The following is a 43,115-nucleotide window of genomic DNA, read 5'->3' on the forward strand; positions in this document are numbered from 1 at the left end:
AAGATAAAGCCAGCCGTCGGGCCCCTGCCTGACATCGCGGATGCGCTCGCCGCGCTCGGCCAGCAGCCGCTCGCGGGCGACCACGGTGTTACCTTCGAGCACCAGCCGCCACAGCGCGGTGCCGGCCAGCGCGCCGACGAAGAGATTGCCCTTCCAGGCGGGCAACGCATCGCCGGTGTAGAAGGCCATGCCGCTCGGCGCGATCGACGACTTCTGCGTGCCTGGCGTCCAGGCCGTGCCGTCGATCTTTTCCCAGTAGGTCAGCGGCTGCTCGAGGCCCGTCTTGGCGCTGCCTTCGCCCACCTGCGCGAGCGTGCCGTACTCCTGCCCGTAGCTGATGACGGGCCAGCCGTAGTTGCGCCCCGGCAGGGTCAGGTTGATCTCGTCTCCGCCCTGCGGACCGTGTTCGCTGGTCCAGAGATCGCCGGTCGCCGGGTGCAGCGCCGCGCCCTGCGGATTGCGATGGCCGTAGCTCCAGATGTGCGGCTGCGCGCCCGCCACCGCGGCGAAGGGATTGCCCGGCGCCGGCGCGCCGTCGGTGGTGATGCGCACCACCTTGCCGTTGCCGCGCGACAGGTCCTGCGCAAAGCCGCGCTGGGTATCGAGCAGGCGCTCGCCGAGCGTCACGAACAGATGGCCGTTGCGATCGAAGGCCAGCCGGGACCCGTAGTGCGCCGTGCTGTCGACCTTGGGCGACTGCCGGTAGATGACGCTCAGGTTGACGAGGACGCGGTTGGCCGCGTCCAGTTCGGCGCGTGCGACCGCGGTTCCGTTGAGGCTAGTGTTGGTGCTGTCCCGCTCGGCGAACGAGATGTAGATCCGGCGATTGCCCGCAAAGCCGGGATCGACCGCGATGTCGAGCAAGCCGCCCTGCCCCACCGCCGCCACCGCAGGCAGGCCGGCGACCTGGTCGGCGCCGCCGTTGACCGGCGAGCCGTCGGCATTGCGCAGCCGCAGCAGTCCGCCGCGCTGGGTGATCAGCATCCGGCCATCGGGCAGGAAGGCCAGGCCCCAGGGGGCGTCGAGGCCGGTCGCCAGTTCGGTGACCTTGGTCGCCATCGGCGCCGGAGGCACCGTGCCCGTGCTCTGCGCGGCGACACTGATGTCGGGCTGCGAGGGCGGGTTCGCCGGCGTCGGCGACCCCGTGGCACCGACGCCGAAGGCGGACACCGACACGCCGGCGCCGCCGCCACCGCCGCCGCAAGAGGCCAGGGCCGCCAGGCCCAGCGCCAGAAGATACCGAGTCGCCGCTGCCATCGCATGCTCCTTCGGAAGGGGCGCTGCGACGCGCCCCGGGGGTGGTTGTTGCGCTACTTCAGCGCCTTGAAGCGCATCCGGTGCGGCTTGGCACCTTCTTCGCCCAGTCGCTTCTTCTTGTCGGCTTCGTACTCCTGGTAGTTGCCGTTGAAGAAGGTCCACTGGCTGTCGCCCTCGGCCGCCAGGATGTGGGTCGCGATGCGGTCGAGGAACCAGCGGTCATGGCTGATCACCAGTACCGAGCCGGCGAACTCGAGCAGCGCGTCTTCGAGCGCGCGCAGCGTTTCCACGTCGAGGTCGTTCGACGGTTCGTCGAGCATCAGCACGTTGCCGCCCGCGATCAGCGTCTTGGCCAGGTGCAGCCGCCCGCGTTCACCGCCCGACAGCGTGCCGACCTTCTTCTGCTGGTCGGCGCCGTTGAAGTTGAAGCGCCCGGCATAGGCCCGGCTGGCCATCTGGAACTTGCCGACGTTGATGATGTCGAGGCCGTTCGAGATGTCTTCCCAGACCGTCTTCTCGTTGCCGAGCGCATCGCGGCTCTGGTCGACGAAGGCCATCTTCACCGTCTGGCCGATCACCACTTCGCCGCTGTCCGGCGTTTCCTTGCCGGCGATCAGCTTGAACAGCGTCGACTTGCCGGCGCCGTTCGGGCCGATGATGCCGACGATCGCGCCGGCCGGGATCTCGAAGCTCAGGTTGTCGATCAGCACGCGGTCGCCGAAGGACTTGGTGACGTTCTTGAACTCGATCACCTGGTTGCCCAGGCGCTCGGCGACGGGAATGAAGATTTCCTGCGTCTCGTTGCGCTTCTGGTATTCGAAATCGCTCAGCTCCTCGAAGCGGGCCAGGCGCGACTTGCTCTTCGCCTGGCGCGCCTTCGGGTTCTGGCGCGACCATTCGAGTTCCTTCTTCAGGGCCTTGGCATGGGCTTCTTCGCTCTTCTGCTCCTGCGCCAGGCGTTCGCCCTTCTGCTCGAGCCAGGTGCTGTAGTTGCCCTTCCATGGAATGCCGCGGCCGCGGTCCAGTTCGAGAATCCACTCGGCCGCGTTGTCGAGGAAGTAGCGATCGTGGGTGATGGCGACCACGGTGCCGGGGAAGCGCTGCAGGAAGACTTCGAGCCACTCGACCGATTCGGCGTCCAGGTGGTTGGTCGGTTCGTCGAGCAGCAGCATGTCGGGCTTGGACAGCAGCAGGCGGCACAGCGCCACGCGGCGCTTCTCGCCGCCCGACAGCACGCCGATGTTGGCGTCCCACGGCGGCAGGCGCAGCGCGTCGGCGGCGATCTCGAGCTGGTGCTCGGAATCGGTGCCGGCGGTGGCGATGATGGCTTCGAGCTCGGCCTGCTCGGCCGCCAGGGCGTCGAAGTCGGCGTCTTCGGCGCCATAGGCCACGTAGACCTCTTCGAGCCGTGCCTTGGCCGCGTAGACCGCGCCCATGGCTTCCTCGACCGACTCGCGCACCGTGTGGGCAGCGTTCAGCTTGGGTTCCTGCTCGAGGTAGCCGATCGTGAGACCGGGCATCGGCAGCGCCTCGCCCTCGATCTCCTTGTCGATCCCGGCCATGATCTTCAGCAGCGAGGACTTGCCCGAGCCGTTCAGGCCGAGCACGCCGATCTTGGCGCCGGGGAAAAACGACAGGGAAATGTCCTTCAAGATCTGCCGTTTGGGCGGCACGGTCTTGCTGACCTTGTTCATGGTGTAGACGTACTGGGCCATGTTTATCTTTGCTTCGGTGAAATGAGTTTGAGCTTCGGGAAATAGGTCTTGTAGCGAGCGCTGTCGCGCGACACGAGGGTGCAGTCCATCAGCTGCGCATGCGCGCCGATGTAGAAATCCGGCAGCAGCGACGCCCGCGTGCCACCGGCCTTCCGGTACCTGTGGAATGCCATCGCCGCGTTTCGCGCCGCTGCGTAAGGCAGTTCCAGCCGTTCATAGAGCCGCGCGGGCAGCGCCGCATCGACATCGCGATCAGAATTGAAATAGACCGACACCTCGGCATAGATCAGCGGATTGATCGCCAGTTTGCCACGACCGAGGCAGTCGCTGATCGCGGCGGCCGACCAGTCCATCCAACGGGGGTCCTCGTGGATGACGTCAATCAGCACATTGCTGTCGATCAGGAAGGTTTCAAGGCCTTCAGCGTTCGCCACGCGTCATCTCCAGCCATTCGTCGGCCGTGAGGCCGATCTTCGAGTTGGCGCTGCCACGCAGCAGCGCGATCGCCTCCTCGGCCGGGGTGGTCGTGCGCTTGACCGGCTTGACGATGATCTGCTTGTTGCGGAACTCGAATTCCACCTCGTCATAGGGCTTCAGCCCCGCGAGTTCACGGATGTTCTGGGGAATGGTCACCTGACCCTTGGAAGTCAGTCGCACGCGGCACTCCTGGTAATACTTCAACGGTAAGAGTCTAACCGATGGGGCCGGGGCGCGGCCTTTCGAAGGGCGATCCAGCGCTTCGTGCGATAATCGCATCTGTTGCCGGGTCCAGTTGCCCGCAACGCCGGCTCTCCGCCGGGGACGAAGAAGGCCTTTTTCCAGGGTTTTCCGGCTCCCACTCCTGACCCATCCGCCCTTACTGGCTCGACGTCCGATGTGACGCCCGAGCGGGTGGATACCACTGCGCCGTGTAGGGCGCTTATTGAACTCAATGAACTTTGATGAACTGAAGCTGGCCCCGGCCATCTTGAAGGCCGTGCATGAGCAGGGCTACGAAACGCCGACGCCGATCCAGGCCCAGGCCATTCCGGCCGTGCTCGACGGCCACGACCTGCTGGGCGGCGCCCAGACCGGCACCGGCAAGACCGCTGCCTTCACCCTCCCCCTGCTGCACAAGCTCACGATGAGCCGCAGCGCCACCAACAAGTTCGGCGGCACCGGCATCCGTGCCCTGGTGCTGACCCCCACGCGCGAACTCGCGGCCCAGGTCGAGGAATCGGTCCGCACCTACGGCAAGTACCTCCAGCTGACCTCGACCGTGATCTTCGGCGGCGTCGGCATGAACCCGCAGATCAGCAAGCTCAAGAGCGGCGTCGACATCCTCGTGGCCACCCCGGGCCGCCTGCTCGACCTGCAGCAGCAAGGCATGCTCGACCTGTCGACCGTGCAGATGCTGGTGCTCGACGAAGCCGACCGCATGCTCGACATGGGCTTCATCCACGACGTCAAGAAGATCCTCGCGCTGGTGCCCCGCGAAAAGCAGAGCCTGCTGTTCTCGGCCACCTTCAGCGACGAGATCCGCGACCTCGCGGCCACGCTGCTCAAGAACCCGCAGAGCATCCAGGTCACGCCGCGCAACACCACGGTGCAACGCATCACGCAGGTGATCCACCCGGTCGGCCGCGGCAAGAAGAAGGCGCTGCTCGCCCACATCATCAACGAGCACAAGTGGAGCCAGGTGCTGGTCTTCACCCGCACCAAGTTCGGCGCCAACAGCGTGGCCGAGTTCCTGACCAAGAACGGCATCGAAGCGATGGCGCTGCACGGCAACAAGAGCCAGAGCGCCCGCACGCAGGCGCTGGCCGGCTTCAAGAGCGGCGACATCCGCGCCCTGGTGGCGACCGACATCGCGGCCCGCGGCATCGACATCGACGAGCTGCCGCACGTGGTCAATTACGAGATCCCGAACGTCAGCGAAGACTACGTGCACCGCATCGGCCGCACCGGCCGCGCCGGTTCGAGCGGCGAGGCCGTGAGCTTCGTCTGCCTCGACGAAGAAGGCTTCATGCAGGAGATCGAACGCTTCACCAAGCAGCAGATCCCGGTCCAGGTCATCGACGGCTTCGGTCCCGAGGACGGCGAACGCGCCGAGCCGATCGCCATGGGTCGCCAGACGATCTGGGGCGGCGCCGGCCGTCCGCCGAGCCGCGAAGTGATGCAGGCGGCGGCCAAGGCCGCACGCACCGAGATGATGCAGCGCATCCGCGAGAACAAGGCGGGACAAGGCGAGCGCAGTGGTGGCGGTGGCGGCGGTGGCGGCAATGGCGGTGGCCAGCGCCGCGGCGGTGGCCAGGGCCAGGGCGCGCCGGCCGGCCGCAGCGCCAACGGCGGCGGCGGCCAAGGCCCCCGTGGCCAGGGCGGCCGCGGCCAGGGCCCGGCACGCGGACCGCAAGGACCGGCGCGCGCGCCGCACCATGCGCCGACGCACCATCAGAACCATCTGCCGCATGAAGAGCGCCAGCCGCGCCATCACGGCAACAGCCACAGCCCGACCCAAGCCGATGCGGTGGCGCACCTGCGCGCCGAAGCGGTGGCCGGCGGCGACGGCCAGCCCGATCCGTTGCGCACCAGCGTCGACAGCCTGGGCGGCCGCGGCCGTCGTGGCGGCGGTGGCGGCTACGGCGGCAACCGTTCCGGCGGCGGTGGCCGTTCGGGTGGCGGCGGTCGCTCGGGTGGCGGCTACGGTGGCGGTGGTGGCTACGGCGGTGGCGGCGGTGGCCGCTCCTTCGGCCGCTGATCCTCGGCGGCGATCCGCAGGATGAACAAAGGGCGCTCCGGCGCCCTTTTTCTTTGGCCTTAAGCTCCGGGCATGCATGCCTTGAAGCTTCGCCACGCCCTCCTCGTCCTGCTGGCCGCCGCTGTCGTGATCGGCAGCTGGTGGGTTCCGGCCGACCGCGCCGCGCGCGAGCAGGTCACCGGCGGCCTGACGCGCGCGCTGACCGTCTTCGCCGCGGCACGGGCCCTCGGCGCGGTGATCTCGGTCGCCCAAGGCACCCAGCTCGATGTCAAGCCGGTCGGCGTCGGCGTCAGCTTCGCGCCCGGCCAGGCGCTGCAGCCGCTGAACGAATTCATCGACCAGTTCGCCACCGTGATGCTGGTGGCCAGCGTGTCCTTCGGCATTCAGCTGCTGCTGCTCGAGATCGGCACCCACTGGGTGGTGTCCGCCCTGCTGAGCGCGGCGGTCGCGGGCGCCGTCCTGCTGAGCTGGCGCGGCGCGAACACCGCACGATGGCTGCGGCCGGCGCTGATCATGCTGCTGATGCTGCGCTTCGCGGTGCCGATGGCCGCGCTGGCCAACGGCGCACTGCACAAGGTCTTCATGGAGGACGGCTACCGGGCCGAACTGGCGAGCATCGAACGCTCGCCGGCTACCGTGCTGGGACGCGCCGGGGCGCCGGCCGCCAACGGCGAAGGGCTCGCCGCCCGCCTGCGCCAGTGGGTGCCGGATCTGGACGCGATGCGCGCCGCCTACGACTCGATCCAGAAGGCCGCGGCCGACTGGAGCCTGACGATCGTCAAGCTGATCTCGCTGTTCATCCTGCAGACCGTGCTGCTGCCGGTGATCTTCCTGTGGCTGGCCTGGCGCTTCGCGCGCGCGCTGGCCTCGCGCCTGATGGCGCCGATCGCCACCGCCTGAACGCGCTCAGGCCAGGCGGGCGCCGCTCTGGCGGTCGAACAGGTGCACGCTCTCGCTGCCGATCACCAGCCCCACCATCTGGTCCGGCTGGGCATCGACCCGGCCATGCACCGCGAGGATCAGCTGCGCCCCGCCGACCTCGACCAGCAGTTCGGTCTCGGCGCCGGTCGGCTCGACCACGATCACCTTGGCCGGCACGCCGCTCGATGCGTCGGTCAGCGTGATGTCGCCCGGCCGCACGCCATAGTGCACCGCCTGCCCGTCGCCGGCCGAGGTTCCGGCCGGCGCCGGCCACGAGGCGCCCTGCGCCTCGACCCGGCATTGCCCATTGGCGCGCCGCACCGTGCCTTCGAGCACGTTCATCGACGGCGAGCCGATGAACTGGGCAACGAACAGGTTGTCGGGCCGGTCGTAGAGCTCGAGCGGCGTGCCGATCTGCTCGACCGCGCCGTCGTGCATCACGACGATGCGGTCGGCCATCGTCATCGCCTCGATCTGGTCGTGGGTGACATAGACGGTGGTGGTCTTGAGGCGCTGGTGCAGCGCCTTGATCTCGGCGCGCATCGCGACCCGCAGCTTGGCGTCGAGATTGGACAAGGGCTCGTCGAACAGGAAGACCTTGGGGTCGCGCACGATCGCCCGCCCCATGGCGACGCGCTGCCGCTGCCCGCCCGACAGCTCGCGCGGATAGCGTCCGAGCAGCTGGTCGAGGTTGAGGATCTTCGCGGCATCGGCCACGCGCTTGTCGGTGAGCGCCTTCTCGGCCTTGCGCAGCCGCAGGCTGAAGCCCATGTTCTCGCCGACCGTCATGTGCGGGTACAGCGCGTAGCTCTGGAACACCATCGCGATGTCCCGGTCCTTGGATTCGAGCTCGTTGACGACGCGGCCGTCGATCATGATCTGGCCGCCGCTGATGTCCTCCAGGCCGGCCAGCATGCGCAGCAACGTCGACTTGCCGCAGCCCGAGGGCCCGACCAGCACCACGAACTCGCCGTCCTCGATCTCGAAGCCCAGGCGCTCGATGATGCGGGTCTTGCCGTAGGACTTCTGGACATCCCGAAAAGTGACTGAAGCCATGTTGTCTTGTTCCCTTCCGGATCAGCTCTTGACCGCGCCAGCGGTGATGCCGCCGACCATGTAACGCTTGAACGTGTAGTAGATGGCCGCCGGCGGCAGCGCGTAGATGAGGCCAGTCGCCATCAGCAGTTCCCAGGGCGAATCGTCGGCAGCGAGGAAGTTGCCGAGCGCCACCGCGAGCGTCACGCTGCGGTCGTTCGACAGCAGCAGGAAGGCGTAGAGGTACTCGTTCCAGGCCAGCAGCAGCGCATAGGTGCCGACCGCCACCAGCGAAGGCACCATCAGCGGCAGGTAGACCAGCCGGAACAGCTGCAGCGGCGAAGCGCCATCCATGCGCGCGGCCTCGTCGAGCTCGTAGGGCAGCTTGTCCGAGGCCTGCTTGAGCACCCAGATGCAGTACGGCGAGGCGATGGTCACCATCGCGAGGATCAGCGCCCACTGGCTGTTGAGCAGCCCGTAGTTGCCCATGGTCTTGTACATCGGCACGGCCAGGAACGCGGCCGGGATGAAGTACGTGAACAGCGCCATGTTCATGACCGTGCGCCCGCCGCGCACGCGCAGCCGGCTGATCGCGAAGGCCGCGGTGGTGGCGACGAAGAGGGTCAGCACGCCGACCGCGACCGCGATGAACAGCGAGTTGCCGAGCTGCACCCAGAAGTGGTCGAGGTAGAAGTGCTGCCGCCGGAACACCGTGCTGAAGTTGTCGAAGGTCGGCGAGGTCGGCCACAGCCGGCCGCTGGTCGCGGTGCCGCGCGGCGAGATCGCGAACAGCACCATGTGGTAGATCGGGATCAGCGTCCAGAGCAGCACCGGGATGCCGATCAGCAGCAGCTTGGCTTCGGTGCCGACTGCCTTGAGGGTCCAGCGCCTGCGGCTCATTTCGACAACCTCTTCATCATGAAATACACCAGCGGCAGCACCAGCGGCATGGCCACCACGATCGACGCCATCGACAGGTCGACCTGGTCGAGCCGCAGATAGCGGATGCCGAGCGTCGCCAGCACGTGCGTGAGGTCGGCCGGACCGCCGCCGGTCAGCAGGTAGACGCTGTTGAAGTCGCCTAGCGTCCAGATCATCGAAAGGATCAGCGAAGTGACGTAGAGCGTGCGCAGCGCCGGCCAGCTGATGAAGCGGAACTTCTGCCACGAGCTCGCGCCGTCGACCGATGCCGCCTCGTATTGCTCGCCCGGGATCGCGAGCCGCCCCGCGACCAGGATCAGGGTCCAGAAGGGCAGCGACTTCCAGATGTGCATCAGCATCGCGAAGCACAGCGCCAGGGTCGGGTCGTTGAGCCAGTTGGGCCCGTCGAGGCCGGTCAGGCGGAAGATGGTGGTGTTGATCACGCCCCACTCGGGATTGAGCATGAAGCGCACCGAGAGAATGGTCGGGATCGACGGCACCGCCCAGGGCAGGATGAAGATCCCGGCGAGGATCTTGATCCACCAGCGCGACTGCACGAAGAAGCCCGACAGCACCAGCGCCACGAGCATCTTGACGTTGATCGCGACCACCAGAAAGATGATCGTGTTGATCACCGAGCGGAAGAAGATCGGGTCTTCGGCCAGGTGCACGTAGCTCTGCGGATGGCGCGCCAGCCAGAGGCCGTAGCACACCGGATAGAGCACGAAGACGACGAACACCAGCAGGTAGGGAACGACCATCAGCCGCCCCCAGAACTGCCAGCGCCCGAGCTTCGCGGGGGACGTCGCGGCGCTGCCGGCCACGGTCACGGCGTTGGCTGTGGAACTCATGGTCGGCTGCCGCTTCAGGTCAACGTGCGACCGTCTTGATGCGCTCGATCATCTCGTCGACCGCCTTGTCCACCGGCACCTTGTCGCTCACGACGCGGTTCATCGCCTTGGCCCACACGTTCTCGTTGTTCAGGATCGTGAACTTGTAGTTCTTGGTGAATTCGAAGGTCACGGTGCCCGCCGCGTACTGGTTGAAGACCGACTTGCGGTGCGAGTCCGCTTGCCAGAACGGGCTCGCCTGGCCGGCCTTGGTCACCGGGAACCAGCGCCCGAGCGAGCCTTCGACGTAGGGCGTGAGGTTCTCTTCCTGCATCAGGAAGGCCACGAATTCCTTGGCGCGCGCCTTGTTCTTGGCGTCCTTGAACACCACGCCGGTCTTCACGGCCGTGCGATAGACCATCTTGCTGCCGTCCGGCTTGGACGGGAAGCCGGCGGTGCGGATGCGCTCGAAGTAGTTCTTCTTGGCTTCCTCGCGCTGCTCCGGCGTGAGCGAGGCGTTGTTCGAGTCGTCGAGCCACTTCGCCGGCAGCGAGATGGTCGCGTTGTGCGTCATCGTGATGGTCTTGTTGTGGAAGGCGACGTTGTTGTCCGGGTCCTTCCAGCTCGTCGACGACGGCGGCGTGCAGCCCTTCTGGTAGGGCGCCACGTAGTCGGTCATGGCGCTGATCAGGCCGGCGCGCACGGCCGGGTCGTCGACCAGCAGCTTGCCGCTGTCGTTCACCATCTTGACGTTGTAGGCATCGGCGAAGGTCAGGAACGAATAGAACGAGTCGCTCGAGTCGACGCCCATCGGCATGCCGATGCCGAAGGTGCGCTTGCCGCTCTTCTGGCGGCTCGCCGGCTGGACCTTCTCGCACCAGAACGACCAGTAGTCCTTCCAGGTGGTCGGGACGTCGGACTCCTTGAATCCCGCCTCGGCCAGCATGTCGACCCAGTAGTTGATGTGCATCGTCTGCTGCTTGATCGGGAAGGCGTAGTAGGCCTTCGCCTTCGTCTGGTCGTTGTAGAGGAAGGTGGTCTCGACCGTGTTCGGCGCAAAGCGGGCCTGCATCGGCGAGATCACGCTGCTGATGTCCTCAAGCTTGCCTTCGAAGGCCCATTTGCCGGTGACCTGGAAGTCATAGACGTCGGCATAGGCGACATCGGGCGGGCTGCCCGAGTCGAGCGCCGAGACGGTCTTCGGGATCATGTCCTGCACCGGGTACTGCGAGAGCTCGATCTTGACGTTCTTGTGCTTGTCCTCGAACTTCTTGATGGCGGCGAACAATGCATCGTCCTCGGCCTTGTAGAAGCCCTTGACCCACCAGACGGTGAGCTTCTCCTGCGCCGAAGCCTGGCCGGCGACGGCAAGGCCCATGGCCATCAGCGCCGGGACCACGAGTGCTTTGAATTTCATATCGCTTGTCTCCTTCTTCTTGCAACGGAACAGCTCGGTGCGCGAGCGGGTGGGATGGAACTCGATGGGAAGCGTCAGGCCGCGGCTCGCAGGCGGGGCGGCGGTCGCGACAGGCGCGGCAGTTCGCGGCGCGATCCCAGCACCTCGTCGATGTCCTCGCGCGCGCCGTCGATCAGCTTGATGATGGCGCGCTCGGCGCGCGCCGGATTGCGGGCGATGACCGCATCGAGCACCGCGCGGTGCATCGGCAGCGACTGCGCGGGGCCGTCCTTCTTGATGGTGGAGATCTCGAAGCTGGTGCGCAGGAGCGCGTGCAGCGCCTTGCTCATCTGCGCCAGCATGCGATTGCGCGCGCTGCGCAGCAGCCCGTTGTGAAAGCGCAGGTCGAAGCTGACGTAGTCGCCGCCGAACTCGACCGCGTGCTTCATGCCGGCGTAGGCGGCCTCGATCTCCTCGATGTCCTCGGCCGTGGCGCGTTCGGCTGCCAGCCGTACAGCGGCCGGTTCGACCGCCCGCCGCAGGTCCTGCAGGTCGCGCAGGAACTCGGGCGTGAGGCCGGCCCGGGCCTGCCAGGTGATCACGTCGGGATCGAACCAGTTCCAGTGCTCGTCGGGCAGCACGCGGGTGCCGAGCTTGGGTCCGGTGACGATCAGGCCCTTGGCGACCAGCGACTTCACGGCCTCGCGCACCACGGTGCGGCTGACGCCCAGGGCCTCGCACAGCTGGGGCTCGGCCGGCATCGGCGTGCCGACCGCGTACTGGCGCGAGACGATCGCCTCTCCCAGCAGGTCGAGCGTGCGGCCGTGGGTGTTCTTGGCCATCGGGCGTGCGCTCAGGCGTCGACCGGCGTCAACAGCGGCTGTCCCGTGAAATGCGCATGCAGGTTGTCGAACACCAGCTGGCCCATGGCTTCGCGGGTCTGCCGGGTGCCGCTGCCGATGTGCGGCGTCAGCACCACGTTGGGCAGCGCACGCAGCGCCTCGGGCACGTTCGGCTCGTTGGCGAAGACATCGAGGCCGGCGCCGGCGATCGTGCCGTGGCGCAGCGCGTCGATCAGCGCGTCCTGGTCGACCACGCTGCCGCGGGCGACATTGATCAGGTAGCCCTCGGAGCCCAGCGCACTCAGGACGCGGGCATCGATCAGGCCCTTGGTGCCGGCACCGCCGGGCGTGATCACGATCAGGAAATCGACCGCCGCGGCCAGCGCGACCGGATCGGGATGGTAGGTGTAGGGGATGCCCGCGCGCGGCGAACGCGCGGTGTAGGCGATGCTCATCTTGAAGGCCAGCGCGCGCTCGGCGATCGCCTGGCCGATGCGGCCCATGCCGACGATGCCGAGCCGGCCGCCCGTCACCTTGCGGCTCAAGGCGATCGGGCCATGCGTCCATTCGTTGGCGCGCACGAAGCGGTCGGCCTGCGGGATGCGGCGCGCCGCGGCGATCAGCAGCCCGATGGCGAGGTCGGCCACGTCGTCGTTGAGCACCGCCGGCGTGTTGGTGACCGGCACGCCGCGCTCGTGCGCGGCCGGGACGTCAACGCCGTCGTAGCCGACGCCGAAGACCGAGATCACTTCCAGCGCCGGCATCTGCGCGATCAGCTCGCGCGGAACCTTGGCCTCGCCGTTGGCGACCACGCCGCGGATTCGCGGCGCCACCGCGGCGAAGGCCGCGGGGTCGCTGACATGGATGCGGTCATGCAGCGTGTAGTGCTGGCGCAGTTGATCGAGCAGGAAGGGCATCAACGGCGCTACGAGCAGCAGCTCGGGCTGTCCGGCTTTTTCTGAGGTCACTGTGTCTCCTGCTGGAACCGCGCTTGGCGCATGTAGCGCCCTTCGCCGAAACGGTCGAAGAGCCCTGCCGAATCAAATCATATGATGATTGAAATGGCGGCCCCGCAGGACAAACCCTGATGGCGCAGCGAAGGCTAGGAGGTCGTGTTCGCGGCCCGCTTCACGAAGCGGCCGGCGCGCGCACCGGTCGCGCGCCCTTCTGCGGTGTAGCTCAGAACCCCGTTGACCCAGACCCGCTCGATGCCTTCGCTGAACTCGCGCGGCTGCTCGAAGGTGGCGCCGTCCTTCACGCGCAGCGGATCGAAAAGAACCACGTCGGCCATGTAGCCGGCCTTGAGCAGGCCGCGCTCGCCGATGCGAAAACGTGCCGCCGACAGGCCGGTCATCTTGTGCACTGCCTGCTCGAGCCGCAGCAGCCCCTTCTCGCGCCAGTAGTTCGCGAGCACGCGCGGGAACGCACCCCAGAGCCGGGGATGCGGGCGCTCGTCGTGCGGCAGGCCGTCGGAGCCGATCATCGCGAGCGGATGCGCCATCACGCGCTGCACGTCGTCCTCGCGCATCTGGAAGTAGCAGGCATTGCCCGGCTTGAGCCGCAGCGCGGCCTCCTGCTGCGAGACGCCCCACTCCGCCGCGATGTCGGCCAGGTAGCGCCCGCCGACCTCGGGGTGCGGCTGGCTGCCGGTGATCAGGATGTCGATGATGCCGTCGACCAGGTCCTCGCGCAGCACCGTCGAGCCGGCGGTGTACGGGTACACGTCCATGCCGATCTCCTGGGTGCGCGCGAGCTCCTCGATCAGCGGCAGGGTCTCGAGCGTGCGGCCCCAGTTGGCCGGGCCGGCGCACTTGTGGTGCGAGATCACCAGCGGCAGGCCGGACTGGCGCGCGGTCAGCGCGGCCTCCTGCAGCGCGGGCAGGATGCCGGCCAGCTCGTCGCGGATATGGGTCGCATAGACGCCGCCGTTGCGCGCCGCCACGCTGGCGACCGCGACCAGCTCCTCGACGTCGGCGGCGAAGGCTTCCTCGTAGAACACGCCGGACGACAGGCCCAGTGCCCCGGCGTCCATCGCCTCCTGCATGTCGGCCGCCATCGCCGCGCGCTCGGAGGCATTGGCGGCACGGTCGAGCACAGGCATGTGGCGCATGCGCAGCGCCGTATGGCCCAGCAGCGCCGCGACGTTGACCGCGGGCCGCGCCGCATCCACCGCCTGGGCGTAGGCACGCATCGTGGCATGGCGGAACTGGCCCCGGCCCAGCAGCGACAGCGGCGCCGGCGGCGCGCCGGTGACCATCGGTGCGAGCGAGATGCCGCAGTTGCCGACGATCACGGTGGTCACGCCCTGCGAGATCTTCGGCAGCATGTCGGCCTTCTCGATCGCGGCCGCGTCGTCGTGCGTATGAACGTCGATGAAGCCCGGCGCGATCACCAGGCCGCTGCAGTCGATCTCGTCCACCGCGCCTTGCGCGCGCAGCTGCGAGAGCATCTCGGGCGCCGTCTGCCCGGGTGCGGCGACCGACACGATGCGTTCGCCCGCCAGCAGCAGATCGCCGGTCCAGCCGGGCGTGTCGCTGCCGTCGACGATGGTGCCGCCCTTGAGCAGCGTGGGACGGGCTGGGTCTTGCGGCGTCATGATGAGGGATCGTCCAGTGTTTCGGAGGCGCCCGAGAATTCTGCGCTGTCGAAGCCATGCTTGTGCAGCAATTGCTTGAATTGCTGCAGCCCGCGCGTGGCGACCGGGCCGAGCTTCTGCGCCAGGCGCACCATCAGGATCTCGATCACCACGAGGTGCGCGAGGTAGGCCTCGGTGCCCACGCGCATCACGGCGTCCTGCGGCACCGACACCGCGATCACCAGGTCGGCGATCTCCGCCAGCTGGGTGTCGGGCTGGGTCAGCGCCACCACCGTGGCGCCCTGCGAACGGGCGAAGCGCGCGGCCTCCAGCGTGTAGGGCATGCGGCCCACGTGCGAGATCACGAAGGCGACGCCGTCGGGGCCGAGCGTGCTGGCCGAGACCAGCTGCTGGTGCGCATCGAAGATCGCGTTGGAAGTGCGGCCGAGCCGGAACAGGCGGCTCTGCAGCTCGTTGGCCATGAAGGTCGAAGCCGCGCCGACCGAATAGCAGTCGATGCGCCGGGCTTCGGCCAGCCGGCTCGCGACCCGGTCGAGCACATCGACGTCGAGGCGCCGTCCGAGCTCGGTCAGCGAAGACACGGCCGCATGGATGATCTTGCTCGCGACGTCGCCGGCGCTGTCGTCGGCCAGCACGCTGCGGTGCAGGTACGAGCCCGTGACCGCGAGGTCCTGCGCCAGCGCCAGCATGAACTCGCGCACCGATTCGAAGCCGAAGCTGCGGCAGGTGCGCACGATGGTCGGCATCGACACGCCGGCCTGCTGCGCGAGCTGCTCGACCGTGGCGGCGACGGCAGCGCGCGGGTCGTCGAGCACGCACTGCACCACGCTGCGCTGGGCAGCCGGCAGCTCGGCCATGCGCTCGCGCAGGCGCTGCAGGAGATGGACGGAGGCGTCGGGGATCGCAGCCATCAGAAGCGCGTGCTGATGGCGCCCGTGACCGCCAGGTCGTCCTCGACCAGCGCCAGCCAGCGCCATTTGTCGAAGGTGGTGCAGGGGTGCGAGATGCCGAGCGCCACCCGGTCGCCGACCTGCGGCACCGTGCCCGCGGGATCGAAGTGCAGGTAGGCGTGCTGGTCGTTGAGGGCGCTGATCTTCCAGCCGGCGGGCGCTTCGGTGGCTGCGCGCGCGCCGCGCGGCGCATGGCGCACCGGAATCGGCATCTCCAGGTCGTACGAGATGTCGCGGCGGCCGCAGGTCAGCAGCGCCAGTCCGGGTTCGGGCACGGACTGCACCATGGCCCAGACCTCGAGCGCCGCACGCAACGAGGCGTCCAGCCCTTCGCGCTGCTCGATTTGCTTCAGGAAACGCGCGTAGTTGCCGTTGTCGTGCGTGATGTAGCAGCCCGATCGCAGGACGCCCTGCACCGGCCGCGACAAGCCCTGCGCACGCAGCAGCGGCACGACCAGGTCGAAGACCGCCGAGCCGCCGGCGGTCAGCATCACGCTGGCGTCGCCGAAGAGATCCTCGGCGTCGCATCGACGGGCGACCTCCAGCACGCGGCCCACGAAGGCCGTGACCTCGCGCGCGTCGTGCACGCTGTCGCAGCGGGCCAGTCCGCCCTCGTAGCACTCGATGCCGCCCAGCCGGACCACCGGCGAGCGCGAGATCGCCGCGGCCAGCGCGAGCGCCTCCTCGAGCGTGCGGCAGCCGGTGCGCTGGCCGGGAATGCCGATTTCCAGCAGCACGTCGAAGCGGCGCCGGCTCTGGCGCCGCCGTGCCCAGTCCTCGATCAGGGCCAGCTGCGCCAGCGAGTCGACCAGGAACCACACCCGCAGGTCGCTGTGGCCGGCGAGCAGCATGTCCAGGCCGTCGAGGTCGGCGTCGCACAGCACCTGGTTGGCGATGATCGCGTTGCGGGCACCCGCTTCGACGCCGACGGCCAGCTGGAAGATGGTCGCGAAGGTCATGCCCCAGGCCCCGCCGGCGAGTTGCAGCGCGAACAGCTCGGGCGACATGGTGGTCTTGCCGTGCGGCGCCAGCGCGATGTCCTTGCGCCGGGCGAAGTCCTGCATCCAGGCGATGTTGTGCGCGAGCGCGGAACGGCTGACGACGGCCAGCGGATACGCCAGGTCGTCGGCCAGCACGTTCCATCCCTTGCCGCCGATGTCGGCCGCGCGGCACGGCGTGGCCTCCAGCGGGTAGCTCTTGCTGCAATGGTCGAGGATCGGGTCAGGGGTCATGGTTGGGCAGAGGTTGTTCAAAGATCGTCACGCCAGCAGGCGTGCCAGTGGCCAGTCTGCACCTCGCGCAGCTGCATGTCGACAGTCTCGCAGCGCGCCTCGGCCAGCGGACACCGGGTGCGGAACACGCAGCCCGAGGGCGGATTGGCCGGGCTCGGCAGGTCGCCCTGCAGCAGCGGCACGGTGCGGCGCCGGGCCGGATCGGGAATCGGCGCCGCCGCCAGCAAGGCGCGCGTGTAGGGATGGCGCGGACCGGCATAGAGCGCCTCGGTCGGAGCGATCTCCATCACGCGGCCGAGGTACAGCACCACCACGCGGTCGCACAGGTATTCGACCACATCGAGATCATGGGAAATGAACAGCAGCGTGAGGCCCAGCTGCTCCTTCAGCTCGCCGAGCAGGTTGACCACCTGGGCCTGGATCGACACGTCGAGCGCCGACAGCGGCTCGTCGGCGACGATGAACTGCGGCTCGACCGCCAAGGCCCGCGCGATCCCGATGCGCTGGCGCTGGCCACCCGAGAACTCGTGCGGAAAGCGGTCGGCATGCTCGGGGCGCAGGCCGACCTGCTGCAGCAGTTGCCGGATGCGCGGCAGGCGCGCCGCGCCCCTGGCCAGCCCGTGCGTGTCGAGGGCTTCGGCCAGCACGTCGCGGATGCGCATGCGCGGGTTGAGGCTCGCATACGGGTCCTGGAAGATGATCTGCACCTTGGAGCGCAGCGGCCTGAACTGCGACTGCGACAGCTTCGCCAGATCCTGCGGCGCTGCGTCCGAGCCCTGCGGCTGGTAGCGCATCTCGCCGCCGGTCGGGTCGACCAGGCGCGTCAGCAGCCGGCCGATGGTGCTCTTGCCCGAGCCCGATTCGCCGACCAGCCCGAGCGTCTCGCCCTTGCGGATGTCGAAGCTCACGTCGTCGACCGCACGCACCGGGTGGCTGCCCTTGCCGAAGTATTTCCTGAGCTGGCGGATCTCGAGCAGGTTGCCGCTGGCCGATGTGATGTCCGTCATGCGGCCAACTCCTCGCCGGATCCGATGCAGCGCAGCATGCGCCCGCCGCCCGTGGCTTCGAGCCGCGGCATGCGGGCTTCGCAGGCCTCGCGGCGGACGCCGCAGCGCGGCGAAAAGGCGCAGCCCGGAGGCGGCGCGAACGGGCTCGATACCTGGCCCGGGATCGCCACCAGCTGCGCCCGCCTGCCGGCCTGCGCCGGCGCGCCGCGCCGCCGCGCCACGCCCGGCAGGCAGGCGAGCAGGCCCCGCGTGTACGGATGCTCGGGCCGCGCGAACAGATCGTGCACCGGCGCCGACTCGACGATGCGCCCGGCATACATGACGGCCACCGCATCGGCGTACTGCGCCACGACGCCGAGGTTGTGGGTGACGAACAGCATGCTCATGCCGGTCTCCTTCTGCAGCCGCCCCATCAGCGCGAGGATCTGGGCCTGGATCGTGACGTCGAGCGCGGTGGTCGGCTCGTCGGCGATCAGCAGGGTCGGATTGCAGGCCATCGCCAGCGCGATCATCACGCGCTGCCGCATGCCGCCCGACAGCTGGTGCGGATATTCGTCGACCCGTTGCGACGCCGCCGGGATCTCGACCAGCTCGAGCATGCGCTGCGCGTGCGCGCGGGCCGCCTTGCGGTCGAGCTTCAGGTGCAGGCGCGCCGATTCGGCAATCTGTTCGCCGATGGTCAGCACCGGGTTCAGGCTGGTCATCGGCTCCTGGAAGATCATGCCGAGTTCGTTGCCGCGCAGCGCGCGCTTGTCGGACTCCGGCATGGCGAGCAGGTCCACGCGCCGGCCGTCGCGGCGGACGAACCAGGCCTGGCCCTCGACCTGCGCGTGCGAGGTCCTGGCATGCAGGCCCATCAGCGTGAGGCTGGTGACCGACTTGCCCGAGCCCGATTCGCCGACCAGCGCCAGCGTCTCGCCGGGCCGGATCGCGAACGACACATCGGCCACGCTCTGGATGCGGCCGGCCTCGGTGGCGAAAGAGGTCGAGAGGCCGCGGACTTCGAGCCGCGCTTCGGCGGTGGGCGTGTTCATGCGGCTTTCCTCAATTTGGGGTCGAGCAGGTCGCGCACGCCGTCGCCCAGCATCTGCAGCGACAGCGCCGTGAGCACGATCGCGAGTCCGGGGCAGAAGATGGTCCAGAAGGCGCGGTCGGCGTAGTCGAGGCTGCCCGCGATCATCGTGCCCCAGGTCGGAATGTCCGGCGGCACGCCGACACCCAGAAACGACAGGCCGGCCTCGGCCAGGATCGCGTAGGCGAAGATGAAAGTGACCTGCACCAGGATCGGCGACATCAGGTTCGGCAGGATGTGCTGGCACAGGATGCGTGGCGTGCGCACCCCCAGCGCGCGGGCCGCATCGACGAACAGCAGCTCGCGCAGCACCAGCGTGGTGGCGCGCACCACCCGCGCCACGCGCGGCGTGTAGACGATCACCAGCGCCAGCATCACGTTCCACAGCGAGACGCCGAGGATCGACACCAGCGCGATGCCCAGCAGGATGTCGGGGAAGGACATCATGGCGTCGACCACGCGCATCAGCGGCGCGTCGAGCCGGCGGAAGAAGCCCGCCAGCATGCCCATCAAGGTGCCGAACAGCACGGCGCCCGCGGCCGTGACGACGCCGATCAGGAGCGAATAGCGCGCCCCGTGCACGATGCGCAGCATCACGTCGCGGCCCAGTTCGTCGGTGCCGGCCCAGTGCGCGAGCGAAGGCGCATGCAGGCGCTGGCCGATCTCGATGGCGCCCGGGTCGGCATCCGACAGCATCGGGTACAGCAGCGCGACGCCGGTCACCAGCGGCAGCACCAGGGCCGCCGCCAGCACGATGCGGCGCGCGAACAGGCGGCGTGCGACCGGCATCGCGGCCTGCAGCCAGGAAGAAACAGCAGCTTTCATTTGCCCTCCAGCCGGATGCGCGGATCGACCAGCGTGTAGATGAAATCGACGCCGAGGTTGATGAAGACGTAGATGGCTGCGATCACCAGCAGCGTGCCCTGGATCACCGGATAGTCGCGCCTGAGCACCGCGCGCACCACGAGGTTGCCGACACCGGGCAGGTTGAAGACGGTCTCGGTCACGACCGTGCCGCCGATCATCAGCGCCAGCGTGAGGCCGAGCACGGTGACGATCGGCACCAGCGCATTGCGCAGCACATGCTTGACCATGATCACGCGCTCGGGCAGGCCCTTGGCGCGCGCCGTGCGCACATAGTCCTCGCCGAGGATGTCGAGCATCGAGGCCCGCGTGAAGCGGATGATCAGCGCCGAGTTCAGCAGCCCCAGCACCAGCGCCGGCAGCAGCAGGTGCTGCAGGCGCTCGTGCAGCGCGGCGCTCGGATCGCCGTAGCCCGAGGCCGGGAACCAGCCGAGCTTGACCGCGAAGAACTGGATCAGGATCAGGCCGAGCCAGAAGCTGGGGATGCTGGCGCCCAGCATCGCCACGCCGCTCACGGCCTGGTCGGCCGCGCTGCCGCGCCAGATGGCCGCCGCCATGCCGGCCGGAATGCCGATCAGGGCCGCGATGCTGACGGCGAAGAGCGCCAGGAACAGCGTCGGCTCGGCCCGCTCCAGCAGGGCCTGCGACACCGGCCGCTGCAGGAACAGCGACTGTCCGAGGTTGCCCTGCAGCAGTTCGCCGACCCACAGCATGAACTGGGTCGGCAGCGGCTTGTCGAGCCCGTACTGGATGCGCGCCCGGGCGATGTCGGCGGTGGTGGCCTGGTCGCCGAGCAGCAGCGCGACCGGATCGCCCGAGGCCAGCCGGGTGAGCGCGAAGACCAGCACCGCGACGATGGCGAGCACCACCAGGGCTCCCGCCAGGCGGGTCAGCAGAAAGCGCAGCATGGAGAGGTCCGTGTCGGCCTACTTGGCCAGCCCGGTGTTCCAGAAGAAGGGCCAGATGGCAGGCGTGTAGCCTTCGAGCCTGGCCGAGCGCGCCGACAGGCCGTTGAACTTGCCGACCTCGATGAAAGGCACCTCGTCATACACCGTCTGCTGCACCGCGCCCCACAGCGCACCGCGCTTGGCGGCATCGGTTTGCTGGTTGAAGGCCTGCAGGGTCGACTTCTTGGCAGTCGAATCCCACCAGCCCGGCGCATCGTCGCCCAGTTGCGGCGGCGAGAGCATCGGCTCGGGGAACAGGCCCGAATGCGTGAAGTACACATCCCACAGCTTCGGGTCGTTGCGCCGCTGCACCAGCGTGGCCCAGTCGACCACCTGCAGGTCGGTCTTGAAGCCGGCCTTCTTGAGCTGCTCGGACATCACCAGCGCCATGTTGTAGTGGAACTCGTACTGGCGGCTGGCCATGATGCGGATCGGCTGGCCGTTGTAGCCGGCCTTGGCCGCGGCCTCCTTGGCGGCTTGCGGATTGCGCGTGTTGTAGACATTGGTGCCCGCGGCCGCGTAGTAGGGCGTGCCCTTCGGGAAGAAGTTCGGCTCGACCACGAAGAAGCGGTTGTCGCCGAAGCCGGCCGCCATCAGCTCGCCCTGCCCCACCGCGGTCTGCACCGCGCGGCGCAGCGGCTGCGAGGTCAGCACGCCCTCCTTGGTGTTGAAGACGATGTAGGGGAAGCCGAAGTTCTTCGTGACGATCGGCACCACCGCCGGCGCCCCCTTCTCGATCCGGCCGATGGCCTCGACCGGCAGCAGGTCGGCGTACTGGAACTGGCCCGACAGCGAGCCTTCGACGCGGGTGTTCGCATTCGGCACCGGCACGAAGCGCAACTCGTCGAGCAGGGCTTCGCGGCGGCCGGCATAGCCGCTCGGCGCTTCCTTGCGCGCGCTGTAGCCCTCGAAGCGGGTCAGCACCGTGAACTGGTCGGGCCGGCGCTCCTTGAACTTGTAGGGACCGGTGCCGACGAACTCCTTGAGCTGCGGCGCGATGCTCTCCTTGGCCATGATCGCGGCCATGCCGCTCGGCAGCGCCAGCTGGGCCAGCAGCGGCGCATACGGATTCCTGAGCTTCAGCTCGACGCCGAGCGGGCCCTTGGCGGTCAGCGAGGCCACTTCCTTGCCGACCGACTTGCCGCGCGGCGAGAGTTCCATCCAGCGCTGCAGGGAGGCCACCACGTCGTCCGCATTCAGGTCGCGCCCGCTGTGCAGCTTGACGCCCTTGCGGATCGCGATGCCGTAGGTCAGGCCGTCCTTGGAGACCACCGGCATGCCTTCGGCCAGCATCGGCGCCACGCTCCAGTTGGCATCGAAGGTGTAGAGCGGCTCGTAGACGTGCTGCATGATCGTGCCGACCAGGTCGGCGGTGCTGACCATCGGGTCGAGGCCTTGCGGCTCGCCGACCATTGCGAGGTTGGCGGCGCCGCCCCTGGGCAGCTCGGCGTGCGCCCCGGCGGCGCCCAGGCCCAGCACGATCGCGGTGGCAAGCGCCCCGCCGAAGCTTCGCCACGCCGACGCGTGCATGGGCTTCAACCGGGAAAAACCAGATGTGGCTACAGTGTTGGCGGGAGATTGCATCGTGGCTCCGTGAGTAATAACATTACATCGACGATCGTATTTCCACGAGATTTCCACGTCAAACGGGGGGGTTACCCTTGTATTTTATGTAATTTTTTTACAAAGATGTTCGCAATGTCCAAAGTTGAAATGCTCGGCCAGGCGCCGATCGCCTCCGACCGCCAGGCCCGCCCGCTGTCCCCCGCCACCCGTGCCGGCGACTTCGTCTTCGTCTCGGGGCAGGTGCCCACCGACGACCAGGGGCAGGTCATCGTCGGCGGCATCGAGGCGCAGACGCGCCAGGTCTTCAAGCGCATCGAGCAGGCCCTCGCGCTGGCCGACTGCACGCTGGCCGACATCGCCAAGGTCAGCGTCTGGCTCAACGACGCGCGCGACTTCGGCAGCTTCAACCGCGTCTACATGGAATGCCTGGGCGACCATCGTCCCGCGCGCTCGACCGTCGAATCGCGGCTGATGATCGACGCCAAGGTCGAGATCGACGTCACGGCCTACAAGCCGCGCGGCTGAACCCTTTCGCCGGAGCAGAACCCATGACGCTCGGTCACCTCGTCGCCGTCGACTGGGGCACCAGTTCCCTGCGCGGCGCCCTGCTCGATGCCGACGGCCGGGTGCTCGAGGAGCAGAGCCATCCGCGCGGCATCCTGAGCGTCAAGCCCGGCGGCTTCACCGCCGTGTTCGAGACCCTGTTCGCCGACTGGATGCGGCCGCACGGCACCCGATGCCTGATCTCGGGCATGGCCGGCAGCAAGCAGGGATGGGTCGAGGCACCGTACTGTCCCTGCCCGGCCGGATTGGCCGAGGTGCGAGGCAAGGTGCTCGAGATCGAGCCCGGCCGGATCTCGATCGCGCCCGGCCTGAGCGACAGCCACGATGGCGTGCCCGACGTGATGCGCGGCGAAGAAGTCCAGATCATCGGCGCCATGGCGCTGACCCGGCTGCGCGACGGCCTCTTCGTGCTGCCCGGCACGCACAACAAGTGGGCCCGCGTCAAGAACGGCATGGTGACCGGCTTCCGCACCTTCATGACCGGCGAGTTCTACGCAGTGCTGAGCCAGCACTCGATCCTCGCGCGCACGCTCGACACCTCGGCGCCGCTCGACGAGGCCGCCTTCCTGCAGGGCGTCACTCAGGCCGAGAACGGCCAGGGCCTGCTGCACAACGCCTTCGGCGCGCGCACGCTGGCCCTGTTCGACCGCATGCCGGCGCGCGAACTCGCGAGCTACCTCTCGGGCATCCTGATCGGCGAGGAGCTGCGCACCCAGTCGGTCCATTCGGCGGTCGAGGTGGTGCTGATCGGCGCCCCCGCGCTCACGCAGCGCTACCAGCTGGCGCTGCAGGCAGTCGGCAACCAGGCCCGCACGCTCGGCGCCGAGGCCACCTGGGCCGGCCTGCACGCCCTTCATTCACCCAGCCACAGGCAATCATGACCACGCCCTTGTCCAAGTTTTCCGCCGCCATGGAGACGCTTCCGCTGGTGGCGATCCTGCGCGGCCTCACGCCGGCCGAGGCGCCCGCGGTGGGCGACGCCATCGTCGAATCCGGCTTCCTCCTGCTCGAGGTGCCGCTCAATTCGCCGCAGCCGCTCGAGAGCATCGCGCTGCTGCGCCGGCGCTTCCCGCAGGCCCTGGTCGGCGCCGGCACGGTGCTCGGCGCCCAGCAGGTGCGCGAGGTGCACGCCGCCGGCGGCGAGCTGATCGTGGCGCCGAACTTCAATGCCGAGGTGATCGCCGAGGCGGCACGGCTGGGCCTCGTGAGCCTGCCCGGCGTCATGACCCCGACCGAGGCCTTCGGCGCCCTGGCGGCCGGCGCCACCGGGCTCAAGCTCTTCCCGGCCGAACTCGCCTCGCCCGCGGTGGTCAAGGCGCTGCTCGCGGTGCTGCCCAAGGGCACGCCGCTGATGCCGGTCGGCGGCATCACGCCCGACAACATGGAGGCCTGGCGCGCCGCCGGTTCGGCCGGCTTCGGCATCGGCTCGGCGCTCTACAAGCCGGGCAAGAGCGCGGCCGAGGTGCGCGAAGACGCGCTGCGATTCGTCGCCGCATTCCAGCGCACGCTGCGCGCCTGAAACCCATCGACCTCCCGCCATGTCCGCAGACTCCGACTACGCCAGCCCCGCCGTCCGCAGCCTTCGCCAGGATCTCGCGCTCGCCTTGCGCGCGGCGGCGCACCACGGCCTGTCCGAAGGCGTGTGCAACCATTTCAGCGTCATGCTGCCGGGCACCCGGGACCGCTACCTGATCAACCCGCGCGGCCTGCACTGGAGCGAGATCGGCGCCGACGACATCGTGCTGATCGACGTCCACGGCGAGGTGCTCGCGGGGCGCCACCGGGTCGAGCCGACCGCGCTCTTCATCCATGGCGCGGTGCACCGGATCACGGGCCATGCGGTGGTGCTCCATTCCCACATGCCCTATGCGACCGCGCTGACGCTGACGGCCGATCGCGCGCTCGACCCGACGCTGAGCCAGAACGCGATGCGCTTCATGCACCGGATCGCGATCGATGCCGAGTACAACGGCCTGGCGCTCGACGACCGCGAGGGCGAACGCATCGCCCGCGCGATGGCCGGCAAGGACGTGGCCTTTCTCGCCAACCACGGCGTGGTGGTGGCCGGCCCCACCGTCGCCCACGCCTACGACGACCTCTACTACCTCGAGCGCGCCTGCCTGCACCAGGTGATCGCGCAGTCCACGGGCCGGCCCCTGGTGCCGGTCGACGCCGCGCTCGCCGCGCAGGTGGCGGCGCAGATCCAGGGCGAGCGGGAGCAGTCCGACCTGTTCTTCGAGGCGCTCAGGCGAATGCTGCCGGCGCCGCGCAGCGTTCAGCTCGCGTAGGGTGGCGCCTCGGTCGACAGGCCCTGCTTGACCTGGCGCGTCAACGGGTCGGCCAGCACTTCGAACTGCCCGGCCTCGAGCGCCGCGAAGGTCTGTTGCACCACCTCGTCGGGCGAGGCCTTGGGGCCGGGGATCTTGCTGGTCATGTCGGTGTCCATGAAGGCGACGTGCAGGCTCAGCACCTGCGTGCCCTGATCGCGCAAGGCGGTGCGCAGGCCGTTGCTCAACGACCAGGCGGCCGACTTCGAGGCGCTGTAGGTGGCGGCGCCCGGCAGGCTGAGCCAGCTCAGGATCGACAGCACGTTGATGATCGCGCCGCCGCCGTTGGCCGCCAGCACCGGCGCGAAGGCCCGGGCCAGTGCCCAGGGACCGAAGAAGTTGGTCTCGAACTCGGCCCGCGCCGCGTCGACGCCTTCGGCCGGGCCGAGCAGGCTGACGCCGCGCGAGATGCCGGCATTGTTGACCAGCAGCGTGACGTCGCCGCAGGCGCGCGCCGCGGCCTCGGCCTGCTCGGGCCGGGTGACGTCGAGCGCGATCGGATGCACGCCGGCCAGCGTGATGCTGGCCGGATCGCGTGCGGCCGCGTAGACCTTCTTCGCACCCGCGGCGAGAGCGGCCTTCGCGAAGGCCAGGCCGAGGCCGCGATTGGCCCCGGTGATGAAGACGACGGAATCCTTGAGGTTCATGCTCAGCTTTCGAAGGGTCGAGGAAAAAATCAGGAGGGCTGGATGCGGCGCAGCAGCGCCTGCGTGCTGCGCGGCCAGCCGACGCGGCCGAACCAGGCACCGCCGGCGATGGCCGACGCAATGACGACGCCATACACCACCAGCGCCACGCCCTGCACCGCGAACACGTGCACCAGGTCGCCGCCCCAGCGCAGCGCCAGCCAGCCGCCGAGGCCGGCGACGATCAGCCGGGCGATGTTGCCGAGCACCGGCCACAGCAGCCGCCCCGCGCCCTGCGAAGCGAAGTAGAGCACCAGGCCGACGCCGAAGAAACCGTAGAACGGCCCGACCGCCCGCAGGTACTGGGAGCCGGCCTCGAGCATCGCGGGGTCGTTGCCGAACAGCAGCAGCCAGGGGCGCGGGAACAGCGCGGCCGCCAGGCCGATCGCGCCCGACAGCGCGAAGGCGATCGCGGCGCCGGCCCAGGTGGCACGCAGGGCGCGCTCGCGCTGCCCGGCGCCGATGCAGGTGCCGACCATCGCGACCAGCGGCGCGCCGAGGCCGAACACCAGCGGAACCAGCAGGTACTCGAGCCGCGACGCCGTGCCGTAGCCGGCGATGGCGCCCGGTCCGAAATGGCCCGTGAGCGCGGTCGCGATGCCGATCGACAGATTGGTCGCGACGGTGGACACCGCGCCCACCAAGCCGATGCGCAGGATGTCGCGGAACAGCGGCCAGCGGAAGTGCACCTGGGCCCACGAGGGCTTCAGCAGGCTGCGCTCGGACCGCAGGTAGGCCCACAGCGCCAGCGAGCCGCCGAGGTAGTACACCAGCAGCGCCACCGCGCCACCGGCGATGCCCAGGCCGGGGATCGGTCCCCAGCCGAAGATCAGCAGCGGCGACAGCGGGATCAGCACCACGACCCCGGCCACCGTGACATTGGCCGGCACCGCCATGTTGCCGGTGCCGCGCACCACGGCGGCCAGCGAATTGAAGATCCACACCAGCACCGCGCCGGCGAAGGCCACGTTCGAATAGACCAGGGCCGCATCGAGCGATGCGCCGGTGCCGCCCATCAGCGTGAACAGCCAGCGCCCGCCGAGCAGCATCGCGATCATGAACAGCAGCCCGAAGCCGACCGCGATCGCGATCGCATGCAGCACCAGCGCATCGGCATCGTCGCGCCGGCGGGCGCCGAGCGCCCGCGCGATCGACGAGGCGATGCCGCCGCCCATCGCGCCGGCCGAGGTCATCTGCATCAGCATGACGATCGGGAACACCAGCGCCATGCCGGCCAGCGCGTCGGTGCCCAGCTTGCCGACGAAGAAGGTCTCGATCAGGCCGACCGAGGCCTGCGCGACCATCACCACCACGTTGGGCGCGGCCAGCTTCAGCAGCGTCGGGACGATCGGCGCCTCGAGCAGGCGCCGGGTGCGCGGATCGAGAGCCGTCATGCCGCCGCCGCCTTCGCCACCAGCACCGGCCGCGCTTCGCGGATCGGCAGGTTGACCAGCGCCGCACCGGCCGCCAGCACGATGTCGATGTACCAGACGATGTCGTAGCTGCCGGTGGCCTGGAACACGTAGCCGCCGAGGAAGGCGCCGAGGAAGCCGCCGACCTGGTGCGCCAGCATCACGATGCCGAACAGCATCGCCATGTTGGCCGGACCGAACATCTTGGCGACCAGGCCGGCCGTGGGCGGCACGGTCGACAGGAAGGTCACGCCCATCACGGCAGCGAAGATCAGCATCACGGTCGGCGTCTTGGGCGCCAGCAGGAAGACCAGCACCGCGAGACCGCGCGTCGCATAGAGCAGCGCCAGCAACGACTTCATGCGCCAGCGGCCGACCGCCCAGCCCATCGCCAGGCTGCCGACGATGTTGAAGAGCCCGATCATGCCGAGCGCCCAGCCGCCGATCTCGGGCGGCAGGCCGCAGGCGGCGACCACGCCCGGCAGGTGGGTGGCAAGGAAGGCGACGTGGAAGCCGCAGACCAGGAAGCCGAGGCTCAGGTAGCGGTAGCTCGGCGTGGCGAGGGCCTGGCTGATCGCCTGGCGGGCGGTCAGGGGCTTGTTGCCGCTGGCGGCCGCCGACTGGGCGGCGAGCTGCTGCGAGTTGCCCTTGAGCACCCACACCGCCGGCAGCGCCAGCAGGATCAGGATCGCCAGCCATTGCATCGCGCTGGCCCAGCCGACCGTGGCCATCAGCCCGATCGCGATCGGCGCCATCGCGAACTGGCCGAAAGAGCCCCCGGCGTTGACGATGCCGGTGGCCAGCCCGCGCTTTTGCGCCGGCACCAGGCGCGTGGTCGCGGCCATCAGCACCGAGGGCCCGGCCATGCCGGCGCCGCCCGCCGCCAGCACGCCGATCGCGAAGATCAGCCCGGCGGTGCTGGTCATCAGCGGCGTGATGAAGGTGCCCAGGGCGACCAGCAGCACGCCGATGAAGATCACGCGACCGGTGCCGATGCGGTCGGCCACGGCGCCGGCGAAAGGCTGCGTCAGGCCCCACCACAGCTGGCCGAAGGCGAAGGCCAGGCTGATGCTGCCGATGCCCAGGCCGGTCGAGGTGTTGAGCGACGACAGGAAGAGCCCCATCGTCTGCCGCACGCCCATGGTCAGCGCGAAGGTGCCGGCCGCTGCCAGCAGAACCAGCCAGAGCGCATAGCGCGCGATGGGCGTCGTGCCCGCGGTGCTCTTGTCATTCATCGAAATCTCCCTCGGCGATCTCGTCCGTGCCCTGCAGGATGGCGATGCTCTCGTCGACCAGCTGGTGCAGCGCCAGCACCCGCTCGATGCCGAGCAGCGCATTGAGCTTTTCCTGCGCCTGGCGCCAGTGCCGCTGCGCCTCGGTGCGCTTGGCCCGGCCTTCGTCGGTGACCTCGACCAACCGGCTGCGCGCGTCGGAGCCCTCGCCTTGCGTGAGCCAGCCGGCGGCGACCATCGGCTTCAGGTTGCGCGTCAGCGTGGAAGCGTCGACGCCCATCGCCTTCGCCAGGTCGCCGGGACGGATCGGCCCGAGGTGCAGGACATGCGACAGCAGCGAGTACTGCGTGGTCTTGAGGCCGCTCTTGGCAACCTCGGCGTCGTAGTGCCGCGACACCTGCCGCACCAGGTGGCGCAGCCTGAAGTTGGTACAGCCCTGGGGCTTTGCGATGGCTTTCATGGCGATGATTGTAGCTACAATCATTGCATATGCAACTTCTAAAGGGTAACCAATGACAGCAACGGATCAACTGGCGGCCTGGATCGCCGAGGAAGCAGCCATCACCGAGCGGCTCGACGCCGGACCCGGCCCGGGCGTGGCGCGGCCGGAGCAGATCGCCGGCAAGACCGGGCTCGAGATGATGCAGGCCATGCTGCGGGCCGAGATTCCCTATGCGGCGATCGCCAAGACGCTGTCGTTCCAGCTGATCGAGATCGGCCCCGGGCGCGCCGTGTTCCAGGGCACGCCGAAGGCCGAGCACCTGAATCCGCTGGGCACCATCCACGGCGGCTGGTTCGCCACGCTGCTCGATTCGGCGCTGGGCTGCGCGGTGCACACGATGATGCCGGCCGGACGCGCCTACACCACCGCCGAACTGGGCGTGAACCTCGTCAAGGCGCTCTCGCCCAAGGTGCAGCGCGTGCGCGCCGAAGGCCGTGTGCTGCATTGCGGCCGGCAGCTGGCCACCGCCGAGGCCCGGATCGTCGGTGCCGACGGCACCTTGTACGCCCATGCCACCACCACCTGCCTGGTGTTCGAACTGCCGAGCCGCTGAAGCGGAAAAGCCCGCAATTTCCTGGGTGGTTAGGGCGACTTCTCCCCAAGCGCCAGTGATTATGATTCGCATTGACCGCGCGCGACGTGCGCCGATGCACCTCATTCCACTGCTTTCCGGAGACGCTTCATGACCGCACATCCTCGCGCGCCCACCCGCGCGGCCCTCGCGCTGGGCACCACCGCCCTGGCGTTGCTGGCCGCCGCCCTGCCCGCTTACGCCGCCGGCGAGGTCACGGTCTACACGACGCGCGAGCCCGGCCTGATCCAGCCGCTGCTGGCGGCCTTCAGCGCGCAGAACGACGTCAAGGTCAACACCGTCTTCGTGAAGGACGGCCTGCTCGAGCGCGTCAAGGCCGAGGGCGCGCGCTCGCCGGCCGACGTGCTGATGACGGTCGATGTGGGCAACCTGGTCGACCTGGTCGATGGCGGCGTCACGCAGCCCGTGAAGTCGGCCGCGCTGGAGTCCGCGATCCCCGCCAACCTGCGCGGCGCCGACGGCCAGTGGTTCGGCCTCTCGCTGCGGGCCCGCGTGCTGTATGCCGACAAGAACCTGCCGCTGACCTCGTTCCGCTACGAAGACCTCGCCAACCCCAAGTACAAGGGCAAGGTCTGCATCCGCTCGGGCCAGCATCCCTACAACGTGGCGCTGGTCTCGGCGCTGATCGCGCACGAGGGCGAGGCCAAGGCCGAGCAATGGCTGCGCGGCGTCAAGGCCAACCTGGGCCGCAAGGCCACCGGCGGCGACCGCGACGTGGCGCGCGACATCCTCGGCGGCATCTGCGATGTCGGCCTGGCCAACTCCTACTACGTCGGCCAGCTGAAGGGCGCCAAGGAAGGCACCGACGCGCGCAAGTGGGGCGACGCGATCAAGGTCATCAAGCCGACCTTCGCCCAGGGCGGCGGCACGCACGTCAACATCAGCGGCGCCGCGGTGGCCAAGAACGCACCGCAGCGCGCCAACGCGGTCAAGCTGCTCGAGTTCCTGGTGTCGCCGTCGGCGCAGGTTCTCTACGCCGAGGCCAACTACGAGTTCCCGGTGCGCAAGGGCGTCGCGCTCGACCCGATCATCGCCAGCAGCATCGGCGAGCTCAAGGTCGATCCGCTGCCGATCGCCGAAGTCGCCAAGTACCGCAAGCAAGCCAGCGCACTGGTGGACAAGGTCGCGTTCGACCAGTGAAGCGGCTGAGGTCGGTCGGCCCGGTCTGGCGGACCGCTTCGGTTGCGATCGCGCTCGGCGTACTGGCGCCGGTGCTGAGCCTGCTGTGGCTCGCGTTCGGTTCGGGCCTCGGGCACTGGGCCCACCTGGCGCGCCACGTGCTCCCGCAGGCCGCGCTCGACACTGCCGTGCTGCTGGCCGGCGTCGGGCTGCTGGTGCTGGTGATCGGCACCGGCTGCGCCTGGCTCGTCAGCACCTGTGATTTCCCGGGGCGCGGCGTGCTGCACTGGGCCTTGCTGCTGCCGCTCGCGATGCCGACCTACATCGTGGCCTTCGCCTACCTCGACCTGCTGCACCCGATCGGCCCGGTGCAGGGCGCGATCCGCTGGCTGCTGGGCTTCGACAGCCCGCGCCAGTTTCGCCTGCCCGACCTGCGTTCCATGCCCGGCGCCATCTTCGTGCTCGGCTTCGTGCTCTACCCTTACGTCTACATGACCGCACGCGCCATGTTCATGACCCAGCCCGCCCACCTGATGGAGGCCGCCCGTTCGCTCGGCGAGAGCCGCAGCGGTGCGTTCTTCCGGGTCGCGCTGCCGCTGGCCCGGCCGGCCCTGGCGGTCGGCCTGAGCCTGGCGCTGCTCGAAACGCTCAACGACATCGGCGCCTCCGAGTTCCTCGGCATCCAGACGCTCACGGTCGCGGTCTACACCACCTGGATCACCCGCTCCGACCTGGCGGGCGCGGCCCAGATCGCGTCAGCGATGCTGTTCGTGGTGATCGCGCTGGTGCTGCTGGAGCGCCACGGCCGACGCCACCAGCGCTTCGGCTCCGCGCAGCGCATGCGCGCCATCCAGCCGCGCCGCCTGCAAGGTGCGGCCGCCTGGCTCGCCAGCGCCGCGGCGGCGCTGCCGGTGTTGATCGGCTTCGCCGCGCCGGCGCTCTACCTGGTGTGGGAGACGGCCAAGCGCCTGCGCCTCGGCGGCGGCATCTCGGCCGGCCTGCTCTCGAGCCTGGTCAACACCCTCGGCGTGGCCGCCGGCGTGACCGCGGTCGCGGTCGCGGCCGGCCTGATCGTGGCCTGGGCGGTTCGCAGCCAGGGCTCGACCCGCAACCGCGGCCGCTGGACCGGCCGGGTCGCCACCCTGGGCTACGCGGTGCCGGGAACGGTGCTGGCGATCGGCCTGCTGACGCCCGCGCTGGCGGTCGATGCCGCGCTGGCCTCGCTGATCGGCCATCCGGGCCTGCCGCTGATGGCGGCCGGCATCGTGCTGGTCGTGGCTTGCGCGATTCGTTTCCTGGCGATGCCCGTCGGCGGCATCGAGGCCGGGCTGGCACGCATCCCGCCGGCACTCGAGCAGGCGGCCCGCCTGCTCGGCGAGAACAGCGGCGGCACCTTGCGCCGCGTGCACCTGCCGCTGCTGCGGCCGGCGATCGCGGCCAGCGCGCTGCTGGTGTTCGTCGACGCCATGAAGGAACTGCCGGCCACCCTGCTGCTGCGGCCGGCCAACTTCGACACCCTCGCCACCTGGCTCTATGCCGAGGCAGCGCGCGGCACCTACGAGGAGGGCGCGATCGCGGCATTGGCGATCGTGGTCGCCGGGCTGCTGCCGGTGGTGCTGCTGGCGCGCAACGGTCTTTCGGAAGGTGCTGCATGAGCCGCCGCCCGGCCGCTCCGAAGGGGGCTCGCACCGCAGTGCGCAGCACGGAGGTTCGCTGGTGAGCGCAGCGCTGTCCATCGAGAAGCTGCGCCTGGGCTACGAGGGCCCGCGCGGCCTGCACACCGTGGTCGAGGATTTCTCCCTGTCGCTGGAGGCCGGCGACATCGGCTGCCTGCTCGGCCCTTCGGGTTGCGGCAAGACCACGGTGCTGCGGGCGATCGCCGGCTTCGAGCCGGTGCGCGCCGGCCGCATCCGGCTCGGCAACGTGCTGCTGTCCTCGCCCGAGGTGTACCTGCCGCCCGAGCGGCGCCGGGTCGGCATGATGTTCCAGGAATACGCGCTGTTCCCGCACCTGAACGCGGCCCGCAATGTCGCTTTCGGGCTGCGCCACCAGCCGCACGATGCGCAGCGCAAGCGCGTGGCCGAGATGCTCGCGCTGGTCGGCCTGCCCGATGCCGGCGAGCGCCATCCGCACCAGCTCTCGGGCGGCCAGCAGCAGCGCATCGCACTGGCCCGGGCGCTGGCGCCCGAACCCGCGCTGCTGCTGCTCGACGAGCCGTTCTCGAACCTCGACGGCAGCACCCGCGAACGCCTGACGGTCGAGGTGAGAGAAATCCTCAAGGCGGCCGGCCAGACCGCGGTGCTGGTGACGCACAACGAGGCCGAGGCGCAGGTCATGGCCGACCGCATCGGCGTCATGCACGATGGCCGGCTGAGCCGCTGGGAAGCCCCGCCGCGCAACTGAAGCCGGCTCTGGCGCGACAATGTCGCAGCAACAACCAGACGACCACGATATGCGACTCCTCCACACCATGCTGCGCGTCGGCAACCTCCAGCGCTCGATCGATTTCTACACCCAGGTGCTGGGCATGCAACTGCTGCGCACCTCCGAGAACCCCGAGTACAAGTACAGCCTGGCCTTCGTCGGCTACGAGGGCAACCCGGCCCAGGCCGAGATCGAGCTGACCTACAACTGGGGCACCGAGAGCTACGAGATGGGCACCGCCTACGGCCACATCGCGCTCGGCGTGCCCGATGCGTATGCGGCCTGCGAGAAAATCAAGGCGGCAGGCGGCAATGTCACGCGCGAAGCCGGGCCGGTGAAGGGCGGCAGCACCGTGATCGCGTTCGTGACGGATCCGGATGGCTACAAGATTGAACTCATCCAAAGGGAATCAACCGCAGGCAGCCGCCCGTCGGACGGCAAGAGCGACCCGCTGCGCGCCTGATCGGCCTTCTGCTCAAGGCAGATCTGGACAGCCACTGGTCGAGGTGACCTCGCTCGATCAGGATCACCGATCGCTTGTCCTCGTGGTGCGGCGGTGTACGACTCAGGTTCTGCGGGAGACATGCCCTTAGGCTTCGCAACAAGCTTCACCCGTCCCATGCATATCGAAGAACGCATCCGCATCGCAGTCCCGCCCACGGTCATCGACCACATTTGGAGCGAGGTCGACCAATGGCATCTTTGGGACCCAGATACCAAACAAGCCCGACTCAATGGGCCATTCGCCGTTGGAACAAGGGGCCGAATTTCTCCCAGCAAGGGCATGGGCGTGCCGATGACTGTCACAGAGCGTACCGAGGGCCAATCGTTCACCGTAGAGGGTTACATCCCTCTATTTCGCATGCACTTCGAGCACACGGTGTCTGCAGTAGCCGGCGGGTCGGAGGTGGCTCACCGAGTGTGGTTCTCTGGTGCCCTTGCTTTTCTGTTCGGGCCCAGCGTTGCCAAGCAGGTTCGCGAGGGGCTTCCTCGAACCATGCAGTCGCTCAAAGCATATGCCGAGCAACGTCACAAGCCTCTCAACATCGACGGCTAACGTCCCGCTCACCCGCATCAGGGACTGAAGATCAGGACCACGTAGACGAGGAACACGACCAGATGCACGGCGCCTTCGAGGACTGTCGTGCGCGGCCCTGAGAACGTGAGCGTGCTCAGGATCAGCGTGAGGGCCAGCAAGGTCATGCCGGTCGGATCCAGGCCCAGGATGACGGTCTTGCCCGTCACGAGGCCGATGATGAGGATCGCCGGCACGGTGAGCCCGATGGTGGAGGCCGCGGCGCCGAGGCACAGGTTGATCGAGCGCTGCAGTTGATTCGCCCGCGCCGCGGCCAGGGCGCTGATTCCCTCCGGCGCGAAGACGATGACGGCAATGAGAACGCCGCCCAGGGCCGAAGGCGCCGCTAGCGCTGCGCTGCCGTGGTCGATCAGCGTGGCGAGCCGCCCGGACAGCAGCACGATGGGCAGCAAGGTGGCGAGCAGCAGCCCCGTGTGGCGGATCATCGCGGCAGCGGATGGACCGTGCCCGGCCTGCCTGCCTGCGCCGGCCCCGGCGGACCTGCCGCTCTGCGCGTCGACGAAGAAATCCTGGTGACGGCGCGTCTGGATCAGCAGGAAGATCGCATACAGCAGGATAGTGAAGAGTGAGAAGAAAGCCGCCTGGATGACCGTCAGGCTGCCGGCCGGAACCGCTTGCGTGAAGTTGGGCAGGATGAGCGCGACCGATGACAGCGGGATGATCACCGCGAGATAGGCGACGGCGCCCTGCAGGTTGTAGGCCTGCTCGCGATGGTGCAGCCCTCCCAGCAGCAGGGCCAGTCCGACGCCGCCATTCAGCGCGATCATCAGCACGCCGAACATCGTGTCGCGGCCCAGCGTCGGCGTGGCATCGCTGCCGATCGCCACCGCGGCGATCAGCACGACCTCGATGATCACGATCGACAGCGTGAGCACCAGCGAGCCCAGCGGGTCGCCGAGCATGTCGGCCAGATGGTCGGCCTGTTCGACGACGCCAAAGGCGCACCACAGGATGATGACGAACAGCCAGAGAAAGAACAGCGCGGCGCGCAAGCCCGAAGCGAGATCGGTAAGCCACGCGTCTCCGAACAGGAGGAACAGCGCCACCGTCGTCCACGCAACAGCAAGACGTCCGATGAGGATCATGATGGGCTCCAGGCTGGACCGGGGCCTTTTTACCGGGACGGTGCGCGCTTGTAAACCTGAACGATTGTGCGATCCGACCGCGCTGGATGCGGCGATCCTTCGAAAAGCGACGGCGTGCTTATGCCGTGCGGATCGCGATGGAATGTGCCTGGATCGACCGGCGTCCGAACGTAGTAGTTGTCCCACTCGGTCGCTTCGACCAGCTCAAAACCGTGCCGGACATAAAAGCGATTCGATTCGCTCGCCCGCAACGCGCCAACCCGGACCGGCATCCCTTGTGCATCTGCATCGGCGAGTACGACTGCAAGCACGGCGCCCCCGATTCCCTTGCCCTGATACGCGGAATGAACATAGAGGTGGTCAAGGAGAAGATGGTCGCCTTGATGGCGCACCACGACAAAGCCGACTCTATGCCCGTCGACGATCAGATGACGGGTGGACGCCGGCGTGAAGTTGGCGAGAAAGCGGTCTCTCGCACGTTGTGGGTCGAAGCGGCCTACCCGTTCGAGACTTGGGCGCATCGCAATGACGCGGAGCGCGGCAAGGTCCTCGGCGTCCTGCGCCGAGGCGATTTCGAAGTGAACGGAGATGGTGCGCATGGGGTGAAAGGTCTGAAGGTCCGATCCTGGACGGGGGCGACCAGCCGGCGGATCAGCAGCCCAGCAGATCCGCCAGCGCCCCGATGTCCCGTGCATGCAGCGTGTTGTCGGGCTGCGGCGAGACATCCTTCGGCCGTCCGGGGCCGAACTCCAGGGGCCGCTCGATGTAGCCGGTGCGCAGTCCGCAGGCCCGCGCCGCCGCCAGGTCGTCGTGGTGCGCCGCCGCCAGCATCACCTGCCCCGGCGTGAGGTCGAACACTGCCGCGACGCCGAGGTAGGTGCGCGGATCGGGCTTGTAGGCCTTGAACACCTCCGCCGACAGCACGCAGTCCCATGGCAGGCCGACGCGCTTGGCCATCTCGGTGAGCAGGCCGATGTTGCCGTTGGACAGCGTGCAGATCGTGTACTTGCGCTTGAGCCGGGCCAGGCCCTCGACCGCATCGGGCCAGGCCGGCAGCCGGTGCCAGGCGCGGTTGAGTTCGCGCTTGGCGTCCGCGTCGAGATCGGCCACGCCGAAATCACGCAGCACATCGCCGAGGATGCCCATGTGCAGTTCGTCGAGCAGGGTGAAGCCGCCCTCGCCTGCCGCCAGGCGCTCCATCACGCCCTTCATCGCGGGCTGGTAGCCGGCACGCCAGGCCAGCGCGAAGGCGCTGCCATCGATGCCCGGCAGCAGGCGCTCGGCCTCGGCCGCAATGCCCGAATGCCAGTCGACCACGGTACCGAAGACGTCGAAGGCGATGACCTTCAGCTCGCTGCCTTCCAGGACTTCCGCCATGCCGCGAACCCTCAACGCGACAGTTGGCAGGCCTCGCGCGCCAGCGCCTCGATGCGGCCCCAGTCGCCGGCGGCGATGGCGTCGGTCGGCACGATCCAGGAGCCGCCGACGCAGGCCACGTTGGAGAGCGCGAGGAACTCGTGCGCGTTGCCGGCGTGGACGCCGCCGGTGGGACAGAACTTGACGTCACCGAAGGGCCCTTGCCAGGCCTTCAGCATCGCCAGGCCGCCGGCCTGCACGGCCGGGAAGAACTTGAGCTCGGTCAGGCCGTCTTCCTGGGCCATCATGATCTCGCTGCCGGTCGCGACGCCGGGCAGGAGCGGCAGGCCGAGGTCGTGGCAGGCCTTGCCGACCGCCCGCGTGTAGCCCGGGCTGACGCCGAAGCGCGCGCCGGCCAGCGCAGAGGCCTGGGCATCGGCCGCGCTGCGAATGGTGCCGGCGCCTGCGACGGCTTCGGGCACCTCCTTGGAGATCAGCTCGATGCACTCGAGCGCCTCGCGCGTGCGCAAGGTCACCTCGAGCATGCGGATGCCGCCGGCCACCAGCGCGCGCGCCAGCGGCACCGCGTCCTTGACGTCGTGCAGCACGATGACCGGGATCACCGGGGCGTCGCGCATCACGTCGAGCGCGGAGATCTTGTCGTTCACAGCCATGAGCAGGCTCCTTCTTCAGCAGTCAATGCATTGCGCCGCATGCCGGCGAACAGGTCTCGGCCCAGCCCGCGGCCGTTGGCGGCGCGTGCCTCGTCGGGCATCTTCGAAATTTCTCGCGCCGCCCACTCGTCCTCGGGCAGCAGCACGGTGAGCGTGCCCGCCACGCCGTCGAGCCGGATCAGGTCGCCGTCGCGCACCTTGGCCAGCGGGCCGCCGGCCGCGGCCTCGGGCGAGACGTGGATGGCCGCCGGCACCTTGCCCGAAGCGCCGCTCATGCGGCCGTCGGTCACCAGCGCCACCCGGAAGCCCTTGCCCTGCAGCACCGACAGCGGCGGCGTGAGCTTGTGCAGCTCGGGCATGCCGTTGGCTTGCGGGCCTTGCCAGCGCACCACGCAGACCACGTCGCGCTCGAGCTCGCCGGCCGTGAAGGCCTGCTGCAGCGCGGCCTGAGAATCGAAGACGCGGGCCGGCGCCTCGATCACGTGGCGGTCGGCCGGCACCGAGGAGATCTTGATGACGCTGCGGCCCAGGTTGCCCTGCAGCAGCTTGAGTCCCCCGGTGGCACTGAAAGGCGCCGAGACCGGGCGTGCGACCGTGTCGTCCTTCGAGGGCGCGGCAGGCCCCCACTTGAGCGACCGTTCGTCCGCGGGCGCACCGGCCAGCACCGGGATGCCGGCGAACTCGCGGATGCCGCCGGCCCGCACGCTGAGCACGTCGGCGTGCATCAGTCCGGCGTCGAGCAGTTCACCGATGACGAAGCCCGGGCCGCCCGCAGCCTGGAAGCCGTTGACGTCGGCGACGCCGTTGGGATAGACCCGCGTCAGCAGCGGCACGACTTCCGAAAGCTCGGCGAAATCGTCCCAGTCGATCAGGATGCCGGCGGCACGCGCCACCGCCACCCAGTGGATCAGGTGGTTGGTCGAGCCGCCGGTGGCCAGCAGCGCCGCCATGGCGTTGACGATCACGCGCTCGTCGACCAGTTCGCCGATCGGCGGCACCGCGAATGCGCCGTCGGATGCCCGGCCGAGCACGGTGCGCACCGCCTCGCGCGTGAGCGCCTCGCGCATGTCGTCGCCGGGCTGGATGAAGGCCGAGCCCGGCACGTGCAGGCCCATCGCCTCGAGCAGCATCTGGTTGCTGTTGGCGGTGCCGTAGAAGGTGCAGGTGCCCTGCGCGTGGTAGGCCTGCATCTCGGCGTCGAGCAGGCCCTGGCGGCCCACCAGTCCCTGAGCCGCCTGCTCGCGCACCTTGGACTTGGCGGTGTTCGACAGGCCCGAGGGCATCGGCCCGGCCGGCACGAAGACAGTCGGCAGATGGCCGAAATGCAGGGCGCCGATCAGGAGGCCCGGCACGATCTTGTCGCAGACGCCGAGCATCAGCGCGGCATCGAACATGTCGTGCGTGAGCGCCACGGCGGTGCCCATGGCGATGACGTCGCGGCTGAACAGGCTCAGCTCCATGCCGGGCGTGCCCTGGGTCACGCCATCGCACATCGCCGGCACGCCGCCGGCGACCTGGGCGGTGGCGCCGAGCCGGCGGGCCTCGTGCTTGACGATGTCGGGGTAGCCCTGGTACGGCGCATGGGCCGAGAGCATGTCGTTGTAGGCGGTGACGATGCCGATGTTGGGTGCGCGTTCGCTCACCACCCTGAACTTGTCGTTGGCCGGGATGCCGGCCACAGCGTGCGCCACGTTGGCGCAGCCCATGCGGTCGGAGCCCCGGTCACGGCCGCGGGTCTCGGCCAGGTCTTGCAGATAGGCGCTGCGCAGCTTCTGGCTGCGCGCACGGATGCGCTCGGTGACAGCGCGGACGGTGGGATGGGTGGTCATGGGGCTTTGTCGCTCTGCCGGTGAGCCAGCGTGGGGCGGCTCGGAAGTGCATGGTATCAAGCCGGCATGAAAAAGCCCGGACAAGCCGGGCTTTTTCTGAGGTGCGCGCTGCGACTTCAGTCGAGCAGCTTGACTTCGACCCGGCGCGCCTCGGCGTTGTTGCCCGAGCCGGTGGTGACGGCCGGTTTCTGCAGGTCGACCTTGTCGGCCGGCACGCCGAGGCCGGTCAGCACGTCGCGCACGGTCTCGGCGCGCTTCTTGGCCAGCGCCTCGTTGATCGCCGGGTCGCCGGTGGTGTCGTGGAAGCCCGAGACCACCGCCTTGCGGCCGCCCTCGACGCCCTTGATCACCGCCGCCAATGCCTCGGCGGCGCCCGGCGCGAGGTCGGCGCTGGCGGTGGCGAAATAGAAATTCACGATGCCGCCGACCACGCGGATGCTGGCGCCGTCGGGGATCACGACGGTCACGGTCTCGGTCACGACCGCCAGCGTGGTCACCGGCGCGGCGGCCGCGACCGGTGCCGCGGCCGGGCCCGGCGCCTGGCCGCGGGTGTAGAGAACGATCCCGATCACGAGCGCGATCACGAAGGCGATCAGGCCGAGCACGAAGGCGAGGATGAAGTTCTGCTGGCTCTCGTCGTCGGTGGTTGCGGACATGGGCGGGGCTCCGTAGTTGAGGGGTCGGTAAATAATGGTGCGGTGAACCATGACCGCCAAATTGTAGGCGTCGCTCCCCCGGCCCCGGGCGGCGACCCCGGGCCGCCCGGCCTGGACCCCCTGCCCAAGCCGCTGCGCGACCCCCAGCCGATGCTCGATCGCGTGATCGACGAATGGGGCGGCCACGAGGACCTCTGGCTGTTCGGCTACGGCTCGCTGATCTGGCGACCCGACTTCGGCTTCGTCGAGCGGCACCCGGCCCGGGTCCAGGGCTGGCACCGGGCGCTCAAGATGTGGAGCCGGATCAATCGGGGCACGGTCGAGAACCCGGGGCTGGTGTTCGGGCTGCTGTCGGGCGGCAGCTGTCGCGGCATGGTGTTCCGGGTGCCCGCCGCCGATGGGCTGGAAACGCTCGGCCGGCTCTGGCTGCGCGAGATGCCCACCGGCGTCTACGACCCGCGCTGGCTGTCCTGCACGACGCCGCATTCGACGGTGCGGGCGCTGGCCTTCACGCTGTCGCGCCGCAGTCCGAACTTCACCGGCGAGCTGAGCGACGAACGCTATGCCCACATCTTTGCGAATGCGGTCGGCCGCTACGGCAGTTCGCTGGACTATGCCCGGCAGACGCTGCTCGAGCTGCGGCGGCACAAGATCCACGATGCGGCGCTGGCGCGCCTGATCCGGCTGGCGGAATCGCGACTGTCGGCGCCGGCCGACACCGGCCCGCCCATCGATCCGGTATACCCTCCCGAGTCGATCCATACACCCCCAGCCAAGGAATAGCCCGAACATGCGTCTTCGTCTCCTCGCCCCTGCCTTCGCCATTGCCGCAGCCAGCCTGCTCACCGCCTGCGGAACACTGGGACCCAAGGCCGGAGCGACCGCCGCACTGGCGCCGACCGACGCGATCACGCCGAATCCCACCATGGGCAAGGTCAGCTTCACCGCCCTCGATCACGGCGTGCGGGTCAAGGGCGAAGTGCGGGGATTGGCACCGGGCACCGAGCATGGCTTCCATATCCACGAAAAAGGCGACTGCGGCGGCAACGGCAACGGCTCGGGCGCACACTTCAACCCCGCCGGCGGCACCCATGGCAAGTTCGCCGCCCCCGGCAGCCATGCCGGCGAGCTGCCCAGCCTGGTGGCCGATGCCGCCGGCGTCGCTCGCTTCAGCGTCGACGTGCACACCATCTCGCTGACCGAAGGCGCGCTCAACAACGTGGTCGGCCGCGCGCTGGTGGTGCACCGCGACCGCGACGATTTCACGACACAGCCGGCCGGCAACTCCGGCCCGCGGATCGCCTGCGGGATCATCGCCAGAAGCTAGGGCGCGTTCACCCTAGGGTTGGCGGGCCCTCATCAGGGCCTCGGCGCGCGCGAGTTCCGCGGGCGTGTCGATGTCGGTCACGACACCGACATCATCGACTTCGATGTCGGCCACCTGCCCCGCCTCCCTGAGTGCGCGCAGCACCGGCGCAGCGCCCTGGTTGCCCGACAGCCGCGAAAGCGGCTCGAAGCAGGCTGCGGAGAAGCCCACGGGATGCCCGCGCTCGCCGCGGAAGTGCGGCTGCGCCGCCTGCATCGGAAAGCCCAGTGCATGCGCCACGGCGGCCAGGGTCGCCGGCTGCACCAGCGGCAGGTCGGCCGGCAGGATCAGCCAGCCGGCGGCGTCGGCCGTGGCCCGGACCGCGGCGGCGATCGAGTCCCCCATGCCCGGATGGCCGACATCCTCGAGATGCCACGGCAGGCCGCTCGCGCGCACCGCGGCCAGCGTGTGCTCGAGCACGGTGGCGCCGGCCAGCGCCGCCTGCAGCTTGTGGACCGTGCCGCCGGCCGCCCGGAAGCGCTCGCCGCGCCCCGAGGCGAGCACGATGACGGTCGGCGGGCGGCGTTCGGGCGGGGCGGCATTCATGGTCGCAGTATCTCCGCTTCGCTTGGGCAACAATGGCGCCATGAGTTCCACCAACGAATCGCTGGCCGCGCTGCGCAAGAGCTACGAGCGCGCCGAGCTCGACGAAATCCACAGCGCCGCCAACCCGCTCGACCAGTTCGACCGCTGGCTCACCGAGGCGATCGACGCCCAGGTGCCCGAACCCAACGCCATGACCCTGGCCACCGTCGGCGGCGACCTGCGTCCGTCGACGCGCATCGTGCTGGTCAAGGGCTACGACGCCCGCGGCATCGTCTGGTACACCAACTACCAAAGCCGCAAGGGCCAGGAGCTGGCCGGCAATCCCTACGCGGCGCTGCAGTTCCACTGGGTCGAACTCGAGCGCGTGGTGCGCATCGAGGGCCGGGTCCACAAGGCCGATGCCGCCGAGAGCGACGCCTACTTCGCGAGCCGCCCCCTGGATTCCCGCATCGGCGCCTGGGCCAGCCCGCAGAGCGAGGTCATCAGCGGCCGCGACGTGCTGGTGAAAAACGCCGCGCTGCAGGCCGCGAAACACCTGCTCTCGCCGCCGCGGCCGCCGCACTGGGGCGGCTTCCGCCTGGTGCCCGAGCGCTGGGAGTTCTGGCAGGGGCGCAAGAGCCGGCTGCACGACCGGCTGCGCTATCGCGCCGAGGGCGATGCCTGGGTGCGCGAGCGGCTGGCGCCCTGAGCAGCAATCAGAAGCGGTTGACCAGTGCCATCACCGCCGACAGCGAGACCAGCGCCATCACGGTCGACACCACCACGCTGGCGGTGATCAGGCCTTCCGAGGTCCGGTAGCGCTGGGCGAACAGGAACACATTGGCGCCGATCGGCAGCGAGGCCGCCACCACCATGACGGTCAGCGGCAGGCCGCGCAGGCCGAAGCCCAGCCCGAGCGCGGCCACCAGCGCCGGATGCACCAGGTTCTTGATCGAGGCATGCAGCAGCGCCTGCCGCCAATGGCGCCCGACCGGCGTCAGCGCCAGCGTGATGCCGACCAGCATCAGCGCCACCGGGCTGAAGGCCTGTCCCAGCAGAGCGATCGGCTTGTCGACGGCCGCCGGGATCGCCAGCCCGGTCTGGGCGAACAGCAGCCCGAGCAGGATCGGCGCCTGCACCGGATGGATGATCGCGTTGCGCAAGGCGCGCCCCACGGTACGCAGCATGGACGGCCGGCCCGCACCGCCTGAAGTCAGACGTTGCGCGTCCTCCTGCGCCAGCGCGAGTTCGAGGAACACGGTGGCGCTGGTCAGCAGCACCAGCGAGTGCAGCGAGATCAGCGTCAGCAGCACCACCATGCCCTCTGGCCCGTAGGCCAGGCCCACCAGCGCGATGCCGATCATCACGGTGTTGCTGTAGGTGTTGGCCAGCGCCAGCACGACGCCGGTGCGGTTGAAGCCGCGCCATGCCAGCGTGGCCGCGAAGATCAGGCCGGCGGCGACGAAATAGGCCGCCACCGGCTTCAGGCTGAGCTGCTCGACGCGCACCGTGCTCATCGAGCGAAAGAGCAGCGGCGGCGCCAGCAGCAGGAACACCAGGTTCGACAGGTCCTTGACCGAATCGCCGCGGATCCATCGCATCCGCCCCGCCAGCCAGCCGACCGCGATGAGGACCACCACGGGCAGAAGCGAGGAAACGACGGGACCATTCATAGAGCTTTCGAGAATAGCCGACGTGATGGAGTCGATCCGCTCAAGCCCGCCCGACGCCTCCAGCGCCGATGCAACCCCGACGTCCCAGCGGTGGCGGGCGGTATGCCCC

The 43,115-nt window shown here is 69.0% G+C and carries 45 protein-coding genes (1 of these 45 running past the window's edge); 15 read left to right on the forward strand and 30 right to left on the reverse strand.

Translation table 11 applies throughout. The features are described from left to right. The 4 genes in view from QTI45_RS33730 to QTI45_RS33745 are tightly spaced (at most 53 nt apart) and all read right to left on the reverse strand, a layout consistent with a single transcriptional unit that may run on beyond the window. Positions 1-1,257: the 5' portion of a PQQ-dependent sugar dehydrogenase gene (locus tag QTI45_RS33730; RefSeq protein ID WP_286657444.1), read on the reverse strand. Its footprint begins 48 nt before the window's first position; 1,257 of the gene's 1,305 nt are visible here — the first part of the coding sequence; it begins with the start codon at positions 1,255-1,257; the stop codon falls past the left edge of the window. A 53-nt stretch (positions 1,258-1,310) separates the two neighbouring features. Beyond that, complete coding sequence (gene ettA / locus QTI45_RS33735; RefSeq protein WP_286372682.1) at positions 1,311-2,972, reverse strand: energy-dependent translational throttle protein EttA; 1,662 nt, start codon at positions 2,970-2,972, stop codon at positions 1,311-1,313. A 2-nt stretch (positions 2,973-2,974) separates the two neighbouring features. After that, positions 2,975-3,406 carry a type II toxin-antitoxin system VapC family toxin gene (locus tag QTI45_RS33740; protein ID WP_286372683.1) on the reverse strand — a complete coding sequence of 144 codons (432 nt, stop codon included), beginning with the start codon at positions 3,404-3,406 and terminating at the stop codon, positions 2,975-2,977. Continuing rightward, the gene (locus QTI45_RS33745) at positions 3,393-3,629 is read right to left on the reverse strand and encodes an AbrB/MazE/SpoVT family DNA-binding domain-containing protein (RefSeq protein WP_286372684.1); all 237 of its coding nucleotides are present in this window, start codon (positions 3,627-3,629) and stop codon (positions 3,393-3,395) included. Before QTI45_RS33745 ends, QTI45_RS33740 begins: the two co-directional genes overlap by 14 nt. 274 nt (positions 3,630-3,903) lie before the next feature. On the opposite strand from QTI45_RS33745, the gene QTI45_RS33750 reads away from it, so the two are divergent. Together QTI45_RS33750 and QTI45_RS33755 are read left to right on the forward strand one after the other, a co-directional pair. Then, positions 3,904-5,709, forward strand: coding sequence for a DEAD/DEAH box helicase (locus QTI45_RS33750; protein ID WP_286657445.1), 1,806 nt, complete (start codon positions 3,904-3,906; stop codon positions 5,707-5,709). 72 nt (positions 5,710-5,781) lie between these two features. After that, a complete protein-coding gene (locus tag QTI45_RS33755; protein ID WP_286657446.1) occupies positions 5,782-6,609 on the forward strand; it encodes a hypothetical protein in 828 nt (275 codons plus the stop codon). 6 nt (positions 6,610-6,615) lie between these two features. On the opposite strand, the gene QTI45_RS33760 is transcribed toward QTI45_RS33755, so the two are convergent. The 14 genes from QTI45_RS33760 to QTI45_RS33825 form a co-directional block, all read right to left on the reverse strand. Then, positions 6,616-7,686, reverse strand: coding sequence for an ABC transporter ATP-binding protein (locus QTI45_RS33760; protein ID WP_286657447.1), 1,071 nt, complete (start codon positions 7,684-7,686; stop codon positions 6,616-6,618). Between the two features lie 21 nt (positions 7,687-7,707). Further along, on the reverse strand, positions 7,708-8,565 hold the full coding sequence (locus QTI45_RS33765; RefSeq protein ID WP_286657448.1) for a carbohydrate ABC transporter permease: 858 nt from the start codon (positions 8,563-8,565) through the stop codon (positions 7,708-7,710). Beyond that, the gene (locus QTI45_RS33770) at positions 8,562-9,437 is read right to left on the reverse strand and encodes a carbohydrate ABC transporter permease (protein ID WP_286657449.1); all 876 of its coding nucleotides are present in this window, start codon (positions 9,435-9,437) and stop codon (positions 8,562-8,564) included. Before QTI45_RS33770 ends, QTI45_RS33765 begins: the two co-directional genes overlap by 4 nt. A gap of 19 nt (positions 9,438-9,456) precedes the next feature. Continuing rightward, the gene (locus tag QTI45_RS33775; RefSeq protein ID WP_286372690.1) at positions 9,457-10,833 is read right to left on the reverse strand and encodes an ABC transporter substrate-binding protein; all 1,377 of its coding nucleotides are present in this window, start codon (positions 10,831-10,833) and stop codon (positions 9,457-9,459) included. A gap of 74 nt (positions 10,834-10,907) precedes the next feature. Beyond that, complete coding sequence (locus tag QTI45_RS33780) at positions 10,908-11,654, reverse strand: FadR/GntR family transcriptional regulator (protein ID WP_286657450.1); 747 nt, start codon at positions 11,652-11,654, stop codon at positions 10,908-10,910. An 11-nt stretch (positions 11,655-11,665) separates the two neighbouring features. Beyond that, the gene (locus tag QTI45_RS33785) at positions 11,666-12,622 is read right to left on the reverse strand and encodes a 2-hydroxyacid dehydrogenase (RefSeq protein WP_286657451.1); all 957 of its coding nucleotides are present in this window, start codon (positions 12,620-12,622) and stop codon (positions 11,666-11,668) included. Positions 12,623-12,756: 134 nt separating this feature from the next. After that, positions 12,757-14,250, reverse strand: a complete 1,494-nt coding sequence (locus QTI45_RS33790; RefSeq protein ID WP_286657452.1) for an N-acyl-D-amino-acid deacylase family protein — start codon at positions 14,248-14,250, stop codon at positions 12,757-12,759. Beyond that, positions 14,247-15,161, reverse strand: coding sequence for a MurR/RpiR family transcriptional regulator (locus QTI45_RS33795; RefSeq protein ID WP_286372694.1), 915 nt, complete (start codon positions 15,159-15,161; stop codon positions 14,247-14,249). Before QTI45_RS33795 ends, QTI45_RS33790 begins: the two co-directional genes overlap by 4 nt. Further along, complete coding sequence (locus tag QTI45_RS33800) at positions 15,161-16,432, reverse strand: amino acid deaminase (RefSeq protein WP_286657453.1); 1,272 nt, start codon at positions 16,430-16,432, stop codon at positions 15,161-15,163. Before QTI45_RS33800 ends, QTI45_RS33795 begins: the two co-directional genes overlap by 1 nt. 17 nt (positions 16,433-16,449) lie before the next feature. Then, positions 16,450-17,439, reverse strand: coding sequence for an ABC transporter ATP-binding protein (locus tag QTI45_RS33805; RefSeq protein ID WP_286657454.1), 990 nt, complete (start codon positions 17,437-17,439; stop codon positions 16,450-16,452). Continuing rightward, a complete protein-coding gene (locus QTI45_RS33810; RefSeq protein ID WP_286657455.1) occupies positions 17,436-18,473 on the reverse strand; it encodes an ABC transporter ATP-binding protein in 1,038 nt (345 codons plus the stop codon). The genes QTI45_RS33805 and QTI45_RS33810 overlap by 4 nt, the downstream gene beginning before the upstream one ends. Then, positions 18,470-19,336, reverse strand: coding sequence for an ABC transporter permease (locus QTI45_RS33815; protein WP_286657456.1), 867 nt, complete (start codon positions 19,334-19,336; stop codon positions 18,470-18,472). The genes QTI45_RS33810 and QTI45_RS33815 overlap by 4 nt, the downstream gene beginning before the upstream one ends. Next, on the reverse strand, positions 19,333-20,283 hold the full coding sequence (locus QTI45_RS33820; RefSeq protein ID WP_286372699.1) for an ABC transporter permease: 951 nt from the start codon (positions 20,281-20,283) through the stop codon (positions 19,333-19,335). Before QTI45_RS33820 ends, QTI45_RS33815 begins: the two co-directional genes overlap by 4 nt. Positions 20,284-20,301: 18 nt before the next feature. After that, entirely contained in the window at positions 20,302-21,852 is a 1,551-nt protein-coding gene (locus tag QTI45_RS33825) for an ABC transporter substrate-binding protein (protein ID WP_286657457.1), read from the reverse strand. Positions 21,853-22,020: 168 nt separating this feature from the next. Here QTI45_RS33825 and QTI45_RS33830 point away from each other — a divergent pair, with 168 nt between their 5' ends. Genes QTI45_RS33830 through QTI45_RS33845 form a run of 4 tightly spaced genes read left to right on the forward strand, consistent with a single transcriptional unit; the run spans position 22,021 to position 24,740 of the window. Continuing rightward, the gene (locus QTI45_RS33830; protein ID WP_286657458.1) at positions 22,021-22,413 is read left to right on the forward strand and encodes a RidA family protein; all 393 of its coding nucleotides are present in this window, start codon (positions 22,021-22,023) and stop codon (positions 22,411-22,413) included. A 23-nt stretch (positions 22,414-22,436) separates the two neighbouring features. Further along, complete coding sequence (locus QTI45_RS33835) at positions 22,437-23,333, forward strand: 2-dehydro-3-deoxygalactonokinase (protein WP_286657459.1); 897 nt, start codon at positions 22,437-22,439, stop codon at positions 23,331-23,333. Continuing rightward, positions 23,330-23,971, forward strand: a complete 642-nt coding sequence (locus tag QTI45_RS33840) for a 2-dehydro-3-deoxy-6-phosphogalactonate aldolase (protein WP_286372703.1) — start codon at positions 23,330-23,332, stop codon at positions 23,969-23,971. The genes QTI45_RS33835 and QTI45_RS33840 overlap by 4 nt, the downstream gene beginning before the upstream one ends. A gap of 19 nt (positions 23,972-23,990) precedes the next feature. Beyond that, positions 23,991-24,740, forward strand: coding sequence for an aldolase (locus tag QTI45_RS33845; RefSeq protein WP_286657460.1), 750 nt, complete (start codon positions 23,991-23,993; stop codon positions 24,738-24,740). Here QTI45_RS33845 and QTI45_RS33850 read toward each other — a convergent pair. Genes QTI45_RS33850 through QTI45_RS33865 form a run of 4 tightly spaced genes read right to left on the reverse strand, consistent with a single transcriptional unit; the run spans position 24,728 to position 28,569 of the window. Beyond that, entirely contained in the window at positions 24,728-25,426 is a 699-nt protein-coding gene (locus QTI45_RS33850; RefSeq protein WP_286372705.1) for an SDR family oxidoreductase, read from the reverse strand. The two genes, QTI45_RS33845 and QTI45_RS33850, sit on opposite strands and share 13 nt — an antisense overlap. Before the next feature lie 29 nt (positions 25,427-25,455). Beyond that, complete coding sequence (locus tag QTI45_RS33855) at positions 25,456-26,859, reverse strand: MATE family efflux transporter (RefSeq protein WP_286657461.1); 1,404 nt, start codon at positions 26,857-26,859, stop codon at positions 25,456-25,458. Beyond that, positions 26,856-28,112 (reverse strand): MFS transporter, encoded by a 1,257-nt coding sequence (locus QTI45_RS33860; protein ID WP_286657462.1) that lies wholly within the window; start codon positions 28,110-28,112, stop codon positions 26,856-26,858. The genes QTI45_RS33855 and QTI45_RS33860 overlap by 4 nt, the downstream gene beginning before the upstream one ends. Then, positions 28,105-28,569: a MarR family winged helix-turn-helix transcriptional regulator gene (locus tag QTI45_RS33865; RefSeq protein WP_286372708.1), complete on the reverse strand. Its 465-nt coding sequence runs from the start codon at positions 28,567-28,569 to the stop codon at positions 28,105-28,107. The genes QTI45_RS33860 and QTI45_RS33865 overlap by 8 nt, the downstream gene beginning before the upstream one ends. A gap of 52 nt (positions 28,570-28,621) precedes the next feature. Between QTI45_RS33865 and QTI45_RS33870 the strand changes: the two genes are divergently transcribed. The 6 genes from QTI45_RS33870 to QTI45_RS33895 all read left to right on the forward strand — a co-directional run bounded on the left by QTI45_RS33870 (position 28,622) and on the right by QTI45_RS33895 (position 33,803). Further along, a complete protein-coding gene (locus tag QTI45_RS33870) occupies positions 28,622-29,164 on the forward strand; it encodes a PaaI family thioesterase (protein WP_286372709.1) in 543 nt (180 codons plus the stop codon). Between the two features lie 129 nt (positions 29,165-29,293). Further along, positions 29,294-30,343 carry an extracellular solute-binding protein gene (locus QTI45_RS33875; RefSeq protein ID WP_286657463.1) on the forward strand — a complete coding sequence of 350 codons (1,050 nt, stop codon included), beginning with the start codon at positions 29,294-29,296 and terminating at the stop codon, positions 30,341-30,343. Then, positions 30,340-31,977 (forward strand): ABC transporter permease, encoded by a 1,638-nt coding sequence (locus tag QTI45_RS33880; protein WP_286372711.1) that lies wholly within the window; start codon positions 30,340-30,342, stop codon positions 31,975-31,977. The genes QTI45_RS33875 and QTI45_RS33880 overlap by 4 nt, the downstream gene beginning before the upstream one ends. 61 nt (positions 31,978-32,038) lie before the next feature. Beyond that, entirely contained in the window at positions 32,039-32,725 is a 687-nt protein-coding gene (locus QTI45_RS33885) for an ABC transporter ATP-binding protein (RefSeq protein WP_286657464.1), read from the forward strand. Positions 32,726-32,774: 49 nt separating this feature from the next. After that, positions 32,775-33,209 carry a lactoylglutathione lyase gene (gene gloA, locus QTI45_RS33890; protein WP_286657465.1) on the forward strand — a complete coding sequence of 145 codons (435 nt, stop codon included), beginning with the start codon at positions 32,775-32,777 and terminating at the stop codon, positions 33,207-33,209. A 156-nt stretch (positions 33,210-33,365) separates the two neighbouring features. Continuing rightward, positions 33,366-33,803 carry an SRPBCC family protein gene (locus tag QTI45_RS33895; RefSeq protein WP_286657466.1) on the forward strand — a complete coding sequence of 146 codons (438 nt, stop codon included), beginning with the start codon at positions 33,366-33,368 and terminating at the stop codon, positions 33,801-33,803. Positions 33,804-33,820: 17 nt separating this feature from the next. Here QTI45_RS33895 and QTI45_RS33900 read toward each other — a convergent pair whose 3' ends face one another. The 6 genes from QTI45_RS33900 to QTI45_RS33925 all read right to left on the reverse strand — a co-directional run bounded on the left by QTI45_RS33900 (position 33,821) and on the right by QTI45_RS33925 (position 39,442). Continuing rightward, a complete protein-coding gene (locus tag QTI45_RS33900; protein WP_286657467.1) occupies positions 33,821-34,927 on the reverse strand; it encodes a calcium:cation antiporter in 1,107 nt (368 codons plus the stop codon). 29 nt (positions 34,928-34,956) lie between these two features. Next, positions 34,957-35,526, reverse strand: coding sequence for a GNAT family N-acetyltransferase (locus tag QTI45_RS33905; protein ID WP_444813338.1), 570 nt, complete (start codon positions 35,524-35,526; stop codon positions 34,957-34,959). 52 nt (positions 35,527-35,578) lie between these two features. Next, positions 35,579-36,304: a haloacid dehalogenase type II gene (locus QTI45_RS33910; protein WP_286657468.1), complete on the reverse strand. Its 726-nt coding sequence runs from the start codon at positions 36,302-36,304 to the stop codon at positions 35,579-35,581. 11 nt (positions 36,305-36,315) lie between these two features. Beyond that, complete coding sequence (eda, locus tag QTI45_RS33915) at positions 36,316-36,957, reverse strand: bifunctional 4-hydroxy-2-oxoglutarate aldolase/2-dehydro-3-deoxy-phosphogluconate aldolase (protein ID WP_286657469.1); 642 nt, start codon at positions 36,955-36,957, stop codon at positions 36,316-36,318. Beyond that, complete coding sequence (gene edd / locus QTI45_RS33920) at positions 36,948-38,786, reverse strand: phosphogluconate dehydratase (protein ID WP_286657470.1); 1,839 nt, start codon at positions 38,784-38,786, stop codon at positions 36,948-36,950. Before edd ends, eda begins: the two co-directional genes overlap by 10 nt. 116 nt (positions 38,787-38,902) lie before the next feature. Then, positions 38,903-39,442: an OmpA family protein gene (locus QTI45_RS33925; RefSeq protein ID WP_286372716.1), complete on the reverse strand. Its 540-nt coding sequence runs from the start codon at positions 39,440-39,442 to the stop codon at positions 38,903-38,905. Between the two features lie 42 nt (positions 39,443-39,484). Between QTI45_RS33925 and QTI45_RS33930 the strand changes: the two genes are divergently transcribed. Next, positions 39,485-40,225, forward strand: a complete 741-nt coding sequence (locus tag QTI45_RS33930) for a gamma-glutamylcyclotransferase (protein WP_444813339.1) — start codon at positions 39,485-39,487, stop codon at positions 40,223-40,225. A 7-nt stretch (positions 40,226-40,232) separates the two neighbouring features. Continuing rightward, positions 40,233-40,769 carry a superoxide dismutase family protein gene (locus tag QTI45_RS33935; protein WP_286657471.1) on the forward strand — a complete coding sequence of 179 codons (537 nt, stop codon included), beginning with the start codon at positions 40,233-40,235 and terminating at the stop codon, positions 40,767-40,769. A gap of 12 nt (positions 40,770-40,781) precedes the next feature. On the opposite strand, the gene QTI45_RS33940 is transcribed toward QTI45_RS33935, so the two are convergent. Then, complete coding sequence (locus QTI45_RS33940) at positions 40,782-41,354, reverse strand: nucleotidyltransferase family protein (RefSeq protein WP_286657472.1); 573 nt, start codon at positions 41,352-41,354, stop codon at positions 40,782-40,784. 40 nt (positions 41,355-41,394) lie between these two features. Here QTI45_RS33940 and pdxH point away from each other — a divergent pair, with 40 nt between their 5' ends. Then, a complete protein-coding gene (pdxH, locus tag QTI45_RS33945) occupies positions 41,395-42,042 on the forward strand; it encodes a pyridoxamine 5'-phosphate oxidase (protein ID WP_286372719.1) in 648 nt (215 codons plus the stop codon). A gap of 7 nt (positions 42,043-42,049) precedes the next feature. On the opposite strand, the gene QTI45_RS33950 is transcribed toward pdxH, so the two are convergent. Beyond that, entirely contained in the window at positions 42,050-43,006 is a 957-nt protein-coding gene (locus QTI45_RS33950; RefSeq protein ID WP_286372720.1) for an AEC family transporter, read from the reverse strand. Positions 43,007-43,115 lie beyond the last annotated feature (109 nt).

The sequence above is a fragment of the Variovorax saccharolyticus genome, from assembly GCF_030316765.1.
Classification (GTDB): Bacteria; Pseudomonadota; Gammaproteobacteria; order Burkholderiales; family Burkholderiaceae_C; genus Variovorax; species Variovorax saccharolyticus.

Bases quoted from the DNA above. Each gene is read 5' to 3' on its own strand.
- ettA (WP_286372682.1), bottom strand. From the start codon at position 2,972: ATGGCCCAGTACGTCTACACCATGAACAAGGTCAGCAAGACCGTGCCG.
- QTI45_RS33750 (WP_286657445.1), top strand. From the start codon at position 3,904: ATGAACTTTGATGAACTGAAGCTGGCCCCGGCCATCTTGAAGGCCGTG.
- QTI45_RS33755 (WP_286657446.1), top strand. From the start codon at position 5,782: ATGCATGCCTTGAAGCTTCGCCACGCCCTCCTCGTCCTGCTGGCCGCC.
- QTI45_RS33760 (WP_286657447.1), bottom strand. From the start codon at position 7,686: ATGGCTTCAGTCACTTTTCGGGATGTCCAGAAGTCCTACGGCAAGACC.
- QTI45_RS33765 (WP_286657448.1), bottom strand. From the start codon at position 8,565: ATGAGCCGCAGGCGCTGGACCCTCAAGGCAGTCGGCACCGAAGCCAAG.
- QTI45_RS33770 (WP_286657449.1), bottom strand. From the start codon at position 9,437: ATGAGTTCCACAGCCAACGCCGTGACCGTGGCCGGCAGCGCCGCGACG.
- QTI45_RS33775 (WP_286372690.1), bottom strand. From the start codon at position 10,833: ATGAAATTCAAAGCACTCGTGGTCCCGGCGCTGATGGCCATGGGCCTT.
- QTI45_RS33780 (WP_286657450.1), bottom strand. From the start codon at position 11,654: ATGGCCAAGAACACCCACGGCCGCACGCTCGACCTGCTGGGAGAGGCG.
- QTI45_RS33790 (WP_286657452.1), bottom strand. From the start codon at position 14,250: ATGACGCCGCAAGACCCAGCCCGTCCCACGCTGCTCAAGGGCGGCACC.
- QTI45_RS33795 (WP_286372694.1), bottom strand. From the start codon at position 15,161: ATGGCTGCGATCCCCGACGCCTCCGTCCATCTCCTGCAGCGCCTGCGC.
- QTI45_RS33800 (WP_286657453.1), bottom strand. From the start codon at position 16,432: ATGACCCCTGACCCGATCCTCGACCATTGCAGCAAGAGCTACCCGCTG.
- QTI45_RS33805 (WP_286657454.1), bottom strand. From the start codon at position 17,439: ATGACGGACATCACATCGGCCAGCGGCAACCTGCTCGAGATCCGCCAG.
- QTI45_RS33810 (WP_286657455.1), bottom strand. From the start codon at position 18,473: ATGAACACGCCCACCGCCGAAGCGCGGCTCGAAGTCCGCGGCCTCTCG.
- QTI45_RS33815 (WP_286657456.1), bottom strand. From the start codon at position 19,336: ATGAAAGCTGCTGTTTCTTCCTGGCTGCAGGCCGCGATGCCGGTCGCA.
- QTI45_RS33820 (WP_286372699.1), bottom strand. From the start codon at position 20,283: ATGCTGCGCTTTCTGCTGACCCGCCTGGCGGGAGCCCTGGTGGTGCTC.
- QTI45_RS33825 (WP_286657457.1), bottom strand. From the start codon at position 21,852: ATGCACGCGTCGGCGTGGCGAAGCTTCGGCGGGGCGCTTGCCACCGCG.
- QTI45_RS33830 (WP_286657458.1), top strand. From the start codon at position 22,021: ATGTCCAAAGTTGAAATGCTCGGCCAGGCGCCGATCGCCTCCGACCGC.
- QTI45_RS33835 (WP_286657459.1), top strand. From the start codon at position 22,437: ATGACGCTCGGTCACCTCGTCGCCGTCGACTGGGGCACCAGTTCCCTG.
- QTI45_RS33840 (WP_286372703.1), top strand. From the start codon at position 23,330: ATGACCACGCCCTTGTCCAAGTTTTCCGCCGCCATGGAGACGCTTCCG.
- QTI45_RS33845 (WP_286657460.1), top strand. From the start codon at position 23,991: ATGTCCGCAGACTCCGACTACGCCAGCCCCGCCGTCCGCAGCCTTCGC.
- QTI45_RS33850 (WP_286372705.1), bottom strand. From the start codon at position 25,426: ATGAACCTCAAGGATTCCGTCGTCTTCATCACCGGGGCCAATCGCGGC.
- QTI45_RS33855 (WP_286657461.1), bottom strand. From the start codon at position 26,859: ATGACGGCTCTCGATCCGCGCACCCGGCGCCTGCTCGAGGCGCCGATC.
- QTI45_RS33860 (WP_286657462.1), bottom strand. From the start codon at position 28,112: ATGAATGACAAGAGCACCGCGGGCACGACGCCCATCGCGCGCTATGCG.
- QTI45_RS33865 (WP_286372708.1), bottom strand. From the start codon at position 28,569: ATGAAAGCCATCGCAAAGCCCCAGGGCTGTACCAACTTCAGGCTGCGC.
- QTI45_RS33870 (WP_286372709.1), top strand. From the start codon at position 28,622: ATGACAGCAACGGATCAACTGGCGGCCTGGATCGCCGAGGAAGCAGCC.
- QTI45_RS33875 (WP_286657463.1), top strand. From the start codon at position 29,294: ATGACCGCACATCCTCGCGCGCCCACCCGCGCGGCCCTCGCGCTGGGC.
- gloA (WP_286657465.1), top strand. From the start codon at position 32,775: ATGCGACTCCTCCACACCATGCTGCGCGTCGGCAACCTCCAGCGCTCG.
- QTI45_RS33895 (WP_286657466.1), top strand. From the start codon at position 33,366: ATGCATATCGAAGAACGCATCCGCATCGCAGTCCCGCCCACGGTCATC.
- QTI45_RS33900 (WP_286657467.1), bottom strand. From the start codon at position 34,927: ATGATCCTCATCGGACGTCTTGCTGTTGCGTGGACGACGGTGGCGCTG.
- QTI45_RS33905 (WP_444813338.1), bottom strand. From the start codon at position 35,526: ATGCGCACCATCTCCGTTCACTTCGAAATCGCCTCGGCGCAGGACGCC.
- QTI45_RS33910 (WP_286657468.1), bottom strand. From the start codon at position 36,304: ATGGCGGAAGTCCTGGAAGGCAGCGAGCTGAAGGTCATCGCCTTCGAC.
- eda (WP_286657469.1), bottom strand. From the start codon at position 36,957: ATGGCTGTGAACGACAAGATCTCCGCGCTCGACGTGATGCGCGACGCC.
- edd (WP_286657470.1), bottom strand. From the start codon at position 38,786: ATGACCACCCATCCCACCGTCCGCGCTGTCACCGAGCGCATCCGTGCG.
- QTI45_RS33925 (WP_286372716.1), bottom strand. From the start codon at position 39,442: ATGTCCGCAACCACCGACGACGAGAGCCAGCAGAACTTCATCCTCGCC.
- QTI45_RS33935 (WP_286657471.1), top strand. From the start codon at position 40,233: ATGCGTCTTCGTCTCCTCGCCCCTGCCTTCGCCATTGCCGCAGCCAGC.
- QTI45_RS33940 (WP_286657472.1), bottom strand. From the start codon at position 41,354: ATGAATGCCGCCCCGCCCGAACGCCGCCCGCCGACCGTCATCGTGCTC.
- pdxH (WP_286372719.1), top strand. From the start codon at position 41,395: ATGAGTTCCACCAACGAATCGCTGGCCGCGCTGCGCAAGAGCTACGAG.
- QTI45_RS33950 (WP_286372720.1), bottom strand. From the start codon at position 43,006: ATGAATGGTCCCGTCGTTTCCTCGCTTCTGCCCGTGGTGGTCCTCATC.